Here is a 57,671-nt window from a genome sequence, read left to right on the forward strand (position 1 = left end):
AGCCGGGTGGCGGCCAGCGGGGTGCCGGGGGCGAGGGCCTCGTCGCCCAGGTAGCAGGCCGGGCGCACACCCCTGGGGCCCTGGGGGCTAGTCGATCGGGACCGCCTGGCCCGTGACCCTGGTGCGGGGGTCCTGGGGGGACACGTCGATCCGCAGGTCGCTGGGGCGGCCCATGTCCTCGCCCTGGCGGATCGTGACGGTGGTCGGGGCGGTGACCAGGCCGAGGGTGCGGAGGTACCCGCCGAAGGCCGCCGCCGCCGCGCCCGTCGCCGGGTCCTCCACGACACCGCCCACGGGGAACGGGTCCCGGGCGTGGAAGTGTCCCGGGGACTCGCGCCACACCAGGTGCACGGTCGTCCAGTCGTGGCGCCGCATCACCTCGGCGAGGCCCTCGAAGTCGTACTCCAGGTCCGCGAGACGGGCACGGGAGCCGGCGGCCAGGACCAGGTGGTCGTTGCCGCCGAAGGCCACGTGCGGCGGGAGGTCCGGGTCCAGGTCGTCGGGGGACCAGCCGAGGGTCTTGAGGGCCGCGTCCAGTTCGGGGGCCGTGGTGGGGCGGGAGCGGGTCGGCACGCTGGTGAGGGTGGCGCGGACCGTGCCGTCGGTGGCGTCGACCGTGGTGGCTACGGGGATCTCGCCCGCGAGGGTGTCGAGGAGGACCTCGCCGGGGCCCAGCCGCTCGGCGAGCGCCACGGCCAGGGCCACGGTCGCGTGCCCGCAGAAGGCCACCTCGGCGAGCGGGCTGAAGTAGCGCACCCGGAACCGTCGCGCGGACTCGTCGGCGGCGGTGACGAAGGCCGTCTCGGAGTAGCCCACCTCGGCGGCGATCGCCAGCATCGTCGCGTCGTCGAGCCCGGCGGCGTCGAGCACCACGCCGGCCGGGTTCCCGCCCGCCGGGTCGTGGGTGAAGGACGAGTAGCGCAGGGTTTCGGGGCGGGGGGTTGTGGGGTGGGGAGTCGTGGGGTGCGGGGTCTCGGTCATGGGTCCACGCTGTCATCGCGGGGCGATCGAGTCCAACGATTGGTTTCGATCCCATCCATCGGCGTACGGCATAGCCTGGGCCGGTGGACACCCGACTGCTGCACACCTTCACCACCCTCGCCCGGACCGGCAGCTTCACCGCCGCCGCGGCCGAGCTGCACCTCGCCCAGTCCACCGTGACCGTCCATATCCGCACCCTGGAACGGGAGTTGGACACCCGGCTCTTCGACCGGCTGCCCACGGGCACCCTGCTCACCGAGTCGGGCCGGCGGTTGCTCGAAGGGGCGGAGGAGGTCCTCGACGCCGTGGCCCGGCTGCGGGCGGGCGGGGGCGGGGGCGACGGGGACGGCGTCGTACGGGGACGGGTGCGGGTCGGCACCCCGGAGTCCCTGTGCGCGACCCGGCTGCCGGGCGTGATCGCGGCCCTGCGCACCCGCCATCCCGAGGTGGACGTCGACCTGCACGCGGCCGGTACGGCGGAGTGCGTCGCGGGGCTGCGGGCCGGGCGACTGGATCTGGCACTGCTGCTGGAGGACGAGGCCGACTTCCCGGATGTGACGACCGAACCGGTCGCGCGCGAGCCGCTCGCCCTCGTGTGTGCGCCCCGCCATCCGCTCGCGACGCGTCCCGGCACGGTCGGCTGGGCGCGGCTGGCCACGGAGACGTTCTTCCTGCTGGAGCAGGGGTGCTCGTACAGCGACGAGTTGGAGCGGCGGCTCCTCGCCGTGCCCGGGGCGAGTCCCCGGCTCACCCGGTTCGGCAGTGTGGACGCGGCGCGGTCGTGTGTCGCCGCCGGGCTGGGGCTGGCGTTGTTGCCGCTGACGACCGTGGAGGATTTTCTGGGGCAGGGGCGGTTGGCGCGGGTTCGGGGGCCGGGCTTCGATGACGTTTCCGTGCGGTTGGCCCGGCATCGGCGACGGTGGGTGGCGCCGGCTGCGGAGGTGTTCGCGCGGGAGCTGGTGGGGCAGTTGGGCGCCCAGTAGCTCGGGGGGTTCTGTGGGTTCGGCGGGTGCGGGTCGGTGGGGGCTGGTCGCGCAGTTCCCCGCGCCCCTGGAGAAGCAGGGGCTGCGCCCCTTGCTTCTCCAGGGCGGAGCCCCGGCTTCTCGGCCGCCCGTCCGACCCGTACCCGATGAGTCCTCCTGGCCCCTGGGACACTGACGCGATGCCGCCGACCGAGCAGCCGCAGTCACAGCAGCCGAAGCCGGAGCCGAAGCCGGGGCAGCCACAGTCACAGGCCGCTGCCCCCAGAAGCCCCCTGAACCCCATAACCGCCGACGCGCCCGAGGCGATCCCGCGCCCCCTGCTCACGCAGTCCTGGCTCGATCTGACCTTTGTGCACTGGGCCGTCGCGCCGGAGGTGGTGGCCGGGCTGCTGCCGGTGGGGACCGTGCCCGACACGTTGGACGGGGTGACGTATGTCGGGCTGGTCGCGTTCCGGATGCACAAGGTGGGGTGGCTGAGGCTGCCGGGTGTGCCGTATCTGGGGAGTTTTCCGGAGACCAATGTGCGGCTCTACTCGGTGGACGGGCACGGGCGGCGCGGGGTCGTCTTCCTTTCGCTCGACGCGTCGCGGCTGCTGCCGGTGGCGGTGGGGCGGATCGGTTTCCGGATGCCGTACCTGTGGTCCCGGATGGACATCGACACCAGGGGTGGTGGGGGCGGTGGCGTGGGTGACCTGGTCACCTACACCAGTTCCCGGCGGTGGCCCGGGCCGCGTGGGGCGCGGAGCCGGATCGTCGTGCGGGCGGGGGAGCGCATCGACGAACCGACCGGTCTCGAACACTTCCTCACCGCGCGCTGGGGCATGCACGGTGCGTTCTTCGGGCGCTCGGTGTTCCTGCCCAACGCCCATCCGCGCTGGCCGTTGCACCGGGCCGAGCTGGTGCGGTGCGAGGAGGACCTCGTGGTCGCGGCGGGGCTCCCGGCACCCGCCGGACCACCGGTCAGCGTCCTGTACTCACCCGGCGTCCCGGCCCGCTTCGGCCGCCCCGCCCGCCCGGCGGGCATCCCCACGCCCTGGCGTGCCGGTGGGCCGGGAGGGTGGCGGGGGCAGGGCGCCCAGGGCCTCCGGCGGGACGGTGTGGTCGAGGAGGTGGAGCGGCGCCGGGCGCACTCCGGCGGCTTCGGCGGCGTCCCAGTGGGCCAGGGCGCGGGGGAGGTCCACCAGACCGTGGATCAGGGGCAGTTCCGTACCCGAGGCGTGGGCGTGGAGGAGGGATTCCAGGCGGCAGGAGGCGAGGGTGCCGGGGAGGTGGAGTGCCAGATGCTGCTGGGGCCGGGGGGTGGCCTGGCCGGGGAGAGCGGTCGGGGCGGTGAAGGCGGTGAGGGCCGTGAGGGCGGCGGTCGGGAGGTCCGGTGACAGGTGGGTCTCGGTGGAGTCCAGGGCCAGCAGACCGCCTCCGACGATCAGTACGTCCTGCTCGCGCCGCATACGGTCCAGGGCCCGCGCGGTGTCGAAACAGTGCGGGAAGGAGTCGTCCACGACGATCGTGCCGGGCCGCAGCCGGTCGACGTCCAGCAGGGTCGTCGGGCCGCCGCTGACCGCCGTGACGATGACATCGGCCGTCCCGTAGACCTCGGCGGGCAGGGTCCGGGTGTCGGACGGCTCGACGACCTGTACGGCCATGGCGGGGTGCTCGGCCGACAGTTCGGTGGCGAGCCGGCGGAGGCGGGGGGCGCTGCCGGGGACGTCGCAGAGCAGGAGCCGGGCCGGGGGGTGGGGGCTGCGGGCCAGGAGCAGACGGAGCGACGATGTGCCGATGGAACCGCAGCCGACGACGGCGAGGGTGAGGTCGGCGAGGTCGCGGCCGGTCGCGTCGAGGGCCGTGCGGACGGTCTTGACCACGGCGACGGTCGTGGCCGCGTGGCCGGTGGTGAGGGTGGCGGTGAGAGGCGTGGGGTGGGGGGCGGGGTGGGGTGTGGCGAGGGCCGTGGCGAGGTCCGTGGTCGTCGCGGAGGCCGCGCGCAGGACGTCGTAGCCGTAGCCGGTGAGGGACGGGATCATGCCGGCCAGCGAGACGCAGCGCGCGCCGAGGGACGCGGCGTGCGCCACGGCCTGTGCGGTGTGGGTGGGGAGGTCGCCGGTGGGGAGCGCGCCGGTCAGCTCATCGGCGAAGAGGGGGAGCGACACGAAGCCCGACCTGCCGAGGGGCGTGGTGATGCTCTCCAGGAGCCTGGCCCGGCCGTCCGGGAAGAGCAGGCCACGCATCGCCTCACGGCTCGGCGCCGCGTCCGGGGGGAGTCCGGCGAAGGCGGCGAGGTGGTGCGGGGCGGGGAGGTAGCCGATGAGGGCGGCGTCGAGGGGTGGGGTGGTGGGGGTGCGTTTCTCGTGCGGTGCCTGTCTCAGCTGTCGGCTCAACTCCCCTGCGAAAGACGCGAGTTCGTCGGGCGTGACGGCGGTCGCCGACGCGCGTGCCGTGATGTGCAGGCCCTCGCCGTTCGGGGTGGGGCGTACGGCGAGGAAGACGTCGGTGCCCAGGGGCGGTGGGGCGAGTTCGGTGTCGGCGTCGTCGGGCCGGAGGGTCAGGGGGGTGTCCGGGGGTGCGCCGAGGGCGGTGAAGTCGAGGAAGGTGAAGAAGAACTGGGCGGTACGGGGGAGGCCTTGGGGCGTACGGAGGTCCAGGGGGCCGGCGGTGCGGGCCGCGGTCGACTCCATGGCGATACGGCGGAGGTCCTCGGCGAAGTCGGGGGGCGCCACGAGTCGGTCTCCGGACTTGGACTCGGACTCGGAGTGGGAGTCGGAGTGGGAGTGGGAGTGGGGCTCGGGGGCAGGGCGTAGGGCCACTGCCTCCGCGAACGGGCCGAAGACTCCGTGTGTGTCCCGGGTGGTCTCGTCCCTGCCGGTGACGGCCAGGCCGAGGACCAGGTCGCGGCGGCCGGTGAGGGTGGTGAGGGCGCGGTAGTACGCGGTGAGGACCGGGGCGTGGAGCGTGGTGCCGGCGGTCCGGGCGAGGCGGCGCAGGGCGTGGGTGCGGTCGGCGTCGAGGGTGAGGGTGGTGGTGTGGAAGGCGGGGGCGCTGCCGCCCGGGTGGGGTGTGCGGAGGACGGGTGGGGTGTAGGGGGTGTGGTGGCGGGCGCGGTACGCCTCGGCCTCCGGGGACGTGGGTTGCTGGGCCCCCGTGGAGCGGTGGAGCGCGTGCTCGCGGAAGGTGGAGCGCGGGGGTTCCAGACCGTGGGGGAGGCCGCGTGCGAAACGGCCGTACACGGTGAGGAGTTCGCGGGTGAGGAGGGCCGCGCTGTAGCCGTCGCCGATGAGGTGGTGGGCGTGGACGAGGAGGACGTGGTCGTCCGGCGCGAGGGTGAACAGGCGGAGGCGGAGCAGGGGCCAGGCCCAGGGCTCGAAGCGGCGGCCCGCCTCCTGCGCGACCCGCTGTTCCAGCAGGTCGGGGTGGGCGAGGGTCTCCGTCTCGACGGGGAGGCGCAGCGAGGCCGGGAGTTCCTGCTGCACGGGTGGGCGGGCGCCCGCCGGGAAGACCGTGCGGAGCATGGGGTGCCGGGCCATGAGGACGTCCACGGCGCGCTGGAACAGGTCCGGGTCCAGGGGGCCTTGGACCCGGAAGCGGGCCAGCCAGGCGGGGTTGGCGACGGGGGTACCGGATGTGCCGGGCGCGCCGGTAGTGCCGGATGCGAGGGCGTCGGCGAGGAGGAAGCCCTGTTGGGAGGGGGTGAGGGGATAGGGGGTGAGGAGGTCTTCGGTGGTCCGGCGGCTCTCGGGTGGAGCGGTGATGGCGGGGGTGGAGGGCGTGGTGGGTGCGGCGGGTGTGGTGTCGATGGCTGTCGCCAGGGCCGTCAGCGTGCGGTGTGTGTAGACGGCGGTCGGGCGGGGGAGGGTCGGGCGTTCGTGGCGTAGGCGGGAGAACAGTTCCAGCACGGTGATGGAGTCGCCGCCGAGCGCGAAGAAGTCGTCCTGGCGGCTGATCTCGGACTCCGGTACGTCCAGCAGCGCGGACCAGGTGCGCGCCAGCAGGAGTTCGGTCGGGGTGGCGGGAGGTGTGTGCGGAGGGCCGCCGGGTGTGTGCGGGGGTTCGGCGGGCGTGGCTTCGAGGGACGTGGCTTCGCCGGGGGGAGCGAGGCGGTTGCGGTCGATCTTGCCCGTGCCGGTCAGGGGGAGGGCCGGAAGGGAGTGGACGCGGGCGGGGAGCATGTACGGGGGGAGGGTGCGGGCGAGGAAGGCGCGCACCTCGCGGGGGTCGAGCGTGTGGGCGGCGTGGGGGGCGAGTTCGCGGTGGTCGCGTTCGCGGGGGTCCGGGGTCGGCGCGCCGGTCCGGGGTTCGACGTACGCCTCCAGCCGTCCGTCGCGCAGCAGTACGGCCGCGCGGCTCACGCTCGGGTGGGTGAGCAGGGCGGCCTCGATCTCGCCGAGTTCCACGCGGTGGCCCCGGACCTTGACCTGGTCGTCGAGCCGGCCCAGGAACTCCAGCACCCCGTCGGCCGTACGGCGGACGCGGTCGCCGCTGCGGTACCAGCGGCGACCGTCCCGTTCGGTGAAGGCGGCGGCCGTGAGGTGGGGGTCGCCGAGGTAGCCGGGGGTGAGACCGGTGCCGGCGATGAGGAGTTCGCCGGGTTCGCCGGGGGCGCGTTCGTGTCCGTCCTCGCCGATCACGGCCAGTTCGGTGCCGGAGATCGGGCGGCCGATGGGGAGGTGGCGTACGTCGTCGGCCGGGCGGGTGTCGATGATGTGGCAGGTGGCGTTGATGGTGGCCTCGGTGGGGCCGTAGAGGTTGGCGATCCGGTGGTGCCCGGTGCCGGGCTTCAGCAGGTCGAACCAGCGGCGGACATGGGCCGCGGGCAGGGCCTCGCCGCCCACGTGGACCCAGCGCAGGGCGGAGAGGTCGGGGGGTGTGCCGTTCTGGCGGGCGGTGCGTTCCTCGGCGGCGGTCAGCAGGCGTTCCCACAGGGTCGGGACCGAGCTCCACACCGTGATCCGGTCCGCCACGACACGGTCGAGCAGGGCCTCGGGGTCGCGCAGCAGATCGCGGGAGAGGGTGTGCACGGTGGCGCCGACCAGCAGCGGGGCCAGCAACTGCCGTACGGAGGCGTCGAAACAGACCGAAGCGGTCTGCGCCAGCCGGTCGCCGGGGCCGTAGCCGAAGGTGGCCAGGGACCAGTCGAGGTAGTTCGTCATCGACCGGTGGGTGATGGGGACGGCCTTGGGGCGGCCCGTCGAGCCGGAGGTGAAGATGACGTAGGCGATGGCTTCGGGGTCGGCATGGGGAACGGCGTAGGGGTCGGTTCCGGGGTCGGTTTCGGGAGCGGTTTCGGGGTCGGTTTCGGGGGCGAGGGTGCCGCTCTCCGGGACGGTCGTCGGTGGGGTGGCGGCCGGTTCGGACACCTGGACCGGGGTGACGCCGTCCAGGCCGGTGGCCGCCTCGTGGGTCGCCCGGTCGCAGACCAGTACGCGCACTCCCGTACGGGACAGCTGATCCCGGTGCCGGGCGGTGGGGTGGGTGGCGTCCAGCGGCACCCAGCCGGCGCCCGCCCGCAGGATGCCGACGACTCCGGTGACCGTGTCCGTGCCGCCGGGTTCGGTGAGGAGTCCGACGAGGTCGCCGGGGCGTACGCCGTGGGCGCGCAGGCGGGTGGCGAGGGTGGCGGAGGCGGTGTCGAGAGCGGCGTAGGTGAGTGTCGTCCGCCGGCCGTCGGTTTCGCCGGTGTCGACGGCGATGGCGTGGGGGGTGGTGCGGAACCGGGTGAGTAGGCGGGGCACGATTCCGTCGTGGGTGACGTGGGGTGTGGCGGGGGGTGCCTCAGGGGTGAGGGGCGCCTCAGGGGGTGGGGGTGTCGTGCTTGGGCGGGTGCGGGTTCGTTGTGGCTGGTCGCGCAGTTCCCCGCGCCCCTGTAGGGCCTTCGGCCCTCCGAGGGGCTGCTCATCTCCCTGTAGGGCAGCGGCGGCGCGGAGTTCCGTGACGTACTCGTCGGCGAGGCGGCGTACCGTCTCGGGGCGGAAGAGCCGGGCCGGGTAGTTCCATGAGAGGCGCAGGGCGGCGTCGGCCTCCCAGCAGAGGAGGCCGAGGCGGGTGGCGGCGGAGGCCGTGGCCGCGGCTGTCGGGGTGACGGTGACCGGCCAGTCGGGGCCGTGGACCACCGGGAAACGGGCGAAGCTGAATCCCGCCTCGGCCGCCGTGCGCGGCGCCGGGCCGGTGGCGGGGCGTACCTCGGACAGCAGTCGGGCGAAGTCGGTGCTGCTCAGGGTCGCGTGGGCCTCGGCCTCGCCCCAGATCCGCCGCAGCCGTTCGGCGAGCGCGGTGACCGGTTCGTCGGGGGTGACGTCCACGAACACCGGCAGGGTGTCGGCCAGCGGACCCACCAGCCGGTCTATGCCCGGGACCGGCAACTCCCGCCGGGCCCGCGCCACATTGACCGCCACGGCCTCGCGTCCGCTCCACCGAGCCAGACAGCGCCCGTACACCGCCAGCAGCAGATGGAACAACGAGACCCCGTGCCGCGCGGCCGTCTCGCGGAGGGCGGTGGTCAGGGCCTCGTCGATGCCGGTGCGGTGGTGGGTGAGGGGTGGGGTGGGGGGTGCCTCGGGGTCGCCGTCGTAGGGGAGGGAGGGGGCGGGGGTGGTGTGCTCGGCCAGGCGGGCGCGCCAGTACCGCTGGTCGTCCGTGTAAGCCGGGGAGCGGCGCTCGGCGGTCAGGGCGGCCGCGTAGTCGGTGAACTCGGCCTGGAGGGTGGGGAGCTGAGGGGGTTCCACGCCGTGTGCCAGGGCCGTGTAGAGCGACCAGAGTTCCTCGGCGAGGAGCTTGAGGCTGAAGCCGTCGGCGGCGGCGTGGTGGACGACCAGGAGCAGGTGGGCGAGGTGGGCGCCGTCGCGGTCGTGTTCGTGGTCGCGGGCTCGGTCGTGGACGAGGACGGCTCGTACGGGGTCCTCTGTCGTCAGGTCGAACGGGCGGTTGCAGAGGGCCTGTTCGAGGTGTTCCAACCTTTCCAGCTGCTGCGGATCGTGCGGTTCCGGGACCTCGTGGACCTCCTGGAACTCGTGGACCTCGTACCAGCGGGGTGGGGTGTCCACGGGCCCGGCGGGGGTCGCGTACTGGCGCGGGCGGGTGCCGTCGTCGCCGGTGAACCGCAGCCGCAGCATGGGGTGGCGGGCGGCGAGGTGGGCGAGTGCGTGGCCGAGGAGGGTGGTGTCGAGGGGGCCGCTGATGGTTTGGCGTACGTAGCCGTAGGCGGTGGTGCCCTCGTGGAGGGTTTCGGTGGTGTGGAAGGCGAGTTGGAGGGGGGTGAGGGGGTGGGGGGCTCCGGCCGAGGTCGTGGGTGGGGCCGGCTGCGTCGCTTGTGACACCGGTGTGTCGGTGGCCAGGTGGGTGGCCAGTTCGCCGATCGTGCGGTGTTCGAAGAGGAGGGTGGCCGGGAGGGGGCGGCCGAGTTCGCGTTCCAGGCGGCGGGCGAGGTCGACGGCGCTGAGGGAGTCCAGGCCGAGGGTGAGGAACGGTTCGTCGGCGCCTATGTCCTGGGGGGAGCGGTGCAGGGCGTCCGCGAGGAGGTGGCGGATGAGGGTGGTGATGTGGGCGGGCGCCTCAGGGCTCGGGAGGGGTTGTTCGCTGGCGGCTGCGGGTGGGTTGTGGCTGGTCGCGCCGTTCCCCGCGCCCCTGGAGGGCCTGCGGCCCTCGACGGGGCGGCCCTCGCTTGGCTCGGGAGCTGTGGCGGTCGTGCCCGTCAGCAGTATGTGTGCCGCGTCCAGGGTGATCGCCGTGTGGAGGCCTGCGAGGGTGGCCTGGGCGGTCATGGGGGCGAGGCCGTGGGGGTGGAGGCGGGTGTGGGGGGTGGCTCCGCTTGTCAGGCCTGTGTCGGTGACGGGGCCCAGGGCGATGGACTGCCAGGGGCGGCCGGCGGCGCGTTGGGCGGTGGCGAAGGCGTCGAGGAAGGAGTTGGCGGCGGCGTAGTCGCCGAGGGCGCCGGCGAGGCCGGGCAGTACGGCGGAGACGGACGAGAAGGCGACGCACACGGCGTTCTCGTGGCCGTGCCGGCGCAGGGCCTCGGCCAGGAGGGTCGTGCCGCGCACCTTCGCGGCGAGTACGGCCTCGATCTCGTCGTCCCGCTTGGCGCGCAGGCTGCCGGGGCTTGCCGTACCCGCCGCGTGGAACACCGCGTCCAGGGGCGGCAGTCCGGCGACGAGTTCGTCGATGTCGGCCGCGTCGGTGATGTCGGCCGCCTGGTAGCGGGCACGGGCGCCGAGGGCCCGCAGGTCGGCGAGCAGGGCGCGGGGCGGGGTGGCCGTACGGCTGGTGAGGACCAGGGTGGGGGTGCCGCGTTCCGCGAGGTCACGGGCGAGCGCGGAGCCGAGGCCGCCCGCGCCGCCGGTGATCAGGTAGGTGCCGTTCAGGGGGAGTGGGGTGGGGGAGGAGGGCGGAGGGGTGGGGGGCACGGCCGTACGGGCGAGTCGGCGGCCCGCCCGCCAGGCGACGGTGCCGGCCGCGCTGGGGGTGGGAGGGGCGACGGTGCCCAACTCCCGTATAAGTGCGTCGAGTTGTGTGTCGAGCGGGTCCTCGGCTGACAGGTCGACGCTCAGGGAGGAGAGCCCCGGGAGTTCCTCGGGGAGGGCCAGGGCGAAACCGTGCAGGAGGGCCTGTGCGGGGCGGGGGCGGGGCGCGGAGTCGTCGTCGCCGGTGCTGTACGCGTTCTCCGTGACGAGCAGCAGGCGGGTGGGGGTCGTGCCGAGCGAGGGCAGCAGCTCGCGGAGGGCGGCGACGGCAACGGTGGTGGCGGTGGTGGTGCGAATCTCCGGCTCCGGCTTCGCCACCGGCGTCGGCTCCAGGTCCGGCTCCGCGCCCGTGGCGTCATCGGCCGCGAACCACAGCACGGCTTCCGCTTCCGCCTGGGCCTCGGACCGGCCCGGCTCCGGCATCGGCCCCAGCACCGTCACTCCGCGCCCGGTGAGCCGGTCGTGGAGGGCCTGGCGGAGCGGTGTGTCGGCGCCGGTCAGGCGTACGACACGGGGCCCGGGGGCGACGGTCAGCGGGGCGTCGTGCCAGAGGAGGGGCCGGGGGGTGGGTATGCCGTCGGACGAGGAGGACGGCGTACGCGGCGCGGATGCCGTACCGGGCGTACCGAGCGTTGTGGGCGTAGTGGGGGCACTGGGCGTACCGGGCGCGGGTGTCCTGTCGAGGCGTTCCGGCCAGTAGTGGGCGCGCTGGAACGGGTACGTGGGGACGGGCACCCGTCGCCGTGTCCCGCTCCGGGCAGGAGCCGTCGGGGACAGCCGGGCCCCGAGGGTCCAGAGCCGGCCCACGGTTTCGAGCAACGCCGCTGCTCCGGAGCCCGACTCCCGGCCGTCCGAGGCGGCGGGCAGCGCGGGCAGGACCGTCACCTCGGACGGTGTGATGCCGGAAGACGACGCGGCGGCCGTCGCGTGGATCGGGGCGGAGAGGGAGGCGCCGGGGCCGAGTTCGACGAACGTGTCGTAGCCCTCGTCGAGGAGCCGGGCGACGGCGGTGCCGAAGCGGACGGGGCGGATCGCGTGGGCGCGCCAGTAGCCGGTGTCGGGGGTGACGTCGGGGTCGGTGCCGGGGGTCAGGTCGGGGTTCCACCGGCCGGTGACGGTGCTCAGCATCGGGACGGTGGCCGGGTGGACGGTCAGGGCCTTCGCCGCGTTGTGGAGGGGGTCGAGGACGGGGTTCAGCATCGGGGAGTGGAAGGCGTGCGAGACCCGGAGGCGGCGGGCGGCCACGCCCCGCGCGGTGAGGGCCGCGACCGCCCGGTCGACGGCCTCCGCCTCGCCCGCCAGCACCACCTGCGTGGGTGAGTTGACGGCGGCCAGGCAGAGCGTGCCCTCGGACTCGGCGATCACGGCGGCGACGGTGTCCTCGTCACCCCGTACGGCCGCCATGGCGCCGGGCGCGACGAGCCCGCCGACCAGACGCCCGCGCTCGGCGGCGAAGCCGACCGCCTCGGCCGGGGTCAGGGCCCCGGCGACACACGCGGCGGTGATCTCGCCGACGCTGTGCCCCACGACCGCGTCCGGCGTCACCCCCCACGCCGCCAACTGCCCGGCCAACGCCACTCCGAACGCCACCAGCAGCGGCTGCGTCACCTCCGTCCGGGCCAGGTCGGCGGGGTCGGCGTCCTCGTCCAGACACCAGGCGGCCAGACCGCGACCGCGAACCGGCCCGGTGAGGGACGAGACCTCGTCCAGCACGTCACGGAACACGGGCGCGGAGTGGTACAACCCCCTTCCGAGACCGGGCCGTTGGGCCCCTTGGCCGGGCAGGACGAACACGGTACGGGGCCGGGCGCGTACGGGCCCGGTCGCCGCGGAACTCACTGAACCCGCGGAACCGGTGGAACCCGCGGAACTCACTGAACCCGTGGAACTCGCAGAACCAGGCCTCCCGCCCGCTTCGAGTTCGAGCCGCTCCGCGAGGCTGCCGTCGCCCCCACGCCCACCCCCACCCCTGCCCTCCGTCACGACGGCCAGCCGGTACGGCCCCTCGTCCCGGGCGGTGTTGACGGTGGCGCAGACGTCGCCCTCGTCCAGTTCGGGGTGGGCCCGCAGATGCGCGGCCAGCTCGGCGGCGGCGACGCGCAGGGCGTCGGCGGTACGGGCGGACAGGGTCAGGAGGTGAGGGCCGTCGGTGGCCGGGGGCGCCCCGGTCGCGTCGGCGCCCCGCGCCCCCGCCGTCCCCCTCGCCTCTCTCGGCGCCTCCTCCAGCACCGCGTGGGCGTTGGTGCCGCCGAAGCCGAAGGAGTTGACGCCGGCGGTGAGGGGGCGCCCCTCCGTGCCGGTCCATTCCTCGTACTCGGTGACCAGACGGAAGCCGGGGGCGGTGTCCGCGAGGAAGGGGGCCGGCGGGGTGGAGCCGGGGGAGGGCGGGAGACGGCGGTGGGAGAGGGCGAGGGCGACCTTGACGAGGGCGGGCATACCGGCCGCGTTGAGGAGGTGCCCGACGTTCGTCTTGACCGAGCCGAGCCGGCGCGGGCCGCCGTCGGCGCGGGGCGGGAACGCCTGCCCGAGGGACCGCGCCTCGACGGGGTCGCCTATCGGCGTACCCGTGCCGTGCGCCTCGACGTAGGACACGTCGGCCGGGTCGACGCCGCACTCCGCGTACGCCCGGGCGATCACCTCGCGCTGTCCGCGCGGGGTGGGGGCGAGGAGGCCGAGCGAGCGGCCGTCGTTGTTCACCGCCGTACCGCGTACGAGGGCGAGGACCGGGTCGTCTGCGGTGCGGGCGTCGTCGAGGCGGGCGAGGACGAGGGCGGCGCCGCCCTCGCCCGGTACGAAGCCGTCCGCGTCGGCGGCGAACGCGCGGCACCGGCCGCTCGGCGACAGGGCGCCCGTGGCGTCGAGGAGGCGGTGGCCGGTCGGGGTCAGGCCCAGGTTGACGCCGCCGACGACCGCGAGGTCGCACTCGCCGGACAGCAGGCTGCGGCGGGCCAGATGCAGGGCGACGAGGGCGGAGGAGCAGGCGGTGTCGACGGCCAGGGCGGGGCCGTTCAGGTCCAGGACCTGGGAGACGCGGGCGGCGATCAGGTTGGGGAGGTTGCCGGTGAGGGCGGCCGGGTGGCGGGCGAGGTCCCCGTCGGCGGCCTCGGCGAGGATCTCGCGGTATCCGCTGTCCCCGGCCGCCGCGAACACCCCGACCCGGCGGCCGGCCCGCCGGGGCCCCGCGTACCCGGCCCGCTCCAGCGCCTCATGGGCCAGCTCCAGAAAGACCCGCGCCTGCGGATCGGTGGCCCGCGCCTCCGAGTCGTCCATCCCGAAGAACCCGGCATCGAACGCCCCGGGCTCGGCCAGCCCGCCGACGGCCCCACCCCCACCGACGAGCAACTCCCAAAACCCCTCAGGAGTCCCAACCCCGGGAAACCGACAGGCGACGGAGAGAACAGCAAGCACACCCGCCCCCTGAGACAGGGCCGCAGGCCCGTCCTCAGGGGCGCGGGGAACTGCGCGACCAGCCACAACGCACCCGCAGTCGCCCTCAGACACCTCCCCCCGAGCTATGAGGCGCCCACCCACACCACCATCCGCACCCACCCCCTGAGACAGGGCCGCAGGCCCGTCTTCAGGGGCGCGGGGAACTGCGCGACCAGCCACAACGCACCCGCAGTCGCCCCCAGCCCGCTCCCCCCGCCCCAATAGGCGCCCCTCCCGCAAAACCCCCCACACATACCCGGCCAACCCCACCACCGTGTCGTGATCCCGCAGAACCCCCGGCTCCACAGTCACCCCGAGCACGTCCTCCAACCCGGCCAGCACAGCCATCGCCTTGAGCGAGGACCCCCCGAGGTCGAAGAACCGCTCCCGAACCCCCACCTCGGCCACGGGCACCCCCAACACCCGCGCCCACACCCCCCGCACCCCCTCCTGAACCTCCCGCAACGACCGGGGAACACCCTCTTCCTCGACGCCAACGCCAACGCCAACGCCGACGCCAACGGCCACCGCACGCGGGACATCCCCCCACCGCTCCTCGACCCCCGCGTACCCCCCGGCCTCGAACCGCCCCCGCAGCACCCCCCGCCGCAGCTTCCCGCTGGTCGTCCGGGCGAAGCCCCCCGGCGGCAACGGCAGCACCCGTACGTCGTCGTGCCCGAGAACCTCCCGCAGCCGCCCCGCGGCGGCCCGCAGCACCGGAGCCGCGACCGAGGGCTCCGGCCGAGCCCACTGCACGAAGGCGACGACCCGCTCACCCCCGTCCTCCGGATCGGTGGACCCCACGACCGCCACGGCCCCCGGCGGCAGCCCCGGCGTCGCGGCGACGGTCTCCTCCAGGTCGGACGCGTGGAACGTACGGCCGTTGACGAACACCACGTCCTTGTGGCGCCCGGTGACACACAGCCGCCCGCCCCGCAGGAACCCGACGTCACCGGTACGCAGCCAGCCGTCACCCCCGAACGCCTCCGCGCTCGCCCCGGGCGCCCGGTGGTACCCCCGCCCCAACTGCGGCCCCCGCACCTCCACATGCCCGACCCGCAGATCCCCCAACAGGCCCCCGGAATCACCGGTGACGCGGACCTCGCACCCCTCCACCGGCCGCCCCAGATCCATCAACTCCACGGCGTGCGGCCCCGGTTCGGTCTCCTCCACCCGCCCCCGGCCGAGCGCGGCCCGGTCCAGGACCAGCGGCACCGCCGTCTCGCCCAGCGGCGGTACGGTCACCGCGAGCGTGGCCTCGGCCAGCCCGTACACCGGCAGCGGGGCGCGCGGGTCCAGCCCCGCCGGAGCCGTGAGGGCCGTGAACTCCCGCCAGACACGCGGAGCGATGGGCTCGGCGCCGACGAGCAGCAGGCGTACGCGGCCGAGGTCGAGGCCGGTGAGCGCGGTGGCCGGGACGCGGCGTACCGCGAGGGCGAGCGCGAAGTTCGCGGCCGAGAGGAGGGTCGCGCGGTGGCGGGCGGCGGCCTCGAACCACAGGGCGGGCCGCTTCGCGAAGGACAGCGGCTCGATCCGTATCTGCTTCAGGCGGGCGGCCATGGGGACGAGATGCGTGCCGATGAGCCCCATGTCGTGGAAGTACGGCATCCAGGTCGCGATCACGTCGTCCTCGGTGATCGCCATCGCGGTACGGATCTGGCGCAGGTTGGCGAGGACACCGGCGTGGGTCAGCTCCACGCCCTTGGGTGCGCCGGTGCTGCCGGAGGAGAACTGGAGGAAGGCGATGTCCTGCGGGTCGGGCTGGGCGAGGTGCCGCAGCGGGCGCCCGCGACGGAGCTCGTCGAGCCTCAACACCCGTACATCACGGGCGAGTTCATGCTCGGGTTCGTCGCTCGCCCCCGTCACCACGGCGGCCGTGGTCTCGTCCACCACGACGGGCGGGCGGCCCAGCAGCTCCCACACCGGGCCGATGCGGCGCGGCTCCGGGGCGAGCGGGACGGGTATCGCCCCGGCCGCCAGCGCGCCCCAGAACATGGGCTGAAAGGCGTCGCCCCGGTCGGCGACCAGCGGCAGCGGGGTGCCCGGTGTCACGCCCGCCGCGAGCAGGCCGCCCGCCACGCGCAGGGCGTCGTCGTGGAGTTCGGCGAAGGTGACCGTGTGCTCGCCGCCGTCCCCCCGGACATGCACGACGGTCTGGCCGGGCGCCTCCCGCACCGCCCCGAGCAGCACATCCAGCAACGTCGACGCCGCCGCGCCGTTCACACCCACCCGTGATCTCTCCACCGTGCGGACCCTACAAGCCGGTCCGCACAGAGCGCCGTCGCCGCCGGATGCCCGTGTGTCCGGGCCCGCCACCGGACGCCCGCCTGATCGGGGCCTGACGCCCGCGTGCCCGGGCCCGCCGTCGGCCCCCCGCCTAAGTCCAGCTGTGGGCCACGTCCACCACCAGCCGGTCGGGCAGTTGCAGCACCCGGAACGGCAGCCGGGCGCGGACGCCGAGGCCGATCTGGGTCTCGCCCTCGAAGCTGCCGGCGAAGCGGGTGTCACGGAAGGTGCGGTAGCCGGAGATGTTCACGCCGGGCAGGGGCTTGCCCACCTTGCCCGGGTAGACGACCCCGCCCGTCTCGGGGTCGTAGCTCGGCGCGGCGACCCGGATCTCGAGGATGGCCCCGCCGGTCACCGGGATGGGGTCGCCGGAGCCGGACTGGTGGAGGCGGTCGACGTACTGGACCCAGTAGCCGAGGCGGTCGCCGCCGCCGGGGACGTCGAGCACGATGCGGTCGAAGCAGTCGTGCCGGCCGGTCCTGATGTCCGACAGCGGCACCGCGCCGCTGTCGGGGCTGCCCTTGACGCCACTGCCCCAGCCCGTGGGACAGGCCGCCGCGGCCCGCGCGGCACCCCCCGGCGCGGCACTCGCGGTGATCGCCGTCGTCGCTATCGCGGTCCCCGCGAGCGCGAGCGCCAGGACCGTCGCTCCGATTCGTCGCATGCCGTCCCCCTTGTTCACACAACGCTTCTGTAGCGCTGGTATCGGATGAGACGACCGCTTATGGCGGAAGGTTGTACTCCGGAGCCGTCTACTTCTGGGCCACGGGCGTCGGTGAGCCGTTGCGGTCCGGGTGGCGGCGGCGGGCCGTGGGGGTGGGGGAGGGGACCTTGTGGAGCAGGGGCGCGGCGGCGGACCTCCCGGGGCCGGACCCGGAGCCGGAGCCGGACCCGGGGCCGGGCGGACGGCTCACGTATTGGCTGTGCAGGCTGTCGTCGATCCGCCAGAGGATGCCCGTCGTCCGGCCCGTCGGCGCCGCCGCGTCGAGTTTGGCGGTGAAGGAGGCCAGCCGGTCGTAGAGGGTCCTGGCGCGGGCCCCGGTGGCGGTGAGCTCCGACCCCGCGGCCTCGCGCAGGGCGTCGAGGACGAGGACCAGGTTGTGGCCGGAGAGCTGCACGTCCTGCATCCCGCCGTCCCCCTTGGTGACCCGGCCCGGCGGCAGATTGGGGTCGGCGGTGAAGTGCGCCGCCCTCGTCGCGGTCGGGCCGACACGGTCGTACGGGTCGCGTGTGCTCTGGGTCCAGCCGGGCTCCCACACGCCGAACGCCGTACGGGCCAGGAAGGTCCAGGTGTCCTCGTGGCAGCGCAGGGTGAGGTACGAGACGCCGGCCGCGCGCTGGAGCGTGCCGTTGTGCTGTTCGAGGGCGACCCGGTTCGCGGCGAGGGCGGCCTGGAGGACCACCCGGTCCTCCTCCCGCCAGCGCCGCTCCTGCTCACCGCGCTGTGCCTTCAGATCCCGTTTGAGCTGCTGGTTCTTCGCGTACTGCTCGACGAACGTCTTGGCCAACGTCTTGAACATGGTGAACATGGCGCCTGCTGGGGTCGGGCCGGACATGCGGGTGTCGCGACATCCTGGTGTCGCAGCGGCCCAACGACGCTCGGCAGATCTTGGTCACGCCGACCGTCCTATTTATGTATCAATGGCCAGGCTTCCCCGCCTCCGGCTTCCCCGCCTCCGGCCGGCCCTCCTCCGGCCGCTCCTGCCCCGGCCGTTCCTGCCCCGACCGCCCCGCCCTCGACCGCATCAGCGGCTGGATGCGCGTGCCGAAGTTCTCCAGGCCGGCCAGGAAGTCGTCGAAGACCAGCATGATCCCCTTGGTGCCGGCGACCTCGGCCACCTCGTCGAGCATCCTCGCGACGCTCTCGTAGGAGCCGACCAGCGTGCCCATGTTGAAGTTGACCGCGCCCTCGGGCAGGACGATCGTGCGGGCGGTGGAGGAGTCGTCGGCCGTGGTGTCCGACGCCGACTCGCCGGCCATGTACGCCAACGCCGCGTGGTCCGCGTGGTCGTGGTAGTCCCGCCACTTCGCCCGCGCGGCCTCGTCCGTCTCGTCGGCGATCACCATGAACAGGGAGAGGGCACCCACATCGCGCCCGGTCCGCTCCGCCGCCTCGACCAGCGTGGCCGTGGAACCGGCGAGGGCGAGCGGGGTGTTGACACCGCTGCCCAGGATGAAGCTGTAGTCGGCGTGCTCGGCGGCGAAACGCATCCCCGTACCGCTCTGGCCGGCGGCGACGATGTCGATGTGGCCGTCCGCCGGGCGCGGGGACAGCACGCAGTCGTCCATCTCGTAGAACTCGCCCTTGAAGTTGCTGACCCCTTCGGTCCACAACTCCCGCATGACGGTGACGTATTCGGCGGCGCGGGCATAGCGGTTGCCGAAGTGCTCCTCGCCCGGCCACAGGCCCATCTGGGAGTACTCGCCGGGCGCCCAGCCGGTGACGATGTTGACGCCGAAGCGCCCGGGGGCGATCGAGTCGACGGTCACCGCCATGCGCGCGACGATCGCCGGGGGCAGCGCGAGGATCGGGGTGGAGGCGTACAGCCTGATGCGTTCGGTGACGGCGGCCAGGCCCGCCATCAGCGTGAACGACTCCAGGTTGTGGTCCCAGAACTCGGTCTCGCCGCCGAAGCCCTTGAGCTTGATCATGGACAGGGCGAAGTCGAGACCGTGCTCCTCGGCCTTCCGCACGATCGCCTTGTTCAGTTCGAAGCTGGGGGCGTACTGCGGCGAACTCTTCGATATGAGCCAGCCGTTGTTGCCGATGGGGATGAATACGCCGATGTCCATGACGCCCATGATCCACGATCCGTCCGTCAACTCGCCCTGGAACATGTGTTGTTGATGTGACGACCGGTTGTCGGGGGCGACATGGGGACGGCACGGGGGAGCCACTGTGGAATTACTGTGGCGGACTGCCTTACGTGTGAGTAGAACGTTAGGGTCAGCCGTATGAACGCTCGGCTGGCCCTGCTCAGCACGGTGGATCCCGGCATCGCGGAGAGCGAGGTCTTCCGGCTGGCACTCCAGCACGCGGTCGGCGAACTCGGCGCCCTCGGGGGAATGGTCCACCTGAGGGGCCCCATGTCCGCCCTGCGTCTGGTGTCGGTGACCGGCCTCCCGCCCGCCCTCACCCGCCCCTGGGAGATCATCGACCAGGAGGGCCCGCTGCCCCCGGCCCGCGCCCTGCACCGGGGCAGCGGAGTGTGGCAGCCGCTGGGCTCCATGGCCCTCGCCTGGCCCGGCACCGGCCTCGCCGCGTTACCTGTCTCCAGCCCCGACCGTACGATCGGCGCGCTCACCGTCCTCACCGGCGACCGGGGCGAACCCACCGGCCTGGAATGGGACTTCCTGCGGGCGGTCGTCGACTGGACCGAGGACCGCATGGCGCAGGCGCCCCCGCCGTCCGGGCCCCCGCAGACCGAACCGAACGGCGAGCGGCTGCGGCAGGCCCTGAAGGAGGTCAGCGTCGGCTCCTGGGACTGGGACATCCGCACCGGCGACCTGATCTGGGACGAGGCCGCCCTGGAGCTCTACGGCACCCGGCCCGCCGAGTTCACCGGCCAGATCGAGAACTGGATGCGGATCGTCCACCCCGACGACCTCGCCCCGACCCTGGCCGCGGCGGAGCGCGCCATCCGCGAGCACGGCGTGTACGAGGCCGAGTACCGCGTACGGCGGTTCGACGGCACCTGGGGCTGGACCCGGGCCCGCGGCCGGGCCACCTACGACGAGCGCGGCGAACCCCAGCGGATGATCGGCGTCGGCTGGGAGAGCAACGAGTCGCGCTCCGCCCGGGACGCGCTCAGCCGGGCCCTGCGGCACATGAGCGACGGCTTCCTCGCCGTCGACGACGACTGGCGGATCACCTTCGCCAACCTGGAGGCGGAACGCACCCTCGGCCTCTCCGAGGAGGAACTGTTCGGGCGCCTGCTGTGGGAGCTGCCCTCCGTGCGCGAGACCCCCTGCCTGGAGAGCCGCTGCCGGGAGGCCGCCGCCCAGGAGCGACCCGCCGGGTTCGACGTCCCCGTGCCCGACAACGACCTCGTCTACCACCTGCGGCTGGTCCCCGGACCCGACGGACGCACCATCTACTTCACCGACGTCACCGAGAGACGACGGCACGAGCGGGAGCGCCGGGAGGCCGAGCGCGCCTCCTCCGAACGGGCCCACCGCATCGCCGCGCTGACCACCGCGCTCGCCAAGGCCACCACCTCCGAGGACGTCGTCGACGCGGTCGCCCTGCGGGTGCTGCCGCCGTTCGCCGCCACCGGCCTCCTCGTCCAGGCCGTCGAGGGCGGCCGGCTCCACAACGTCGGCGCCGTCGGCTACTCGCCCGAGTTCATCGACCTCGTCAACCACCGCCCCAGAACGCCGTACGGGCCCGCCTGGGACGCCATCAACACCGGCACCCCGATCTTCCTCTCCTCACCCGAGGAGTACGCCGCGTACGCCCCCCAGCACGCCGATCTGCCCGTCCGCGCGGGCAAACAGGCCTGGGCGTTCCTGCCGCTGACCGCGTCCGACCACACCTTCGGCGTGTGCGTCGTCTCCTTCGACCGGCCGCGCCGCCTCACCGACGAGGAACGCACCCTCCTCACCGCGATCAGCGCACTCCTCGCCCAGGCCCTGGAACGCGCCCGCCTCTACGACCTCGAACACACCCGGTCCCGCGAACTCCAGCGCGCCCTGCTCCCCCAGGACCTGCCCGTCCTCGCCGCCTGCGAGTCCGCCGCCCGCTACCTCCCCGCCGGGCAGGGCATGGACGTCGGCGGCGACTGGTACGACGTCATCCCGCTCTCCAGCGGCCAGGTCGCCCTCGTCGTCGGCGACGTCATGGGCCACGGCCTGTCCGAGGCCGCCACCATGGGCCGGCTGCGCACCGCCGTCCACACCCTCGCCGACCTCGAACTGCCCCCCGACGAGATAATGAGCCACCTCAACGACATCGTCGGCTCCATGGGCGAGGACTCCTACGTCACCTGCCTGTACGCCCTCTACGACTCCACCACCCAGGTCTGCTCCATAGCCCGCGCCGGGCACCCGCCACCGGCCCTGGTCCGCCCCGACGGCACCGTGCGCTTCCCGGAGTGGACCGCCGACCCGCCGCTCGGCGCGGCCGAGCCGCCGTTCGAGACGGTCGAGCTGAGCGTGCCCGAGGGCAGCCTGATCGTGCTCTACACCGACGGCCTCGTCGAGTCGGCGAAACGCGGCGTCGACGAGGGCATGGCCGACCTCGCCCGGCTCCTGCGCACCGCCCACCGCGACGGCACCGCCGCCGACCTGGAACGCCTCTGCGACACCCTCACCCACGGCCTCCTGCCCGCCGATCAGGCGGCGGCGGACGACGCGGCCTTCCTCGTCGCCCGTCTGCACGCCCTCACCGACGACCGGATGGCGTCCTGGTCCCTCCTCGACGACCCGAAGGCCGCAGGCCAGGCCCGCCGCCACGTTCGCGACCAGCTCACCGCCTGGGGCCTCGCCGACCTCGCCCCGACCACCGAACTCCTCGCCAGCGAACTCGTCGGCAACGTCGTACGCCACGCCAAGGGCCCCGTCCGGCTGCGCCTGTTGCACGGCTCCGCGCTGGTCTGCGAGGTCTTCGACGGCAGCCTCACCATGCCCCGTATACGCCGCGCCGCCGACACCGACGAGGGCGGCCGGGGCCTGCAGCTCATCACCGCCCTCTCCCAGCGCTGGGGCACCCGCTACACGCCCACCGGCAAGTGCATCTGGACCGAACAGTCCCTCACCGGCCCCGACCCGCACCAGGCGCCGCCGGCCGACCCGCAGGCCCACACGCTCCTGGTCTCGGACGACTTCGACGGAGACCTCGACGCGCTGCCCTTCGGCGACGACGAGTGGTGACCGTCACCGCTCGGCCCGCACCACCGCTTTCGCAGGGGGCCGGATGCCGCAGGCCGTACCGCCTTCGAGGAGGCCGGCGCCCAGAGCGGTAAGGGTGTGCAGGACGGCCCCGCCGATGCGCCGGCTGGTCAGGAGGCCCGACTCCCGGAGCACGGCCACATGGTGGCTGACGGTCGCCGGGCTGAGCCCCACCCGGGCCGCGAGCTCGCTCGTGGTGCGGCCCTCGGCGACCTCCTCCAGAACGGCGGCCCGGGCCCGGCCGAGCAGTGCGGCGAGGGCCTGGTGGGTGCCGGGGGCGGCGGGCGGCGGGGGTGCCAGCCAGCGGGGGTCGTGGGCCACCGGATGCACCAGCACCGGCGGCAGGGAACCGTCCTTCAGCACGATCGGTCCGGGCCAGCAGAAGAAGGACGGGATGATCCGCAGCCCCCGGCCGTCGAGATACAGGTCGCCCCGCAGATGCGGTCCCGCGATGTGCAGCACCGGCGCCGACCAGCGCACGCTGGGGTGCAGCCCCTCCGCGAGACCGGCGAAACCGGACCGCAGCAGGGCCCGGGACGCCACCGACCGGGCCTCGTCGAAGCGGGCCCGGACATGGGTCCAGTACGGGGCGACGAACCGCTCGTGATGGCGGCGGACCAGGCCGGACAGCCCGCGCAGCGCCTGGGTGTCGCCGTCGGCGAGGGGGCGCGCCCAGCCGGGCAGGGGGCGGGCGAGGGCCAGCTCCGTCAGGTCGGTCCGCAGCCGGGCGCGGGGCGTGGCGAGCAGCGCGTCCAGGCCCGCGTCGAGGCCGCCGGCCGCGCCGGACGGGGTCAGGAAGTCCGCCGAGTAGCCGCGCGGCGGCGCGAGATGACGCAACCGCGGCAGCTCCGGGTCGAAGAGACCACGGGTCGCCCGCCGCCAGCGCCCGAAGACCAGGGCGCCGTCCCGGTTCTGCAGCAGATGCAGACTGAGCAGCCCCTCCCACAACGGATCGGGCTCCTCCGCGAGGACCACCCGGGCCAGGTCCTCGTACGTGAAATGGATCCGCAGCCCCACCGGCCCCTCTCCCCCCAGATGCACGCGGCCGGACATGCCGCGGGCGCGTCGCGGACGTGCGAAACCCCGGGGCGCTCGCCGTGGAGGGGCGGGCGCCCCGGGGTCCGTGTCGGTCGGTCAGCTCTCGACCGGTCGGTTCTCGACCGGTCGGTTCTCGACCGGTCGGTTCTCGGCCGGTCGGTCACCGGCTCATCGAGCGTGTCGGTCGGTCAGCTGACGTCGCCGATGCGCTCGACGCGCTCGTTGACGCCGTTGCGGAGCTCGCCCAGGGTCGTGCCGGGAGGCGCCGTCTTCGGGGCGGAGGACGGCGGCTGGGTCTCGTCCGCGCAGGTCGTGCCGGAGGCCGGCACCTTCAGGTCGACCAGGTAGTTCACGACCGCGTCCGTCGCGCAGGCGCTGCGGCCGAACGCGGTGTGGCCCTCGGCGTCGAACGTCAGCAGCGAGGCGTTGTCCAGCTCCCGGGACAGCGCGACCGCGTCCTGGTACGGGGTGTCCGGGTCACCGGTGGTGCCCATGACCAGGATCGGCGCCGAACCCCGGGCCCGGAAGGACCCGTCGTAGCGGCTGGTCTTCTCGGCCGGCCACTGCACACACGCGGTGGCGTGCTGGTGGTCGTACGTCGGCGGACCGAACGCCATGGCCGGGCCCAGCAGCGGCGCGTCCTTCGCGTTGGCCGTGACGTTCCGCCGCAGCTTGCGCAGGCTCTTCGGGTACTCCTTGTCGACGCACTCGACGACCACGTTCGGGCCGAGGAAGTCGAAGCTCGCCGGGGACGGCGGCCGCAGCAGGAACGAGGTGTTGTCCCGCAGCTGCGCCTTCTTCAGCGCCGCGCCGAGCGAGGGCCAGATGACCTTGCCCTCGTTGATGTTGAACATCAGCCGGTAGACGACGGTGTAGCCGTTGGCCTTGCCGCCGTTCGCGGTCGTCACGGGGTTCGCGTCGAGGTCCTTCTTCAGCTTCTCGAACGCCCCGCGGGGGTCCCCGTCGCCGAAGCCGCAGGTCGCCTGGTCGGCGGCGCACCAGTCGAGGAAGCGGCTCATCGCGCCGTCCAGCGCCAGGTACTGGGCCCGGTCGTAGGCGTACGGCCGGTCCGCGTACTTCTCCGGGTCGTACGCCCCGTCGAGCGTCAGCGCCCGCACCCGCTTCGGGAACAGCGCGGCGTAGACGGTACCGATGTACGAGCCGAACGACCGGCCGTAGTACGTCAGTTGCTCCTCACCGAGCGCCTGGCGCAGCAGGTCGATGTCACGGGCGACGTACTCGGTGCCGACGTACGGCAGCAGGCCGCCGGAGTTGTCGAGGCAGGCCTGGTTGAACTCGGCGGCCTCGCGCAGCGCCGGACCGAACGCGTCCGGACCCGGGGCGCCCTTGGCGTCGGTGACGGCCTTGGTGTAGCGGGCGTCGTCGAAACAGGTGAGCGCCGAACTCCGGCCGACACCGCGGACGTCGTAGCCGAAGACGTCGAACGAGTCGCGCAGGGCCGCCGGGAGGTCGTCGTAGTTGTTACGGACGAAGTCCACACCGGAGTTGCCGGGACCGCCGGGCTGCATGAACAGCGTGCCCTTGCGCTTCGCCGGGTCGGCGGCCTTCTTGCGGACCACCGCGAGCGTGATCTTGCGGCCCTGCGGCTCCCGGTAGTCCAGCGGCACATCGGCGTTGGCGCACTCGTAGCCGCCCTGACAGTCGGTCCAGGCGAGCGTCGGCACGGGCGGCGGCGGAGTCTTCGTCCTCGCCGACTGCGGCTTCCCCTCCGCGCCCTGCGCGGCCATCGCCTGCGTCGCCGTCCCCGTCGCCGCGAGGACGAGCGCGGTCACCGCTGCCCCGGCGAGTCTGAGACGCGAGACGCGTCTCGGTGCCTGGTGATACGTGGTCATGGGTGTGCCCCCCTGGGCTGTCGATCCCCTGCGGCCCCACTGGTCAATGCGGGGTCGGAGAATGTCTAACGGAAGAGAGGGGAAAATGGCCAGGGTGGTGCCACCGTGGCCGACTTTCCACGCAATCTCTCCACTTGCCATCGGGAGTGGGGCGCCGGTCTTTCAGCGACGGGGTGAACGCCTGTTCTCACATGGGGAGTCGGAGACAAGCGGATCGCCTTCCACGAGATCCGGCGTTTCGCCTGCGGAGACGGCGTGTCACGCGAAAAATGGTCCCATGTCGAGGTTTCGGATGTATCCCGCAGGCGCGCAGGAGCAGCAGATGCTGCTGCACTGTGCGCATGCCCGGTACGTGTGGAATCTCGCCGTGGAACAGCACTCGCACTGGAGGCGCGGGGGGAAGCCGGCGCCCGGCTTCGCGGAGCAGTGCCGTCAGCTGACCGAGGCGCGGGCAGAGAGCGAGTGGTTGCGTGAGGGCAATGCGGATGTGCAGCAGCAGGCGCTGAAGGACTTCGCCAGGGCCAAGGCCGCGCGCTTCACCTCCGGGTTCGGGGAGCCGACCTGGCGCAAGAAGTTCGTCGATGAAGGTTTCCGCGTCATCGGCACCGACCGTGTCCCTGAGTTCGACGATGACGGTTCACCGAGACTGAACCAGAAGACCGGCAAGCAGGCCATGAGCCGCTCCGTCGTGGTGCGCAAGCTGAACCGCAGATGGGCGCAGGTAAAGGTGCCCGGCTGTGGCTGGGTCCGCTTCCGTCTCACCCGGCCGGGGCTGCCGAAGGCGAAGACCTTCCGCATCACCTACCGCAACGGGCAGTGGCACGTGGCGTTCGCCGTCATTCCCGGGCCCATCCCGGCACCGGGCACGGGCGACACCATCGGCATCGACCGGGGTGTCACGATCACCGCCGCCCTGTCGGACGGGCGGAAGCTGAACTGCCCCCAGCTCACGGTCAAGGAGCGGGCACAGATCCGCAAGCACCAGCGCCGCGCCGCACGCGCCGTCAAGGGCACTGCGCGGAAGTCGGCCGAGTACGCCAAGGTCGCCCGGCTCAAAGGGCGGGAGGCCGACAGACGCAAGGACTGGTGCGAGAAGACCTCGACCATGCTCGCCCGGACCTGCGATGTGATCCGGTTCGAGAAGCTGAACATCAGGAACATGACCCGCTCGGCGAAAGGGAGCACCGAGCAGCCCGGAAGGAACGTCCGCGCCAAGTCCGGACTCAACCGGGCCGTCCTTGCCCAGGGCTGGGGCCTTCTGCGCCGGCGCACCGGACACAAGGCCCCTGGCCGCGTTCAGGACGTCCCCGCCCGTTACACCAGCCTGCGTTGCAGTCGATGCGGGTGGATCGAGAAGAAGTCGCGCAAGAGCCAAGCCGACTTCGTCTGCGTGTCCTGTGGCTTCATCTGCAACGCGGATGAGAACGCAGCAGTCAATGTCGCGGCAGGACAGGGCGCGAGCCCCGGGTACTCGGCCCGTGCCGGAGGGACGACACCGCCCACACAGCGGTCGAACGTCCGTGAACCCCAACCCACCATGGTTGAAATCCCCCTCTTCTCGGAGGGGGAGGATGTCAATACCCGGCGGTAGTTACCGTCTTCGAGCATCCCTTCGTAATCTTGGAACGTCCCTGGCCGGTATCCAGTGATGGGACCCGGCCGGACCCCCCCACGATCACGAAGGATCCGCGCACGTGACATCCAAGAACAGCCGTTTCCGGGTCGCCTTCCTCGCCTTGGCCGTGGCCGCCGCCGGGCTCGCCCTGGCGGGGCCCGCCGCGGCGGCCACGCCGCAGGCCGCCGCCACCGTGTCCACGGCCGAGCAGGCGCCCGCCATACCCGTCGACTTCGTCGACCTCGCCACCACTCCGCTCGTCGCGGACGGTGCGAGCCACAAGGTCACCTTCACCTACCGCAACGACTCGGGGGCGGACCGGACCGTCGCCCCGCAGCTCCTGGTGGAGTCGCCGGACGCGGGCCCGTTCCTCGACGCCTCGGACGTCAAGGTCGAGCGCCGCACCGCCCGCGGCTGCTGGGAGCCCGTCGCCCTGGGCAGCCAGACCGGCACGCTCTTCACCGACCTGACGACCACCCAGCGCACCCTGCCGGCCGGCGCCACCCTCGCCGAGGTCTACCGCGTCACCGTCACCGACCCGGCGGCCCAGGGCACGGTCCACCCGAGGATCGCCCTCTACTGACCCTCCCGCACCGCCCACGACCAGGGCCGGGCCCAGTTCCTCGGAGCGGGCCCGGCCCTGGTCGCGTGGACCGGCGCGAGATTCCCTGCGAGTGACGGGCGTCACATCCGCCCATGTCACATCCCGCCCGGCGGCATCCGTCCCTGTGTTGTCACCGCATACGACGACGACATACGACGACGACACAAGGAGCCCGTCATGGAAGCGCGCCTGAACCTGCTCGCCAATCCCCTCACCGGCAAGCTCGTGAAGCACCTCGTCGCGGCGAGCAAGGTGGTCGACGAGACGGGACTGCCGGTCGCCACCCAGGAGTTGGTACGCATCCGGGCCAGCCAGATCAACGGCTGCGGCTACTGCCTCGACATGCACACCAAGGAGGCCGAGCACGCCGGGGAGACCGCGCAGCGGCTGCACCTGGTCGCCGCCTGGCGGGAGGCGAAGGTCTTCACGGAGGCCGAGCGCGCCGCCCTGGAGCTGGCCGAGCAGGGCACCCGGATCGCCGACGCGGCCGGCGGTGTCCCGGACGAGGTCTGGGAGAACGCGGCCAAGCACTTCGACGAGGACCAGCTCTTCGCCCTGGTGGCCCTCATCGCCCTCATCAACACCTTCAACCGGCTGAACGTGATGGTGCGCCAGCCGGCCGGCGACTACCGGGTGGGCATGCTCCACTGACCGGCGCACCGCCCGACATGAGAAACCCCCAGGCCATGGACGGACCTGGGGGTTTCTCCGTGGTCGAGCGGTCGGCCACTGGTCAGTGGCGGCGGCACCTGCCCACGTCGATGCGCACGATCTGCGGGTCGTGGTCACTGGCCTGGTCCGCGAACTCGGCGTTGATGTGCACGACGTCGTAGTCGAAGTGCGTGACGGCCGGGCTGGTCAGGATGTGGTCCAGGGTCTGCGAGTTGCCCTCGTAGACGTAGGTGTAGCGCTGGGCGGCCGGGAGCGTCTTGATCAGCGGGTTCAGGACCTTGCCTGCGGTGAGCGCGGTCATGGTCTCGGAGAACTCGAAGTCGTTGAGGTCGCCGAGGACGACGGCCTTGGCGTCGCGGTCGGCCTTGAGCAGGTCCTTGACGAAGGTGTTGACCTCGGCGGCCTGCTGGTGGCGCTTGGTCTCGGAGCTGCGGCTCGGCTCCTGGTAGCGGCCGTGCAGGGGCTGGTCGCCGCCCTTGGAGCCGAAGTGGTTGGCGATGACGAAGACCTGCTCGCCGTGGAAGACGAACTCGCCGACCAGCGGCTTGCGGCTGCTGCCCCAGGCGTCGCTGGTGGGGTTGATCCGGCCCGGGGAGTAGCTGAGCCGGACGCCCTTGCGGGTCTTCACGACGCCCGTGGCCGTGGTGGGCGTGGCGGCGTCGGCGCCGGTCCGGTCGGTGAAGGAGACCCGCTTGGGGTTGAACAGGAAGACCTGGCGGATGTTGCCGCCGGGCTCGCCGCCGTCCTGGTTGTTCTCGGGGGCGACATAGCGCCACTGGTAGCGGGGGCCGCCGGCCGCGCGGATGGCGTCGGTGAACCGGGTCAGCGTGGCCTCGGAGGTGACCGTGCCGTCGTTGGTGGCGCCGTTGTCGTCCTGGATCTCCTCCAGGGCGACGATGTCGGGTGAGCTGAGGCTGACCGCGACGCCCTCGGCGAGCCGGTCGAACTTCTCCTGCCCGTCGAGCGCGTCCAGGTTCTCCACGTTGTACGTGGCGACCGCCAGCTCGTCGCCCTTCTGCCGCCGGGTCCGCTCGGCCTTCAGCCCGTTGTCGACGAGGGTGCCGAGCTGGGTGGCCTGGAGGTTGTAGCCGCCGAAGGAGGAGTAGTCGAGCGGTCCGCCGGTGGTGCCGGACAGCTCGTCACCGACGTTCGCCTCGGGGAAGGCGGTGGTGGTGTCGAGCGACATCACCTTCATCCGGCCGGTGCCCAGCTGGTCGTAGGCGGAGTAGAGCGTGCCGCCGCGCGGGGTCGGGCTCTCCTCCGGCTTCACGGTCACCCACACCTCGTCGTACTCCGTGGTCGCGCCGACCACCCGGGTGTCGGAGGCCTGCACCCGCGCGCCCTCCAGCGACTCGTAGAAGTCGAGGGCGTACACGGCAGGTTCGAGCGGCAGCGCGTCGACGCTGCCCCCGCCGGCCGTCGGCACATAGGCGTCCGGCACGCTCGACGCGTCCAGCGTCACGGCCGTCGGCAGCGCGTTGCCGCTCGACAGCACGGTCGCGGTCGGCCCGGTGATCTCGGTGACCGACTGGCTGGTGGTGCTCGGGTAGTACTCGGTGACCTTGCCGCTCACCAGCACGGAGTCCCCGACGGCGACGGCCGGATCCGCCGACCCGGTGTAGACGAAGACACCCTCGCTCGTACGGGGATCGCTGTCGGCCCCCGGGTCCTGGATCCAGTACCCCTTCGACCCGGACTTCCGTACGCCGGTGACGACGCCGGGAACACGGGTGACCGTCTGCCCGGTGAGCGGGGACAGCCGGGTGGTGCCCTGGATGTCGTGGACGCGGAGGGGGCCGGGCTCGGTGGAGCCACCACCGTCGCCATCGCCGTCACCGTCGCCCGAACCCGGCGTCTGGCCGGCCGAGTTGACCGGGGACGGAGCGCCGGACGCGAGGTCGGCCGCGTTGTCGTCGGTGTCCGCGAGGGAGGCGGCGCGGGCGACGGAGGCGGTGTTGGAGGCGCCGGTGGCAGGCCCGCCGCCCTCCCGGACGACCGCGCTGCCGTACCCGACGAGGTCGACGACACTGGCGTCGGCCGCGCAGTCGGCGGCCGTCTTGCAGGTCAGCGCGGTGGTCCCGGCGACCAGCGCGATCGTCCCGCTCGTCGCGCTCATCGCGACGGCGCCGGTCGCGTCGGCGGTCGGCAGGGCCGTCGTACCGCCGCTGCCCGCCGCCTCGGCGACCAGATACCGGCCGCCGGGCGCGACCGAACCGCTCAGCGCGGTCACCTGCCACTGCGAGGACGACGACGGCGAGCCGGGCAGGTACTGCACGCTGTAACCCGACAGGTCGTAGGCGGCCGAACCGGCGTTCCCGAGCTCGACGAAGTCCCGGACCAGGGTCGCCCCCGAGTTGCCTCCGCCGCCGTACACCTCGGCGATCACCGCACTCGCCGACGGCGCGGCGAACGCGGCGGGCAGCACCCCGAACGTGAGCGCCCCGGCCGCGCCCACGGATATCAGCGGAGAGGCGACGCGGCGGCGACGGGCCCCGCTTCCTGCGGTTCTGTCGGATATGGACACGCTGAGGGTCTCCTCGTACATCGGGCATCCGGCATCGGTACGTCGAAGCGACGGTGTGGGGGGAGTCGGCTCAAGTTACGCGCGTAGAGGGGGAGTCGCCAAGGGGCCGTAGGTTAAATCCCGGGAACGAAGGGGTGGGTGGGCCCGGGCGTGCCCGCTGGATCCGGCGGGCGTGCCTACTGCCCGTCCCGCCGTGCGAACTGCAGGGAGAGGGACCGCAGGACGTCGGTCGCCGTCGTGTCGGGCCGCCCCTGGTCGTGCACCTCGGCGAGGTGGACGAAGGCGTAGGAGAAGCAGTTGGCGAGGCTCGCGATGGCCGGTCCCAGGGCCTCCGTGATGATGCCGGCGGCTTCCTGGGCGCTGGCCTCGGCGGGCAGTTCGATCTTGGGCAGGGTCTCCGCGAGCAACGCGGAGATGGCCCCGGTCAACGCCACTTCGGCGCCCGGGTTCTCGCGAGCCTGCCGCCGCATCTCGATCGCTTCGGTGAGGATGCCGACGACTCGCTGCATGATCTCGGATTGCTCCATGGGGGGAGCCTAGGAGCGGTCGCGCCGCCGAGCACGGTGAATACGCCGGGTTCGTCTGCGCGACCGGGTTCTACGGCTTCCTCAGCGCGCCCGGCTCGCCTCCTCGAACGGTTTCCTCAGCGCGCCCGGCTCGCCTTCTCGAACGGTTTCCTCAGCGCGCCCGGCTCGCCTTCTCGAACCTCGCCCGCGCCCCCCGCCGGATAGAACTGCGCGTACCACCGCCGCAACGCCCTGATCCCCTTCTCGTGGGGAAGCAGCACCGGCCGCGCCTGATGGATCTTGTGGTCCCAGATCCGCACCTCCTCCCTCACCTCACCCAGCGCCTCCGCCCGGAAGACGAGCTTGAACAAGGGGGTCAGGAACGGGAGTCGGGCCGGTTTGCGGAGGTAGTACAGCATCCGCAGCTCACTCGTACGGTCGTCGACGGGCGTGCTGAGCGCGACGGCGGTCACCGACAGCACCGGCCCATGGGCCCGCACGACCATCACCCCGGGCCCGTACATGAACGCGTCGAACGTGTTGTGGATGTCCCAGCCGAACACCCGCCGGCTGATGGTTCCCCGCGCCTCGGCGAACGGCCCGTCCTCCCGCCACTCCTGGACCGGCGGTTCGCTCTGGCCGTGGATGAAGTGGAAGTGGGACTCGTCGACGATGTTCTCCCGCATCTCCTGGATGTGGATCCGGGCGCGGCAGACATCGTCGATGGGCGCGGCGAAGGCCCGGGACCCGGTCTCCTCGATCTCCGGCACCTCCCACGCGGGCTCGCCCGGCCCGACGTACACGAAGACCAGCCCGCTGTGCTCGCGCACCGGCAGCCCGCCGATCGACACCTTCGGGGTCCGGGCGGCGAACGGCGCCTCCACGCACCGCCCGTCCGGCCCGAACCGCCAGCCGTGGAACGGGCACTGAACCGTCCCGTCCACGACCTTCCCGCCGACGCCCAGATGCGCGCCGTAGTGCGGACAGTGCGCGTCCCGTACGGCCGCCCGCCCGTCCGCGCCACGGAACGCGATCAGCGCCCGCCCGAAGTAGTGCAGGCTGACGACCTTCCCGGCCCGCAACTCCCCGCTCCGCAGCACCGCGTACCAGCCGTACGGCACGCTCGGCATCGGATACGCGTCGGCGCGCGGATCACGGGGGAGGGCGGCCGTCGGACCGAGGTCCCTGTTGACCCTGTTGTCATGGCTGCGCCAGATTCGCATGAGGCCGATGCTAACGACCACTGTCATCGATGACCCCCAACTCGCGTCCCCCGGGCGATAGTTGACCGGTAAGCGCGCTCACTGCGACGGCATGCCGTACGCCGCCACCATCACGTTCATGGCCACCTTGTTCATGTCCCTGCCCTTGGCGTCGGTCGAGTTGACGCTGTAGACGAGCGTGCGGGAGCCGTCACGGGTGGAGGCGACGGCCGTGTTGTAGCCCCAGCGGCCGCCCGTCTTGCCCCAGACCTCCCGCCCGCCGAGCACCTTCCTGGCGAGCCCGACGGCGTACTCGGCCCGCTCGCCGGTCGTGAAGTCCGCGACGTCCGGCACCGTGAACATCTCCTCCAGCAGCGGCCCGCGCGGCACGACCCGCCCCCGGAACAGCGCCTTCGTGAACCGCTCCAGATCGGCCGTGGTCGAGATGAGGTCACCGGCCGCCCACCCGTCCGTGCTGCCCCACACGGTCACGTCCCGCAGCCCGGTCGTCCCGTCGTCCAGCGTCATCCGCTGGTACCCGTGGTTGTGCGGGCCGACGATCCGCGGATCGGTCCCCGGCAGATACGTGTCCCGCAGCCCGAGCGGCTTCGTCACCCGCCGGGCGACCTGCTTCTCGTACGACTCCCCGGTCACCCGCTCCACCAGCAACCCGGCGATCGTGTACCCGATGTTGAGGTAGTGCTGTCGCTCACCCGGCGCGAACTCCCGCTCCTGCGCGGTCGCCGCCCGCACCATCTCCGCCGGGTCGTGGATCCGGAAGCGGTTCGCGTACGCCCCCTCGACGGTCGTCCACGGGAAGTGCGCCGCCGGGATGCCGTGCGTGTGGTTGAGCAACTGCCGGACGGTGACACCGCCGTACGACGCCGGAATCAGCTCCGGCAGATACGAACGGGCGCTCCGGTCGAGGTCGACCTTCCCCTCGGCGGCCAGCTGCAGCACCACGGCCGCCGTGAACAGCTTGGTCACGGACCCGGCCCGGAAACGGGCCTTCGGATCGGCCGCCCGGCCGGTCTCCAGGTCGCGCACCCCCGAACTGCCCCGCCACACCCCCTCGGTGCCCCCGACCCGTACGAGCGCGGCGGTCGCGTCGGCGGAGGGCAGCCCGGCGATGGCGGTCCTCATGGCGGTGGCCAGGTCGGGGTCCGTCCGTGGCCGCGCGGAAGCGCCGGCGGGGGTCGGGGTGGACGCGGTGGCCGGCAGGACCGTCGGCCCCGCGGCCACACCCAGGACGAGGGCGGCGGCGAGCAGCGTGCGGGCGGTGGAACTCTTGATGGTCGGCATGGTCCGCATGGTCAACTCCGTGGATACGAGCCGGTGTTGTGGTCGGCTCCATCCTTCTGACCGGCGGCTTCGCACGGATCGCCCGCACAGGCGGTCTTCGGGCGCCCGGCGCGGTCAGTCCCTCGCCGACGCGGGGGAGGAACCACGCCGGCGAACTCCCCCGGCCGGGGGACCCGCAGGACCGGGCGGGGGGCCGGACGGGGAGCCGGGCGGACCGGGCAGGGGGCCGGGCGGACCCGGCGGCGCGTCGCCCGCCGCGATCAGCCCGGTCTCGTACGCGCAGATCACCGCCTGGATGCGGTCCCGCAGCCCGAGTTTGGAGAGCACGTTGCCGACATGGGTCTTGACCGTGTGATCGCTGACGACCAGCTCGGCGGCGATCTCGGCGTTCGACAGCCCCCGCGCGAGCAGCAACAGCGTCTCCCGCTCCCGTCCGGTCAGCGAGTCGAGCCGGGGGTCGGGCCGCCGGGCCGGGGTGGGCGCGGGCCGTGTGTACTGCTCCACCAGCCGCCGGGCCACGGACGGCGCCAGCAGCGAGTCACCCCGCGCCACCACCCGTACGGCGTGCACGAGATCGTCCCGCCGGACATCCTTCAGCAGAAACCCGCTCGCCCCCGCGTGCAGCGCCTCGTACACGTACTCGTCGGAGTCGAAGGTCGTCAGCATCACGACCCGGCAGCCGCCGCTCGTCCCGCTCGTCCCGCTCGCGCCGATGGCGCGGCAGGCCTCGATCCCGTCCATCCGGGGCATCCGGATGTCGAGCAGCGCCACGTCGGCGCGATGCTCCCGCACCGCCGCCACGGCCTCGGCCCCGTCACCCACCTCCGCGACCACCTCGATGTCCGGCTGGGCGTCGAGGATCATCGCGAACCCACTGCGTACCAGCTCCTGGTCATCGGCCACGACCACCCGGATCACCTGACCGGCCACCGTCACCGTCACCGCCCCACCTCCGCAGTAGGCACCACAGCCGGTACGGGTATCCGCACCCGCACCTCGAACCCGCGCCCGCCCGGCCCCGCACCGACCTCGGCCGTACCCCCGTGCGCGGCGGCCCGCTCCCGCACCCCGACGAGCCCGTGCCCGTGCCCACCTCTGCCGTACCCGGTTTGCGGCCCCCGCCCGTCATCGAGCACCCGTACCGCCAAGTCGGCTTCCCCATAGGTGAGTTGTACGGACACCGTACGGGCGTCCGCATGCCTGACGGTGTTGGTCAGCGCCTCCTGGACGACCCGGAAGACGGTCGTCCCGACGGCCGCCGGCAGCCCCCGCTCCACACCCACCACCTCGTACCCGACCTCGACCCCGCTGCCCCGCACCCGGTCGAGCAGCGCGGGCAACTCCCCGACCCCCGGCAGAGGTTCACGAGGCGCGAGCCCGTCCCCGTACCCTTGGCGATCCCCGTGGAGAGCCTCCCCCTCCTTCGCCTCCCCTTCCTTCGCCTCCCCCTCCCGCGCCTCCTCCTCCCGCAGGACGCCCAGCATCCGCCGCAGCTGGAGCATGGCGTCCCGCCCGGTCTCGGAGATCGCGTCGAAGGCGGCCTCGGCGCGCTCCGGAGCCGTACGGACCGCCACGGGCCCGGCCTCCGCCTGCACGATCATCAGGCTGACGGCGTGGGAGAGGATGTCGTGCATCTCCCGCGCGATCCGGGCCCGTTCACGCGCGGCGGCTCGCTCGGCCTCGACGCGGTGGGCGCGCCGGCGGGCGTCGGTGTGCCGCCCGAAGACATAGGCCGCCGCGAACACGAAGGCGGAGAAGGTCAGTTCACGCGCCGACCGGGTGTTGAGCCCCACCCCCACGGGCACCGCGACGCTCACCAGCACCCCGCTGACCAGCCGGGTCCGCGGCGGCGACAGCACGGCGATCGTGTAGACGATGACGAGCCCGTTGTACGGCAACGGCTGTCCGGGCCCGTCCAGCGCCAGCTTGTACACCATGCTGGTCACCAGAATCGCCAGCAGCACGGCGAACGGCGCCCGCCGCCGCCACACCAGCGGCACCACGGTGAGCGTCGTCAGTCCGTACGCCGCCCAGGTCGCCGGCGCCAGCCCGGCCGCCCGCGGCACCACGAACGGCATCGTCATGGCCCCCTGCACCAGCAGCGCGACCCCGACATCGACGGCCCACGGATGGGAATCCGCGAGCACCCGCCCCCGTTCCCACCACCCCCGCGCGCCCCGCACCTCCGGCAGACCCCGTATGTCCTTCACGGTTCCTCACCGTACGGGTGTCCCTGGATTTCGCGTGAACGTGTGTGAAGAAACCCGTACCGGCGCTCCCTGGTACGGGTGGCGCGGCGGACGGCATGATGGCCACCCGGAGACCGAGGGGGCAGTCATGAGGTCGCACCTACAGTGGAGCCACGGTCGCGGAGAGCGCGTCGTCGTGGAACCCAAACAGGCGTACAGAGCCATCCTCCTGAAGTTCCTGGTCCTGGTCGGCCTGCTCTACATGCCGGCTCTCCTCTTCCACTGGGGTGCGTGGATCCCGTTCGCCGGAGCCGGCGTCTACCTGCTCTGGGAACTCGGCCGCGTCAACAGCGCACTGGGCGAGCTCGCCGACCTCTGGAACGAGCAGTACGAGCGGCGGGAGGAGCCGGCCCGCAGCGAGCCTCTCGGGCGCTGAGCGCGCTCAGTGAGCGGGAGGCGGCGGTGCTGCCGTACTCAGCCGCCGCACGAGCCGCGTGGGCACGAGAGTCGTCCCATGCTCCTCCCCGCCCTCCCGCATCTTGCGCAGCACCCCCTCCACACACAGCCGCCCCACCTCCGCGAAGTCCTGGTGGACGGTGGTGAGGGGCGGCAGGAAGGACGCGGACTCGGGGATGTCGTCGAAGCCGACGACGCTGACGTCCTCGGGCACCCGGCGCCCGCGCTCGTCGAGGGCACGCAGCAACCCCAGCGCCATCTGGTCGTTCGCGACGAACACGGCCGTGCAGTCCGCCTCCTCGGCGATCCGCAGCCCGGCCCGGTACCCGGACTCCGCCGACCAGTCCCCGCGTACGAGGGGCGGCGCCTCCCCGACACCCGCCTCACCCAGGGTGGCCCGCCACGCGTTCGCCCGCCGCTGCGCCGCGAACGAGTCCTCGGGCCCGGCCAGATGCCACACCGTCCGGTGCCCCAGCTCCAGCAGATGCCGTACGGCGTCCCGCGCGCCGCCCGCCTGGTCGGTGTCGACGACGGTGTACCGGTCCCCGGCGTCGGAGTCGGCCACCACGACCTGCACCCCGGGCGGCACCGACACGGTCGCGGCGTCCAGCAGATGGACCTCCATGATCACGATGACCGCGTCCACGGCCAGCTCGCCGAGCCGGGAGAACGCCCCGTTCACCTCGTCCTGCGTCGGCACGGCGACGGGCAGCAGCGTGACCGCGTACCCCTCCCGCGCGGCGGACGTGGCGATCGCGTCGAGCGTGCGGATGTTCCCGAGGGTGGAGAGGGAGAAGGTGATCACGCCGAGCGTCCGGAACTCCCCGCGCCGCAGAGCCCGCGCGGCGCTGTTGGGCCGGTACCCCAGCTCCCGCATCGCGGCGAGCACCTGGCGCCGGGTGTCCTCGTTGACCCCGGCGAACCCGTTGGAGACCCGGGAGACGGTCTGGGCCGAGACACCGGCGAGCCGGGCGACGTCCCCCATGGAGGGCCCTTGCCGGGGCCGGACGGCACGTCGTCTCGTAGTACGCCCGTCGGTCGTGTCCACCTGGTCCCCCGACTCTTCCCGCGCTTCCGGCTCTTCGAACGCTTCCAGCTCTTCCAGCTCTTCCGGCGCGTCCGGCTCTTCCGGAACAACTTGTTGATCTTTGACGAGTCCTTGACCGCCGCGATTCGGACAGTGTAGACATCCGGCTCAGTGGATGTTTACGTAAACATCCACTGAGACAAATCGTACGAGAGCGCATCGAACCGCACCAGAAGCGCGCCGCACCAGAAGCACCACGCCAGAAGCACCACGCTGAACCGCACCACGCGGGCCCCGATCTCTATGTTCCGCCGGGACGCGGCACACGGAAGAGTTGGAGTACTCGAATGGCACACCGCACCCGTACGAGACGGCTTTTCGGGGCCATCGGCATCACGGCCCTGGCGACCGGCACGGCCATGGCCGCGACCTCCCTGCCGATGGCGCACGCCGACACGACGGCCGCGGCCGCCGCGGTGACGGTCCGCCCCGATCCCTCGTACAAGAGCCAGGCCTTCGAGGGCTGGGGCACCAGCCTGGTCTGGTTCGCCAACGCCACCGGCGACTACCCGAAGCCGATCCGGGAGAAGCTCGCGAACCTCCTCTTCGGCGAGGACGGCCTCAACCTCAACATCGCCCGCTACAACATCGGCGGCGGCAACGCCCCCGACGTCAAGGACTATCTGCGGGCCGGCGGCGCGGTGGAGGGCTGGTGGAAGGCCCCGGCGGGCACCACCCGCGAGGACGTCGACTGGTGGAGCGCCGACGACAAGAAGGACTGGAACAACAAGGCCGACGCCACCCAGCGCTGGTGGGTCGACCGCATCAAGCACGACATCACCCACTGGGAGACCTTCAGCAACTCCCCGCCGTGGTTCATGACGGAGAGCGGCTACGTCTCCGGCGGCTTCGACGCCTCGAAGGACCAGCTGAAGGCCGACTCGGTCGAGGACTTCGCCGAGTACCTGGTCGGCGCGACCGAGCGCCTGGAGAAGGCCCACGGCATCAAGGTCGACACCCTCGACCCCTTCAACGAGCCCAACACCAACTACTGGGGCACCAAGCTCGGCGCCGACGGCCAGCCCACCGGGGGCCGCCAGGAGGGCGCCCACATAGGCCCGGAGCTCCAGCAGAAGGTCATCAAGGCGCTGGGCCCGGTCCTGGAGGACTCCCGCACCCACGCGGAGATCTCCGCGATGGACGAGACGAACCCCGGCACCTTCGCCACGAACTGGAACTCCTACCCCCAGGACGTCCGCGACCTCGTCGCCCAGATGAACGTCCACACCTACGGCACCAGCCAGCGCACCACGGTCCGCGACCTCGCCAAGGCCGCCGACAAGCCGCTGTGGATGAGCGAGGTGGAGGGCGACTGGGGCGACGGGCAGAGCTTCACCGACATGCGTCCCGGCCTGGGCCTGGCCCAGCGCATGGTGGACGACCTGCGCGAACTGGAGCCCGAGGCCTGGGTGTTCTGGCAGCCGGTCGAGGACTACGACAACATGAAGCCGGGCGGCGAGTCCGCCAAGGGCGGCAACTGGGGCTCGATCCAGCTCTCCTTCGCCTGCAAGTCGACGGACACCCTGAAGACCTGCCCCATCTACACGAACACCAAGTTCGACACGGCCCGTAACTTCACCCACTACATCAAGCCGGGCGACCGCCTGATCAAGACCAACGACACCTCCAGCACGGCGGCGGTCGCGAAGAGGGGCGACAGGGCCACGGTCGTCCACGTCAACAGCACGACGGAGTCCCGCGCGGTCACGGTCGACCTGTCGAAGTTCGGCAAGGTCTCCAGGCACGCGACGGTGACCCCGGTGATCACGGACGCGGCCGGCAAGCTGATCCGCCAGAAGGCGGTCGAGGTCACGGACAAGCAGGCGACGATCACGGTCCCGGCCCAGTCGGTGACCTCGTTCCTGGTCAAGGGCGTCTCGGGTGTGGCGAAGTCGCAGGCCGAGCTCCAGGACGACCACGCGTACACCCTGACGGGCGTCCAGAGCGGCAAGAACCTGGCGGTCGGCCCCGACGGCAAGAGCCTGGTCATCAAGACCCCCAACGCCACGTCCGGTTCGGGCCAGCAGTGGACCCTGGACCGCATCGGCCACGGCAAGGTGGACAACCGCACCCGCTACGCCCTGACGGAGCCCACCTCCGACAAGCGCCTCGCCATCCGTGACGGGTCGCTGGTGGCCGAGCCCGACACGGGCCGCCGCGACGACGCCGCCCAGTGGATCCTGTCGACCACGGGCGACAGCACCTGGACCCTGGTCAACGCGGGCACGGGCCAACTCCCGGACGTGTACGGCCAGTCCACGAACGACGGCGCGGGCGTCGGCGTCTGGTGGCCCAACTCGGGCTCGAACCAGCGGTGGAAGCTGACGGATGTGACGGCGACTGCGGCTACGAAGGACGCCGACGGTTCGTGACTGACGGAAGCAGCCGGAGGAACTGGTAACCCTCCCCAACAGAACAGCTAGGGACCTACGTCCCACAAGGAAGCCCCAGGCGCTGGCCTGGGGCTTCTTCGTGCACAGGTCTCATCGTCCTTGGCCGCTTTCACCGTCGTTCCCCGTGGTTCCCGGCTCTGTCCGGTGCGCTTGTGGTGCGGTGTCCGCGTCATCGTTCGACGCCGCTGACTCGTCGGCTTCTCCGTACATGCTGACCCGGAGGCGCTTCTGGGCGGCCTCGAGCCGCTGGGTGTAGTCGGGCATGAAGATCTCGGTCAGCGTCCCGTCCAGCGTTCCTGAGACCGTGTAGATCGGTGACCAGACCGCTCGATCACGAATGATCCCCTCAAGGTCGTCGGACTGGAACATCACTTGGTACAACCAGTGCGACAGCGCGAACGCCTGATCGCGTGTGAGCCTGATGGTGATCTCTTCATCGTCCACGACCTGAACCTAACTGCCTCGGCTGGTGGCGTCGCGGGCTTTCCTTTGACGGAGGGGTCGTAGGCACGGGCAATGGGTTTGTCGTGACCCTGCCCCAAGTCGGAGAAGACTGACGCGTGGCGCGTCGCGGTTCTGAACACTGAGCCGTGCTGACGGTCCGCAGACGTCCGTGCTCGTTCGCCGGTGTTCGTCGGCGTTGTCACGCAGTTGGACAGTCAGTCGGTGTGGCTCTTCCCGTCTCGTATCTCCGAAGGGGACAACAAGGCGTCCAAAGCCGCTCGGACCTCGGCAATTCGGTGGCGCCACTCTTCGCCTCGCAGGGCCGCAGTGTCCCACTCGACCATCGGCTCGGCGCCGGTCGTGCAGTAGCCGTAGACCTGGTGGGCCACCTGGGCGGTGAGGAGTTCGTCGTAGTGGAACGACCCCTCGAAAGCTGCCCAGGCCACTGCCCGCGTGTCTGCGCAGACACGCCGAAGTACCGCTCGCGTGTACTCGCGCAGATCGAGCGAGACGTCATCGAAGTCGATGTCGTATGACACCAGACCGAGCCGCTCGACGGCTTCGGGTTGGCCCAGCAGAGGGAACGGCAGGAAGGCGTCAGGGACCATCCCGGCGAGGTGAAAAGCCTCCTCCGGCAATGGGGTGTTGCCAGAGCCGATGACGAACACGTTCACCGAGGCCGGACCTCGCCAGCACAGCAGGTCACGTATCCCACCCGCCATCGTCCTTCCCCCTCCCCTCTGACCGCCTCCGAGGTGTGCACTGCCGTAGTACCACGCCAGTCACCAGCGGTGTTGCCGGCCTCGACGCCAACATGACCAGCGTGATCACTGCCGACCACCGCGTCCGACGTCGTTGTGACCGCTCAGCCCTGCTGCCGTTGCCCCAGCAGGCGGGCCTGCTCCTTCTTCAGCGCGGTGAATCCCTGGCGTGCGTAGGCGGCGAGTTCCTCGCTGGGGAACGACACCACCGAGAGGTGCTCGTCGTGGTTTCCCTGCGCCCACCGGGCGGCTGTGATCTCGTAGCCCGACACATGCGCGCACAGCTGGAGCAGAAGCGGCGGCATCTCCGGTTCGTTCAACAGGTCCGCGTGCTTGATGACCAGGTCGCGCATGGCCTGGATGTTCGGCAGGAAGACGGTGCTCACCCACAGCCGCCACTCGGTGAGTTCCTCCGGAGTGGGCGGCGTCTCATGGGCGAACGGTGACGTTCCGCCGGGGCGGGCGTGACGTTCCACGAACGCGCCGAAGGTGCGGCTGTTGGTCTCCGTGAGGGCGAACAGGGGCCCGTAGAAGTCGCTGAGCTGGCGGTTCACGCGGGCCAGACGTTCCTGCCGCTGCGACAGGCGCAGGCCGTTGAGGTAGGTGACGACATAGCCGACGAACGCCAGCCCGATGGTGACGACCACTGCGATCATGAGGCGCGATGCTAGCGAGGCGGGCGCGCCCTGGGAGGTCCGGTCCGGCCTGAGTAGCCGTACTCATGTGCGGCACCTGCCCCGACACCATGCTGGGAGGCGTGTGGCCAACAAGTCGTCGGCCGCAGGCGGAACGGGGTGGACATGAGTCGTGAGAGTGGGCCGTCGACCGGCCGGCAGGTCGGGGTCGGCGTGGCACTGCTCATCATCGATCTGATGGTCATCGCCTGGTTGGTGTTCGCCTACGGGATGACGGGCTGGGCCGACGCCTACGACTCCGGGAACCCGCCCAGCGCGCCCAAGGAGGCGTTGCGGGGCATGTGGATCCTGACCGGCTGCGCGGTCGTCACGGGCGGCGCCCTTCTCGCACTGCGGTGGCGCATCCCCGGCATCGTGCAACTAGTCGTCCTGGGAGCGGGAGCACTGCTCCTCGCCTCCTTCGCCACCCCTGCGTAGCGCACGTCGGCCGATCTACCACTCACCGCAGCTCCCATCCCGCCCGCCACGACCCACACACAGTGGGTCGCTTCTGCGTGACCTTCCGCTCCGCTCATCGACCCGAGCCGCGCCCCGACAGGACCAGCGAGGGGCCTGCCGGGGGAGGAGGGGAGGGGCGGAGGGAGGCCAGACGCCTGCCTCTAGTCGTGGGGCGTCCTACGCGCGCCCCACGATGCGCGCCGTCCCGGGCGAGGCCTGAACCGACTGACGACAGTCCGGCCCGGCCGGAGGCGCCGGCTCGCCGTCGAGCGCCCGGCACAGCGCGGCGTGCAGATGCTCGGCCTCGGCGAGGGTGAGGGTCAGCTCGGTGTCCGTGGCGTGTCCGTCGGCGAGGGACAGACGGAGCGGTACGGCGAGGCGATTGTCGTCGGTGCGGCGTACGGGGCGCCCGGCCGGGCGCTCGATCGTCCAGCTCATGAGGCCGCCTTCCCGATGCGTACGAGGCGGTACGTGCCCCACAACTGCCGTCCGTCCTCGCAACCGTCCTGAGCCCTGGGCGCGCCCTTGCAGCCGTCGCCGCACTTGCGGGTGTGCTCGAACCACAGGCGGTAGGCGCGGAGCATGGGGATCTCCGTGCGCGGCGAAGTCGCGATGTCCTGTCCGTTGGTCATCAGCTCGCCTCCGCGAACTGTCGGGCCTGGCGGATGCGTTGGTGCGCCTCGGCCGGTAGGAGATAGGCACCCACGAGCGTGCTGTCGATGTCGTCGGCGGTGATGACAGGCAGTGCTGCGAGCGAACGCGGAGGCGAGGTTCGGCGATGTCGCGCGCTCGTGCGGAAGGCGGCGCACATCTCCGGTGACGGGCAGCGTGCCGGGAGGTTCGGGGTGGTCTCGGTGGAGGTGCCGTTGCGGAGGTCGGGCGGTGGGCGGTGGTCGTCGGTCTCAGGCAGCCCGAAGAGCACTGCCCTGGCCCAGGCAAGTGCCTGTGATACAAGGTGCATTGTCGATCTCCTGGTTGGGTCGGCCATGCCTCGGGGCCGTGTCAGCGGTCGCCGGGGCTTTGTTCGGCCTTGTCGGTCACGAGCGCCCAGAGGTAGTCGCCTTCGGCAGTGCGCCCATGCCCGTAGGCGTCGGCGTCCGCGATGGCGGCCAGGACGGCTCTGCGTGTGGTCTCGCTCAGGTCCCGGGGCAGCTCCACTCTGAGTCGGATGCCGCCCGGGACTGCCTCGCGGCGCACCTCGGCCCCCGTGGCGTCGGCCAGTCGTGCGGCAATGCTCTCGGCCTTCGGACGCACGGGTCTCCTAAGTAAGCGCGCGATCACATACCGTGCTTCTACTCCAGTAGCTTCCACCTGATGCAGTAGCTTGTCAATGTCGTCGTCAACCGCACCACCAGCCCTGCGCGTTCAGGGCAGCACGGAGAGCCGTATGCCGCGAGAGGCCCCGTACCTCGATGTCGCGGACGACCTGCGCCGCCGGGTAAGGGCGGGCGAGTGGGCCGTCGGCGAACGCCTGCCGTCGCGAGCGCAGCTCGCCGAGGAGTACGGGGTGGGCCGCAATGTCACGCAACGTGCCATGGAGCGGCTGATCATCGAGGGCGTCCTGGAAGGCAGGGCCGGATCAGGTACCTACGTCCGTGCGCCGCGCGAGCGGCTGCGCATGATCCGGTCCCGGCACCGTGAGCACCGGGGCGGCTCGCCATTCCGTGCCGACATGAAGGAGCAGGGGCGGCGCGGCACTTGGGAGTCGCACAGCCAGGCTCGCGTCCCCGCGCCGGAGCGCATCGCCGAGCGCCTGGCCGTCGACCCGGGCGCCCCCTGCGTCGTCACCCGGTACGAATTCCTCGCCGATGGTCAGTCGGTTCAGTTGTCCGAGTCGTGGGAGCCGATGACCATCACCGACGGCACCCCGATCGTCCTCCCCGAGATGGGGCCGCTCGCCGGTACGGGTGTCGTGGAGAGGATGCGTTCCATCGGCGTCGTCATCGAGACCGCCGTAGAGGTTCCACGTCCGGGCCGGGCCACCCAGGAAGAGGCCAACCTGTTGGGCGTCAGCGTCGGTGAGTTGCTGACCCGCATCGAGCGCACCTACTACGACAGCGACGGACGTCCCGTGGAGACGGCGGACATCACCGTGCCCGACGTGCGTTGGGAGATCGCCTACGAGATCCCGATCGAGCAGCCCGCGCCATGACTGCGCTTGGCCGGCGTACCCGCTGACGACCAGCTACTGCACCGGCGAACGGCTGGCGGAGATCCGCGGGGTCCTCCTGGACGTGTACGCCGATGTGTACGCGGAGGACATCGCTACCAACCCGTTCTTCTCCTTGAGGTCGGTGGTGAAGTGGGCGGCTTCACCTACGGGTTCACGGCTCGCGATGACGCGACGACGGCCAAGTTCGGCGGGAGCGGCCGAGGCTGCGGGCCGTGTATGAGGGCTGGGGATATGAGCAGGTGGGGGAGAAGCTGCCGTTCCCTGACTCGCCGCTGTACGACGTGATGGTGCTTGCCCTGAAGAACGTGTGCCGCGAGAGGCCCCGGCCCGGCCGGTGAGGCTACGTAGGCGATTACGTAGTCCTACTGGCGCCTTGGGAAGGCGGCGTTGCGAGACTCGCCCCATGGGCTTCCTGGCGGAGCCGTGGTGTCGCGCCGGGGAGCTTGCTGTCTCCCTACTGGCAACCGTCGTCGGCGGTCCAACGGGTGGCGAACGCTGTCCAGTTGATAGAGCCCGGCCGAACATTGGAGAGTCCTCCGTTGGTTTCCAAGACTCGGGTCCTTCTGGGCATGCTCGTGCTCGTGGCGCTGGTCATCGGCGCCACCGCCCTCCTCCTGGCCATGGATGCCGATGCGATCTGGTTCAAGATCGTTCCTCTCGGCATCCTCGTCGGCGGCTCGACCGTCGCCCAGTCGGCCGGATGGTTCAACAAGAAAGTCCGGTGACCGACCTGGCGGCTCACAGAGCGCACAGTTCGACTTCGGGGGAGGAACTGCCGTTCCCTGACTCGACGTTGTGCGATGTCATGGAGCTTCAGATCTCCGATCACGCTGGACCAGCACAAACCTTGTGACAGGACCCGGCAACTGCTTCACTGTGGCGACCTACGGGCCGTGCGGCGGTCTTCGCAGCTCCGCTGCTGTCATGCCGTCATCGAGGAAGCGTGAGGCATGAAGGATTCAGCGCTGATCACGGTCGGCTTGCCCGTCGCGCTCGCCATCATCATGTTCGGTCTCGGGCTCTCGCTGACCACGGACGACTTCAAGCGTGTGGCCCGTTCCCCGATGGCGGTCGTCTTCGCCCTGACCGTGCAGATCGTGGTGCTGCCGCTGGTCGCCTTCGGCCTGGTCAAGATATTCGACGTGGACCCGCTGCTCGCGGTGGGCGTGATGCTGCTGGCCGCTTCCCCGGGTGGCACCACCGCCAATCTCTTCAGCCACCTGTTCCGCGGCGACGTGGCGTTCAACATCACCCTCACCGCGATCAATTCCGTGCTGGCGGCCGTCACCATCCCGCTCATCACCAACCTGGCCATCAGCCACTTCGATGCCGAAGGCGACCTGGGACTCCAGTTCGGCAAAGTGCTGCAAGTGATCGCCATCGTGCTCATCCCGGTCGGGCTCGGCATGCTCGTCCGGAAGCGCTCCGCCGACTTCGCCGCCCGGGCGGACCGCCCTGTCCGGGTGTTCTCCATCGCCGTCCTGGTCGCGGTGTCCCTGGCGGCGCTGCTGGGAGAGCGGGAGAACCTCGCGGACTACCTTCGCCAGGTCGGCCTGGTCACCGGCCTCTTCTGTCTGGCGAGCCTCAGCATCGGCTACGGCGGTGCCAGAGCCCTCCGCCTGAGTGAGCCGCAGGCCGTCGCCAGCGCCATGGAGGTCGGGATCCACAACACCACCGTGGCCCTCACCATCGCCCTGAGCATCCTCGACAGCACCGAGGTGGCGGTCCCCAGCGCTGTCTACTCGGTTCTCATGTACGTCCTGGCGACGGCCTTCGGCTACGCCATCACCCGGCCCCGCGCAGAGAAGCCCTCGCCGGCGGCCTGATCTCGCGAGTCCGTGATCCCGCGAGTCCGTGATCCCGTAAGTCCGTAAGTCCGTAAGTCCGTGATCCCGCGAGTCCGTGAGGGGCCGGGTGTCGGCGCGGGCCGGGAACTCGCCCCGTCTGACTCCGTCGGCTGAACCAGGGGAAGCCGCACGCCGGTTCCCCACCGCTGACGGGGCGTCCGGGTCCCCGTCGGGCCGCCTGCGGCGAACAGGCGGCGCGGCATCCCAAGGCATCCCAGAAACTCCCGTTTCCGCAGGTCAACAGGGATGGGTTCGTTCCGTCGTCGGGGATGGGGCGGTGGCTGTTGTGGTGGTCCTCGTCGTCCTCGAAGCTCTGGGTGTCGCCCCGGCCGAGGCACTACGACCGCCCCGGCAGCGGTAGGGCGACGACACTCGCCCGGCACCCGCGTACCGGGACAGCTCTGTGCGGCAGGCGTCTTCGCCACGTAGGCCGGGGTCTGCCGAGAGCAACTACATGCGACATACGGATCAGAGAAGGAAGACGCACATGAACAGCAAGTCTCCCGCACGCCGTCGTCCGGGCCTCCGCGCGGCCGCCGCCGGTCTCGTGCTCGCTGTCGGACTGGGTGTGTCGGCGCAGCTGCCGGCGCAGGCGTCCGTCCAGGCCCCCGCGAAGGCACCCACCGCCGCGGCGAAGTCGGTCACCGGTACGGCGAAGTCGGTCACCGGTACGCCCGGCCAGGCCGTGACCCGGGTCGCCGACTTCTACGGCGCGTACATCGACGCGAAGGGCGACTACACGGACCCGGACGTCACGCTGGCCAAGGCGCTGCGCAAGCACTACCTGACGCCCGACTTCGCCAAGCGGCTCGCGGCCTGGGAGAAGAAGAACGGGGCGGACGGCGTCCTGCGAGCCCAGAACATCCCGGCGCGGTGGACGGTGGCCGACAACGGCGCCGTGGGCATGGGTCGTGAGGTCACCGTCACCCTGACCTTCGGCAGCGGGACGACGACACAGAAGATCAAGCTGTTCGTGATGGTGGAGCGGTACAACCGCGTCTCCGACATCCAGACCACGAGCGCCGGCTGACGGCATAGCCCGCCCCCCCGTCCCCCGTCCTGTCCCCCCGTCCCGCCCTCCCGCCCCGCCCCCTCCCACCGGTGCTCGGCCGGGACGGCGGAGCGGCGGCCATGAATGCACCCGTAGGCGTGTGCGTATCGGACGTCGTCGATGCCGGCTGGGCGGGCGGGGCGGACGGGCAGGCAGCCCGGCCGCCCCTGGTGGAACCATCCCCCGCCCACCTGACGTGCAGTGATAACAGGGCCTGGGATCGGGATACGGAATCGCGGGCGGCGACGGGGGGAACGATGCCGATTCGGGACGATGCCAATGCCAATGCCCAAGCCGATGCCGACGACTTCGCGGCGTTGCTGCGCCGGTTGAAGGACCGCACCGACCGGAGCTACGGCTCCCTGGCCCGCCGCGTCGACATGAACACCTCCACCCTGCACCGGTACTGCGCGGGCGAGGCGGTGCCGCAGGACTTCGCGCCCCTGGAGCGGCTCGCGACCTTCTGCGGCGCGACACCGCAGGAGCGGCTCGACCTGCACCGACTGTGGCTGTCGGCAGTGGCGGCCCGGCAGCGGGTGCGTACGGCCGATGCACCGGAGTACGCGACTCCGGCACCCGCACCGGACAAGCACTCCCCCTCCTCCCCTCCCCCCTCCTCCCCTCCCCCCGCCTCCTCCCCTCCGGACGCCTCCTCCCCTCCCCGCCCCTGGTACCGCCGCCCCCGCGTCCTGGCCCCCACAGCCGTCGCCTGCGCGCTGCTCGCCACGGTCGGCGGGATCTCCGCCCTCCCGGACGACCGCTCCTCCGAGGCGGCGGACGCCTCCCGCCCCACGAGCCCCCGGACGACCGCCGCCGGCGCACCCGGCCGCTCGGCGGAGCCGTCGGGCACGCAACCGGCCGCCGACCTGCCCCTCACCTGGAGCGTCGACTCCCTGGTCTGGGACAAGGGGTGCGACCACGACTACGTCATCGGCAAGCCACCCACACAGGTACCGCCGCCGCCCGTCGAGCAGGACGCCGGGCTGTGGGCGGCGACTCAGGGCGCGGTGCACGGGCGGCAGACGAAGGTGCGGATCTCGGTGCAGGGGCGGTCGTCCACGGCCGTGGTCCTGAAGGCGCTCCGCGTCCGCGTCGTCAGCCGCGGCACCCCGGGCGCCGGGAGCGCGTACGCCATGGGCCAGGGCTGCGGCAGCGATCTCACGCCCCGCCGCTTCGCGGTGAACCTCGACGCGGACCGCCCCATCGCCCGCCCGAAGGACGGCGCCGACGGCCAACGCGCCATCCCGGCCGTGCACTTCCCGTACCGCGTCTCCGCCGAGGACCCGGAGGAGCTGCTGGTCGACGCGACGACACAGACCTACGACGCCCGCTGGTACCTCGAACTGGAATGGTCCTCCCAGGGCCGTACCGGCACGATCCGCGTCGACGACGACGGTCGCCCGTTCCACACCACCGGCATCGAGAGAATGCCGCACTACTGGTACGGCACGAACGACGCGGGAGAGCGGGCCTGGGTCCCGCTCGACAGCTACGGGGGCGGCGGGTCCGTATGACGACCATCGCGGTGACCGGGCACCTGGACCTGAGCGAGGGCACCGTTACCCTGGTACGCCGCGCCCTGGAGGAGTCGCTTCGGCCGTACGCCGAGGGCGGGCGGCTCGTCGGGGTGTCCTGTATCGCCAAGGGGGCCGACACCCTCTTCGCCGAAGTGGTTCTCGCCCTCGGCGGGCGGCTGGTCGTCGTCACCCCGTCCCGGGACTATCGCCGCAACACGGTCGAGCCCGAGCACGGGGCCTCCTACGACCGGCTCGTCGAAGCCGCCGAAGAGGTGCTCGTCCTGCCCTACGAGACGGCCGGCAGGAAGGCGTACGAGGCCGCCAACGCCGTACTCGTCGAGCGGGCCCACCGTCTCGTCGCCGTATGGGACGGCACACCGCCCACCGGCGAGGGCGGCGGCACCGCCGACGCCGTCCTCGAAGCGCGCGCGGCCGGTGTCCCCGTGGACGTGGTGTGGCCGGCCGGGGCCGCCCGGCGAGGCTGAGGGGTGAGGGGGCCGGGGGCGAGGGGTGCGGCTGGCTCCACCCCGGGTTCGGTAGGGAACTGCATGGTGTGAGGGAGTGGGGAGCGGGATCCTTGGGGTAGGCGAATGTCGGACATTCGGACAAGCAGGGTTCCCGGACGGAGGGAGATTCCCATGAAGTCGATGCGGCCTTCAGAAGAGACGAGCGCCGGCGAGACGCGGGACGAGGGCGGGTTCGGGCCGCTGCTCGACGCATGGGATCTGGCGCATCCCACCCCCGTCGCCGACCCCGATTGGCGGCATCTGCTGGACGAGATGGCCCACCCCGGAACCACGCGGGCGTTCCACCGATTGGCCGAGGCCGCGGCAGTGGCCTGACATGTCGGGGCGTGACCCACCGACGACCACGGGGCCCGGACGAACCGGACCCCGCACAAGCACAAGAGGGCGCTCACGATCCCTCTGACGTCGTACCTCTTACGCCGTACCTCTTACGCCGTACCTCTTACGCCGTACCTCTTACGCCGTACCGCGTGCTCACGGCCTGTCGAGCACCGTCCCCGTCAGCACCGGCCCGTCGGGCAGCGGCTCGGTGTTCCTGTCGGTCAGTGCCAGGCGCAGCGACTCGGCCGGCTCGGCCACCTGGTCCCGCACGGTCGGTACGACGAAGTCCACGCTGGTGCTCCCGGGCGGGATGTTCAGCCACACCCACAGGCTCGCGTCGGACAGCGGCCGCTCGGGGTCGGGCACGTCACCGGACGAGTCCTTGAGCCACTGCGGGTCCACGTCCTTGGTGGACAGCTCGGCGCCCTCGGTGACCGGAAGCACCCGCACCGGCTCCCAGATGTCCACCGCCGTGGGCGTGTCCACGGACATCCGCCAGGTCAGCGACTCTCCCTCGGTCACCCGGTCCACGACCGGCGACAGGGTGACCACCTGCTCGGGGTCGTCGTTCTCGACGACGACCCCGCCCCGGTACTTGCCGACGACGGCGCTGCGGACGGCCTTGACGGCGATGTCGTGCTGCACGTCGTAGTTGTAGGCCGTGTCGCCCTTCACCTTGACCGGTACGTCGATCGCGCCGCTGCCGGGCCGTACGGTCACGAGGCGGCTCTTGGCCCGGCCGCTGTCCGGGTCGAAGACGTACACGCGGACCTGCCCGCTGCCGTGCCCGGAGATCTGGACCGGGATCCGGTAGGTGCGGGTGCCCGTGTCGCCCTCCTTGACGGTCGTGCGGCCCACGTCGACCCGCGGCAGTGCGGCAGCCTTCACCGCCGGAGTGCCGGGCGCCCAGCCCCACGCGTCCATCAGCCAGGCCCGCCCGGACCGCGAACGGGGCGTCAGCTCAAGGGACTTGACATGCCTGAGATCGAGCTTGGCCCGGGTCGCGGCCGACAGCGGGACGCGCAGCTCCTGAGCCCAGTAGGAGGAGGTGTTCGCGGAGCCCGGGAGCCCGTCCACCCGGACCGAGCCCAGCTTCACCCGGCGGTTGGCGGAGTCGGTGACGGACACGTCGAACTTCGTGCCGGTCGTGTTCGGGGGTACGAAGACCCGGAGCGCGAGCTTCTGGGAGCCGCGCAGGGAGAGCGGCTTGGCCGGAGTGACACGCGCGGCCTTGCCCGGCGCCGACCACTTCAGGGCCACCGCGCCGCGGCCGGTCTCCTTGTCCGTCTCCCACGACGCGAAGTGCGGTGACGATCCGGGGGTCTCCGGGGACAGACAGGCCACGGCCGGGTCGGGGTCGACCGCCGAGCACAGCCGGGCGCCGGTCACCTTCACCCCGCCGTCCGGCAGGAAACCGGCGCCGCGCCGGCCGCCGACCGCGTGGGTCAGCACCCGGGCCGGGTCCGCGGACGGGGCGCGCCTGCCCGAACCGTCGAGCAGCGGACGCACCCGGTCGTCCCCGGCGAGGAAGAGCCGGGCCGCGGCGGCGATGTACGTGGCGCCCGCCTTGTGCTGCTGGGCGGCGGTCAGCCGGGTCGCGGCACCCGGCGCGCACACCGGGTCCGGTCCCTCCTCCGGGTCGGTCCCGAAGTCGTCCTGGGCCGGGGCGACGGCCTCGCCCGGGGTCCACTCGCTGTTGAAGTAGTTGTGGTTGGCGCCGACCATGTAGACCGCGCTGTGCAGTGCCGTGCCCCGGCTGATCCCGCGCGTCCCGTCGACGAAGTCCTCGCCCTGCAGGTCCGACACGTCGCCGTCGCAGCCCGGCAGCAGTGTCACGGACGGCACGTCGGCGACCGGGTTCTGGCCGAAGATCGTCGGTCCGACGAGCACGGTCCCGCGCACCTTCCAGCGCACCGGGCCCCGGTAGCCGTCCTCGGCGGCCGGCGGCGGGTAGAGGCTGTCCATGGCGGCCCGGTTGACGCCCTCACCACCGCGCGAGTGGCCGACGAGCAGGACCTTGGAGAGGTCCGCCTTGGGGGCCTCGCGTACGACGGCCGGGGCGGAGGAGGGACGGGCTGTCCAGTCGGCCCAGCGGGCGAGGTGCTGCCGTACCAGCGAGGAGCGCGCCTGCGCGCCGGCGTCCTCGGCGTCCCCGTCCTGGGCGTTGATGCCGTTCGCCGAGATCGACACCGTCACATAGCCCTGGGAGGCCAGCAGTCGCTGGTCGCGCAGATAGCCCCGGTGGCTCGGGATCGGCTTGTAGCCCTTCGCACAGGGCCAGTCGATGGTGACGTCGTCCTTGGAGCCCGGCTTGTAGCAGGTGCCGTGGCGGCCGTGCAGGAACAGCGCGAGCGGCCGGCTGCCGGTGGCGCCCTTCGGCGCCACCACCTCGGCGGTCATCTCCACCGGGGTGTCGAACCCGGGCAGCCGCACCGGGGCGAGGTCGTACTTCCCGCTGACCGTGCGGTACGAGCCGGGCCGGCCAGGATCGACGCCGTTCGCCGGCGCCTGCGCGGGTATGCGGGGCGCGCGCGAGCCGGACCCGCCCGCGTCGTCGGCCGCCGCGTCCAGCCGGCGGCCCCCGGCCGTCACCTGAAGGTCCGCCAGCTGCTCGGGCCGCGTCTCGCCGAGGGCGAGCCGGAAGGTCCGCCCGTCCCTCGCCTGCTTCGGCACCCCGAGCGGCCGGCCCCCGGTGCGGAACTCGACCCGCGCGTCCCCCACGGGCACCGCCTTCGGCGCACGCCAGACCAGCTCGGGCGCCCCCCTGCTCCCGTCGATCCGCCACCCCGGCGGAAGCGGGTCGTCGTCCGACGCGCTCAACAGCCGCGATTCGTGCGGCTGTTCAGCCTGTGCCAGTCCGGGCGAGCCCGCCAGGGCCGCCAGCACCGCCACGGCGGTCACACATATTCGCCGGGCACGGATCAATGATCCTCTCCTCAACACCCTGTGCGCAGACGTCCCGTCGGTCCCGGGTGCCTCTCGCGTCACCTAGGACGGTGGAGGAGTGTCTGAGGGTTGTCTGTGAGGAGAGGCCGACAGCGGGCGGGCGACGCGATCAAGCCGGTGCGGCTGATCGCTCGCCGGCTCTCGCGTGCGCCGCCCCCGCCCCCCGGCCCGGACTCCGCCTCAGCCGGTCGTCAGGACGACCAGCCGCTGCGTCGCCCGGGTCATCGCCACATAGTGGTCCACCGCTCCCTCGATGCCCTCGCCGAAGTCCTCCGGGTCGATGAGGACGACGAGGTCGAATTCGAGGCCCTTCGACAGTTCGGGGGTGAGGGAACGGATGCGGGGCGTCGCGCGGAAGCGCGAAGCGGAGAGGGGGTCGGAGCCCGGGGCGGCGATCACGCAGGCGATCCCGTCGGCGATCCCGTCGGCGTCGGCGGCCAGCCACGCGTCCAGGGTCCCGTCCAGGTCCGACGCCGGGCCGTAGGTGACCGGGACGCCGCCGCTGCGGATCGACGTCGGGACGTTCGCGTCCGGGAGCGCGGCCCGGATCACCGGCTCCGCCTCCGTCATGATCTCTTCCGGTGTGCGGTAGTTGATGGTCAGGGAGGACAGGGTGACGCGGTCCAGGCCCACCCGCTTCAGCCGGTCCTGCCAGGACTCCGTGAAGCCGTGCCTGGCCTGGGCGCGGTCGCCGACGATCGTGAAGCTGCGCGACGGGCAGCGCAGGAGCAGCATCTGCCACTCCGCGTCCGTCAGTTCCTGCGCCTCGTCCACGACGACATGGGCGAACGGGCCCGCCAGGAGATCCGGGGACAGGATGGGGAGTTCGGAGTTGTCCACCAGGCTGACCTGGGCGTCCTCGCCCCGGAGCATCGTCACCAGGCCTTCGCCGTCGTCCGCGTCCGCGCCGGAGTTGGACACCGCCTCGATCAGGTTGTCCACGACCTGGGTCATACGCTCGCGCTGCGCGGCGAGGGTGGCCGCGTGCCGGCGCTTGCGGCGGGCCGTCTCCGGGTCGCCGAGGCGTTGACGGGCCGCGTCCAGGAGGGGCAGGTCGGACGTCGTCCAGGCCCGGGGGTCCTCGCGCTGGAGGCGTCGTACCTCGTCCCGGGTCAGCCAGGGCGCGCACAGCCGCAGATACGCCGGTACCGTCCACAGGTCCCCGACCAGGTCCGCCGCCTCCAGGAGGGGCCATGCCCGGTTGAAGGTCGCCACCAGGTCCCTGTTCTGGAGGAAGGACCTGCGGAGCAGGGCGGGGGAGACGGGCGTGTCCGCGTCCGGGTCGGCGCCGTGGTCGGCATCGGCTTCGGCCGCGGCCTCGTGTTTGTCGTTCAGGATCGTGAGGAGTTCCTCCCAGACCTGGTGACGGGCCTCGTTGTGCGGGGTGCCCGGTTCCGCCGCGTCGAAGGCGGCGGCCCAGTCGGCGGGGCTCAGCCGGATGTCGGACCAGGGGGTCGTGACCGTCATGCCCTCGGCGGGCGGTTCCTCGTAGAAGCGGACGGCCTTCTCGATCCCGCCCACCAGGGCCGCCGACGCCTTCAGACGCGCCACCTCCGGATCGGACTCCGTACCGGCCGTCGCCCCCTCCTCGACCAGGTCCCGCAGGATGCAGGTCTGTACGCCCTCCTCGCCGAGGCTCGGGAGGACATCGGCGACGTAGGAGAGGTACGGGCGGTGCGGGCCGACGAAGAGGACGCCGCCCCGGCGGTGACCGAGGCGGGGGTCGGAGTGGAGGAGGTAGGCGGAGCGGTGCAGGGCCACGACCGTCTTGCCGGTGCCGGGGCCGCCGTCCACGACCAGGGCGCCCCGGGAACTCGCGCGGATGATCGCGTCCTGGTCGGCCTGGATGGTGCCGAGGACGTCCCGCATACGCTCCGACCTGTTGGTGCCCAGGCTGGCGATGAACGCGGACTGGTCGTCGAGGGCGGCGGCGTGGTGGTCGGTGAGGCCGTCCAGGTCGGCCGGGGAGAAGACCTCGTCCCAGTAGTCGCTGATACGGCCGTTGGTCCAGCGGTAGCGGCGGCGGCTCGTCAGGCCCATCGGGTTGGCGTGCGTCGCGCCGAAGAAGGGCTCGGCGGCGGGGGAGCGCCAGTCGATCAGCAGGCGGCGGCCCGTGGTGCTGTCCGTGAGACCCAGGCGGCCGATGTAGACGGGGTTCCCGGGGTCGTCCGTGCTCACCATGTGGCCGAGGCACAGGTCCAGGCCGAAGCGGCGCAGGGTGCGCAGCCGGGCGGTCAGGCGGTGGATCTCCGTGTCCCGGTCCATCGCGTGGCGGCCCAGACCGCCGGGGGCCCTGCGTACGGCGTCGAGCTGGGCGGACACCTCGGCGATCGACTCCTCGAGGCACCGCGCGAGCGCCGCGAAGTGCCGCTCGTCGGCGGCGATCAGGGCCGGGTCGGCCTTGGCGGAGAGGCGGTCGGGGAGGTCGAACGCGCGGGGGGTGGTCGGGGGGGTCACTGCATTCGCTCCGAACGCTCCGAAGATGAGGTCACTTACCACCATGGGGCCTGCTCCACGGGCTCTGCTCAATGGGCTCTTCTCCATGGGCTCTGCTGGACGGGTCTGGTCGATCGATACTGGCTCAGGCCGGAGATTCTGCGGCACGACGGGGGTCTTGCCGCAAGCCCCCCGGTGCGCTATACGTTGAGAGTGGCAAGGAGTGGGGTTACCTCCTTGCCTTTATTGTTGGCCGCTCTGTTCACATCCTCGGATGATCTTCAGTGCACCGACCTTCCATCCGGGTTAGATGGCCACTTTCACCCTTCACGAGTTCATCCATGTGAACACTTTCCTCGCTCCGGTGTATTGACGCGCCCAGGGCGCCCCCCGACACTCGCCAAAGGGAAAGCGCTTTCCGTGTCGGATTCTGGACCACGACCCTGGAGACCGAGCGATGAAATCGACCCATATCAGACCTGTCATGGCCATGGCGAGCGCAAGTCTCGTCGCGGGCCTGCTGGTCGCGTTGTCCGGTACGACGGCGCAGGCCGCGACCGCCCGCTACGAGGCCGAGACGTCACCGGCCGTCTGCACCGGCACCATCGACTCCGACTGGACCGGATACTCGGGCAGCGGATTCTGCAACGGCACCAACGCCGTCGGCGCGTACGCGCAGTTCACCGTGACCGCACCCGCATCGGGCACGGCGACCCTGTCCGTCCGCTTCGCCAACGGCACCACCGGGGCGCGGGCCGCGAACATCACGGTGAACGGTACGACCGCCGCGACCACGTCCTTCGAGGGCACCGGCACCTGGACGGCGTGGACCACCAAGACGCTGACCGTGCCGGTGACCTCGGGCGGCAACGTCATCCGGATCAGCCCCACCGCCGCCACCGGCCTGCCCAACATCGACCGCCTCGACGCCGTCGTCCCCGACGGCACCACCACACCGCCGCCGGCCGGCTCCACGCTGTACGTCGCGCCGAGCGGGACGGACGGCGCGACAGGCACGATCTCGGCCCCCACCACCCTCACCTCCGCGATCAGCCGGATCACCCCCGGCGGCACCATCTACCTGCGCGGCGGCACCTACGCCCACGCGTCCACCGTCACCATCCCGGTCGGCAACTCGGGGACCGCCGCCGCCCGTACGAAGCTGTCGGCGTACCCGGGGGAGACGCCGGTCCTCAACTTCGCGGCGCAGAGCGAGAGTTCGTCGAACCGGGGGCTGCAGATCAACGGCTCCTACTGGCACGTCCACGGCCTCGTCGTCGAGCGTGCCGGGGACAACGGGATCTACGTCGGCGGCAGCGACAACGTCATCGAGCGGACCGTGACGCGGTTCAACCGGGACACGGGGTTGCAGTTGGGGCGGATCGCCTCCAGCACCCCCGCCGCCGACTGGCCTTCGGACAACCTCGTCCTGAGCGCCGAGTCGCACGACAACGCCGACTCCGACGGGGAGGACGCGGACGGCTTCGCCGCGAAGCTCACCACCGGGACCGGGAACGTCTTCCGGTACGCCGTCGCCCACAACAACATCGACGACGGCTGGGACCTCTACACCAAGACGGACACCGGGGCCATCGGGCCGGTGACCGTCGAGGACTCGCTCGCCTACGAGAACGGCACCCTCAGCGACGGGTCGCAGGCCGGGAACGGCGACCGCAACGGCTACAAGCTCGGCGGCGACGACATCGCCGTCAACCACGTCGTCCGGCGCAGCATCGCCTACGACAACGGCAAGCACGGTTTCACGTGGAACAGCAACCCGGGCACGATGGCCGTCTCGGGCAACGTGAGCATCGACAACACCGAGCGGAACTTCAACTTCGACGGCGGTACGTCGGTGTTCCGCGACAACACCTCGTGCCGTGGTGGCAGCGGTACGAACGACCGGATCATCGGCAGCTCCGACAGCTCCAACCAGTTCTGGTCCGGGGCCAACGGGTCCCGCTGCTCCTCGTACTCCGGCGGCCTGCACTGGTCGTTCGGGAGCGACGGCAGTCTCGACGTCACCTTCGGGTGAGAGGACAGGGACTCGTCACCCCCGCTCGCGGCGGTTCGCCGTCACGGGCGGGGGTCTTCCCCTGTCGGGCCGGTGCCGTCGACGAAGGCCGCCAACACCCGGGCGTACGCCTCGGGGTGGGTGACGTGGGGGATGTGGCCCGCGCCCTCGAAGGTGTGGGTGGCCGCCTGGGGGAGGGTCTCGACGAGGCGGGCCGTGATCGGGGCGAACCACGGCAGGCCGGCTGTGCCGCTGGTGAGGAGGGCCGGGCCGGTGTAGGCGGCGAGACGGGGGAGGTCCAGGTCGGCCCCGTGCGGGTCGCGGTGTTCGTCGAGGAACGTGGGGGCGTTGGCCAGGAAGGTCTGCTGGACGGGAGGGGGCAGCTGGTCCCAGGTGCCGGGGCCGAGGGCGATCTCGTCCGTGAACTGGCGGGCCGCCGCCGGGAAGTCGTCCGCGCGGAGGTGGGCGAGGACGGAGGCGAACCTCACGGCGATGTCCGTCAGGAGCGACCGTGCGCGAGGGCCGTCGGACACGAGGCCCGTGAGCGGGGAACCGTCGGCCACGATGCCCGTCAGCGGGGGATCGTGGGCGACCAGGCCCAGGAACAGGTCGGGGCGGTGGGTCGCCAGGCCCAGCGTGGTGGAGGCGCCGAAGGAGTTGCCCGCGACGTACGCCGGGGCGAAGTCCAGGGTCTCCATCAGGGCGGCCAGGTCCTCCTCGTCCTCACGTCGCGTGCCCTGTCCCGCGGGACGCTCGCTGCGGCTGTGGCCGCGGCGGTCGTAGACCAGGACACGGAAGCGTTCGGTGAGGGCGGGGAGGACCGGGATCCAGTTGTGGTGGTCGCCCCAGGAGCCGTGCACCAGGACCAGGGGGTCGCCGGACCCGGCTGTCTTGTAGAAGAGTTCGACGCCGTTCGCCTTGGCCCAGGGCATGGTGGGTCTCCTCGTCCGCCGGGGTCGGTGGGCCGCCACCGTCCGGTGGTGCCGTGGACCTCAACGAGGCGTCGTACCCGTCGGTTGTGCGTGCGTCGGTTGTGCGCGCGCCCGGC

General features: G+C 72.0%; 40 protein-coding genes and 1 pseudogene. 17 read left to right on the plus strand and 24 right to left on the minus strand.

All coding sequences use genetic code 11. From position 1 onward, the window contains the following. Positions 1 to 87: 87 nt before the first annotated feature. Complete coding sequence (locus tag ABT147_RS20155) at positions 88 to 981, minus strand: PhzF family phenazine biosynthesis isomerase (protein ID WP_351407906.1); 894 nt, start codon at positions 979 to 981, stop codon at positions 88 to 90. Between the two features lie 83 nt (positions 982 to 1,064). On the opposite strand from ABT147_RS20155, the gene ABT147_RS20160 reads away from it, so the two are divergent. Continuing rightward, the gene (locus ABT147_RS20160; protein WP_351407908.1) at positions 1,065 to 1,964 is read left to right on the plus strand and encodes a LysR family transcriptional regulator; all 900 of its coding nucleotides are present in this window, start codon (positions 1,065 to 1,067) and stop codon (positions 1,962 to 1,964) included. 179 nt (positions 1,965 to 2,143) lie between these two features. Continuing rightward, positions 2,144 to 2,998, plus strand: a pseudogene (locus ABT147_RS20165) (YqjF family protein); the annotation flags it as partial. On the opposite strand, the gene ABT147_RS20170 reads toward ABT147_RS20165, so the two are convergent. The 4 genes from ABT147_RS20170 to rutA all read right to left on the minus strand — a co-directional run bounded on the left by ABT147_RS20170 (position 2,939) and on the right by rutA (position 18,916). After that, positions 2,939 to 16,081, minus strand: a complete 13,143-nt coding sequence (locus ABT147_RS20170) for a non-ribosomal peptide synthetase/type I polyketide synthase (RefSeq protein ID WP_351407911.1) — start codon at positions 16,079 to 16,081, stop codon at positions 2,939 to 2,941. The pseudogene ABT147_RS20165 and the gene ABT147_RS20170 sit on opposite strands and share 60 nt — an antisense overlap. A 133-nt stretch (positions 16,082 to 16,214) precedes the next feature. Next, positions 16,215 to 16,787, minus strand: a complete 573-nt coding sequence (locus tag ABT147_RS20175; RefSeq protein WP_351407913.1) for an AMIN-like domain-containing (lipo)protein — start codon at positions 16,785 to 16,787, stop codon at positions 16,215 to 16,217. Positions 16,788 to 16,875: 88 nt separating this feature from the next. Beyond that, the gene (locus ABT147_RS20180) at positions 16,876 to 17,643 is read right to left on the minus strand and encodes a hypothetical protein (protein WP_351407915.1); all 768 of its coding nucleotides are present in this window, start codon (positions 17,641 to 17,643) and stop codon (positions 16,876 to 16,878) included. 118 nt (positions 17,644 to 17,761) lie between these two features. After that, the gene (rutA, locus tag ABT147_RS20185; RefSeq protein WP_351407918.1) at positions 17,762 to 18,916 is read right to left on the minus strand and encodes a pyrimidine utilization protein A; all 1,155 of its coding nucleotides are present in this window, start codon (positions 18,914 to 18,916) and stop codon (positions 17,762 to 17,764) included. Positions 18,917 to 19,078: 162 nt separating this feature from the next. On the opposite strand from rutA, the gene ABT147_RS20190 reads away from it, so the two are divergent. Continuing rightward, entirely contained in the window at positions 19,079 to 21,994 is a 2,916-nt protein-coding gene (locus ABT147_RS20190) for a SpoIIE family protein phosphatase (RefSeq protein ID WP_351407920.1), read from the plus strand. Between the two features lie 3 nt (positions 21,995 to 21,997). On the opposite strand, the gene ABT147_RS20195 is transcribed toward ABT147_RS20190, so the two are convergent. Further along, a complete protein-coding gene (locus ABT147_RS20195; RefSeq protein ID WP_351407923.1) occupies positions 21,998 to 23,029 on the minus strand; it encodes an ArsR/SmtB family transcription factor in 1,032 nt (343 codons plus the stop codon). 209 nt (positions 23,030 to 23,238) lie between these two features. Beyond that, positions 23,239 to 24,903 (minus strand): alpha/beta hydrolase, encoded by a 1,665-nt coding sequence (locus ABT147_RS20200; RefSeq protein ID WP_351407925.1) that lies wholly within the window; start codon positions 24,901 to 24,903, stop codon positions 23,239 to 23,241. 85 nt (positions 24,904 to 24,988) lie between these two features. Here ABT147_RS20200 and ABT147_RS20205 point away from each other — a divergent pair, with 85 nt between their 5' ends. The 3 genes from ABT147_RS20205 (at position 24,989) to ABT147_RS20215 (ending at position 27,773) form a co-directional block, all read left to right on the plus strand. After that, positions 24,989 to 26,494 carry an RNA-guided endonuclease InsQ/TnpB family protein gene (locus tag ABT147_RS20205; RefSeq protein WP_351407927.1) on the plus strand — a complete coding sequence of 502 codons (1,506 nt, stop codon included), beginning with the start codon at positions 24,989 to 24,991 and terminating at the stop codon, positions 26,492 to 26,494. 103 nt (positions 26,495 to 26,597) lie between these two features. After that, positions 26,598 to 27,101, plus strand: coding sequence for a signal peptide protein (locus ABT147_RS20210; protein ID WP_351407930.1), 504 nt, complete (start codon positions 26,598 to 26,600; stop codon positions 27,099 to 27,101). A gap of 198 nt (positions 27,102 to 27,299) precedes the next feature. Beyond that, positions 27,300 to 27,773, plus strand: a complete 474-nt coding sequence (locus ABT147_RS20215; RefSeq protein ID WP_351407932.1) for a carboxymuconolactone decarboxylase family protein — start codon at positions 27,300 to 27,302, stop codon at positions 27,771 to 27,773. Positions 27,774 to 27,855: 82 nt separating this feature from the next. Here the strand turns inward: ABT147_RS20215 and ABT147_RS20220 are convergent, their stop codons facing one another. From ABT147_RS20220 to ABT147_RS20245, 6 genes are all read right to left on the minus strand, one after another. Beyond that, complete coding sequence (locus tag ABT147_RS20220; protein WP_351408182.1) at positions 27,856 to 30,249, minus strand: DUF8508 domain-containing protein; 2,394 nt, start codon at positions 30,247 to 30,249, stop codon at positions 27,856 to 27,858. 245 nt (positions 30,250 to 30,494) lie between these two features. Then, positions 30,495 to 30,845 carry a hypothetical protein gene (locus ABT147_RS20225; protein ID WP_351407935.1) on the minus strand — a complete coding sequence of 117 codons (351 nt, stop codon included), beginning with the start codon at positions 30,843 to 30,845 and terminating at the stop codon, positions 30,495 to 30,497. A 116-nt stretch (positions 30,846 to 30,961) separates the two neighbouring features. Continuing rightward, positions 30,962 to 32,047, minus strand: a complete 1,086-nt coding sequence (locus ABT147_RS20230; protein WP_351407938.1) for a Rieske 2Fe-2S domain-containing protein — start codon at positions 32,045 to 32,047, stop codon at positions 30,962 to 30,964. Positions 32,048 to 32,125: 78 nt separating this feature from the next. Then, positions 32,126 to 33,328: a serine hydrolase domain-containing protein gene (locus ABT147_RS20235; RefSeq protein WP_351407940.1), complete on the minus strand. Its 1,203-nt coding sequence runs from the start codon at positions 33,326 to 33,328 to the stop codon at positions 32,126 to 32,128. 114 nt (positions 33,329 to 33,442) lie between these two features. Next, entirely contained in the window at positions 33,443 to 34,192 is a 750-nt protein-coding gene (locus ABT147_RS20240; protein ID WP_351408184.1) for a response regulator, read from the minus strand. Positions 34,193 to 34,266: 74 nt separating this feature from the next. Further along, positions 34,267 to 35,529 (minus strand): sensor histidine kinase, encoded by a 1,263-nt coding sequence (locus ABT147_RS20245; protein WP_351408186.1) that lies wholly within the window; start codon positions 35,527 to 35,529, stop codon positions 34,267 to 34,269. 136 nt (positions 35,530 to 35,665) lie between these two features. Between ABT147_RS20245 and ABT147_RS20250 the strand changes: the two genes are divergently transcribed. Next, positions 35,666 to 35,953: a hypothetical protein gene (locus ABT147_RS20250; RefSeq protein ID WP_351407942.1), complete on the plus strand. Its 288-nt coding sequence runs from the start codon at positions 35,666 to 35,668 to the stop codon at positions 35,951 to 35,953. A 6-nt stretch (positions 35,954 to 35,959) separates the two neighbouring features. On the opposite strand, the gene ABT147_RS20255 is transcribed toward ABT147_RS20250, so the two are convergent. Then, positions 35,960 to 36,958, minus strand: coding sequence for a LacI family DNA-binding transcriptional regulator (locus ABT147_RS20255; RefSeq protein WP_351407945.1), 999 nt, complete (start codon positions 36,956 to 36,958; stop codon positions 35,960 to 35,962). Positions 36,959 to 37,347: 389 nt separating this feature from the next. Between ABT147_RS20255 and ABT147_RS20260 the strand changes: the two genes are divergently transcribed. Further along, positions 37,348 to 39,432, plus strand: a complete 2,085-nt coding sequence (locus ABT147_RS20260) for an RICIN domain-containing protein (protein WP_351407947.1) — start codon at positions 37,348 to 37,350, stop codon at positions 39,430 to 39,432. Between the two features lie 111 nt (positions 39,433 to 39,543). Here ABT147_RS20260 and ABT147_RS20265 read toward each other — a convergent pair whose 3' ends face one another. From ABT147_RS20265 to ABT147_RS20275, 3 genes are all read right to left on the minus strand, one after another. Beyond that, on the minus strand, positions 39,544 to 39,897 hold the full coding sequence (locus ABT147_RS20265; RefSeq protein WP_351407949.1) for a hypothetical protein: 354 nt from the start codon (positions 39,895 to 39,897) through the stop codon (positions 39,544 to 39,546). 215 nt (positions 39,898 to 40,112) lie between these two features. Continuing rightward, positions 40,113 to 40,571, minus strand: a complete 459-nt coding sequence (locus tag ABT147_RS20270) for a hypothetical protein (protein WP_351407951.1) — start codon at positions 40,569 to 40,571, stop codon at positions 40,113 to 40,115. A gap of 191 nt (positions 40,572 to 40,762) precedes the next feature. After that, entirely contained in the window at positions 40,763 to 41,314 is a 552-nt protein-coding gene (locus tag ABT147_RS20275; protein ID WP_351407954.1) for a hypothetical protein, read from the minus strand. Positions 41,315 to 41,458: 144 nt separating this feature from the next. On the opposite strand from ABT147_RS20275, the gene ABT147_RS20280 reads away from it, so the two are divergent. Then, on the plus strand, positions 41,459 to 41,770 hold the full coding sequence (locus tag ABT147_RS20280) for a DUF6234 family protein (RefSeq protein ID WP_351407957.1): 312 nt from the start codon (positions 41,459 to 41,461) through the stop codon (positions 41,768 to 41,770). A gap of 198 nt (positions 41,771 to 41,968) precedes the next feature. On the opposite strand, the gene ABT147_RS20285 is transcribed toward ABT147_RS20280, so the two are convergent. Genes ABT147_RS20285 through ABT147_RS20300 form a run of 4 tightly spaced genes read right to left on the minus strand, consistent with a single transcriptional unit; the run spans position 41,969 to position 43,045 of the window. Next, the gene (locus ABT147_RS20285; RefSeq protein ID WP_351407959.1) at positions 41,969 to 42,229 is read right to left on the minus strand and encodes a hypothetical protein; all 261 of its coding nucleotides are present in this window, start codon (positions 42,227 to 42,229) and stop codon (positions 41,969 to 41,971) included. After that, complete coding sequence (locus ABT147_RS20290) at positions 42,226 to 42,423, minus strand: hypothetical protein (RefSeq protein WP_351407961.1); 198 nt, start codon at positions 42,421 to 42,423, stop codon at positions 42,226 to 42,228. Before ABT147_RS20290 ends, ABT147_RS20285 begins: the two co-directional genes overlap by 4 nt. Further along, positions 42,423 to 42,752 (minus strand): hypothetical protein, encoded by a 330-nt coding sequence (locus ABT147_RS20295; protein ID WP_351407963.1) that lies wholly within the window; start codon positions 42,750 to 42,752, stop codon positions 42,423 to 42,425. The genes ABT147_RS20290 and ABT147_RS20295 overlap by 1 nt, the downstream gene beginning before the upstream one ends. A gap of 41 nt (positions 42,753 to 42,793) precedes the next feature. Next, positions 42,794 to 43,045, minus strand: a complete 252-nt coding sequence (locus ABT147_RS20300) for a hypothetical protein (protein ID WP_351407966.1) — start codon at positions 43,043 to 43,045, stop codon at positions 42,794 to 42,796. 133 nt (positions 43,046 to 43,178) lie between these two features. Here ABT147_RS20300 and ABT147_RS20305 point away from each other — a divergent pair, with 133 nt between their 5' ends. The 7 genes from ABT147_RS20305 to ABT147_RS20335 all read left to right on the plus strand — a co-directional run bounded on the left by ABT147_RS20305 (position 43,179) and on the right by ABT147_RS20335 (position 49,221). Beyond that, a complete protein-coding gene (locus tag ABT147_RS20305; protein ID WP_351407968.1) occupies positions 43,179 to 43,943 on the plus strand; it encodes a GntR family transcriptional regulator in 765 nt (254 codons plus the stop codon). Positions 43,944 to 44,545: 602 nt separating this feature from the next. After that, positions 44,546 to 44,689, plus strand: a complete 144-nt coding sequence (locus ABT147_RS20310) for a hypothetical protein (protein ID WP_351407970.1) — start codon at positions 44,546 to 44,548, stop codon at positions 44,687 to 44,689. Between the two features lie 225 nt (positions 44,690 to 44,914). Next, positions 44,915 to 45,790 carry a bile acid:sodium symporter family protein gene (locus ABT147_RS20315; protein WP_351407973.1) on the plus strand — a complete coding sequence of 292 codons (876 nt, stop codon included), beginning with the start codon at positions 44,915 to 44,917 and terminating at the stop codon, positions 45,788 to 45,790. A 508-nt stretch (positions 45,791 to 46,298) separates the two neighbouring features. Then, entirely contained in the window at positions 46,299 to 46,841 is a 543-nt protein-coding gene (locus tag ABT147_RS20320) for a hypothetical protein (RefSeq protein ID WP_351407975.1), read from the plus strand. A gap of 278 nt (positions 46,842 to 47,119) precedes the next feature. Then, positions 47,120 to 48,376: a helix-turn-helix domain-containing protein gene (locus tag ABT147_RS20325; protein WP_351407977.1), complete on the plus strand. Its 1,257-nt coding sequence runs from the start codon at positions 47,120 to 47,122 to the stop codon at positions 48,374 to 48,376. Then, positions 48,373 to 48,864, plus strand: coding sequence for a hypothetical protein (locus ABT147_RS20330; protein ID WP_351407979.1), 492 nt, complete (start codon positions 48,373 to 48,375; stop codon positions 48,862 to 48,864). Before ABT147_RS20325 ends, ABT147_RS20330 begins: the two co-directional genes overlap by 4 nt. Before the next feature lie 153 nt (positions 48,865 to 49,017). Next, positions 49,018 to 49,221 (plus strand): hypothetical protein, encoded by a 204-nt coding sequence (locus tag ABT147_RS20335; RefSeq protein WP_351407982.1) that lies wholly within the window; start codon positions 49,018 to 49,020, stop codon positions 49,219 to 49,221. Positions 49,222 to 49,380: 159 nt separating this feature from the next. Here ABT147_RS20335 and ABT147_RS20340 read toward each other — a convergent pair whose 3' ends face one another. Together ABT147_RS20340 and helR are read right to left on the minus strand one after the other, a co-directional pair. Further along, positions 49,381 to 52,152 (minus strand): alpha/beta hydrolase family protein, encoded by a 2,772-nt coding sequence (locus ABT147_RS20340; protein ID WP_351407984.1) that lies wholly within the window; start codon positions 52,150 to 52,152, stop codon positions 49,381 to 49,383. Between the two features lie 201 nt (positions 52,153 to 52,353). Continuing rightward, positions 52,354 to 54,630 (minus strand): RNA polymerase recycling motor ATPase HelR, encoded by a 2,277-nt coding sequence (helR, locus tag ABT147_RS20345; RefSeq protein ID WP_351407986.1) that lies wholly within the window; start codon positions 54,628 to 54,630, stop codon positions 52,354 to 52,356. 463 nt (positions 54,631 to 55,093) lie between these two features. On the opposite strand from helR, the gene ABT147_RS20350 reads away from it, so the two are divergent. Beyond that, complete coding sequence (locus tag ABT147_RS20350; protein WP_351407988.1) at positions 55,094 to 56,644, plus strand: right-handed parallel beta-helix repeat-containing protein; 1,551 nt, start codon at positions 55,094 to 55,096, stop codon at positions 56,642 to 56,644. Positions 56,645 to 56,685: 41 nt separating this feature from the next. Here the strand turns inward: ABT147_RS20350 and ABT147_RS20355 are convergent, their stop codons facing one another. After that, entirely contained in the window at positions 56,686 to 57,555 is an 870-nt protein-coding gene (locus tag ABT147_RS20355) for an alpha/beta fold hydrolase (protein ID WP_351407990.1), read from the minus strand. Between the last annotated feature and the right edge of the window lie 116 nt (positions 57,556 to 57,671).

It is taken from the genome of Streptomyces sp. NPDC001868, assembly GCF_040297125.1.
Taxonomy (GTDB): domain Bacteria; phylum Actinomycetota; class Actinomycetes; order Streptomycetales; family Streptomycetaceae; genus Streptomyces.

Bases quoted from the DNA above. Each gene is read 5' to 3' on its own strand.
- ABT147_RS20155 (WP_351407906.1), bottom strand. From the start codon at position 981: ATGACCGAGACCCCGCACCCCACGACTCCCCACCCCACAACCCCCCGC.
- ABT147_RS20175 (WP_351407913.1), bottom strand. From the start codon at position 16,787: ATGCGACGAATCGGAGCGACGGTCCTGGCGCTCGCGCTCGCGGGGACC.
- ABT147_RS20180 (WP_351407915.1), bottom strand. From the start codon at position 17,643: ATGTTCAAGACGTTGGCCAAGACGTTCGTCGAGCAGTACGCGAAGAAC.
- rutA (WP_351407918.1), bottom strand. From the start codon at position 18,916: ATGGACATCGGCGTATTCATCCCCATCGGCAACAACGGCTGGCTCATA.
- ABT147_RS20190 (WP_351407920.1), top strand. From the start codon at position 19,079: ATGAACGCTCGGCTGGCCCTGCTCAGCACGGTGGATCCCGGCATCGCG.
- ABT147_RS20200 (WP_351407925.1), bottom strand. From the start codon at position 24,903: ATGACCACGTATCACCAGGCACCGAGACGCGTCTCGCGTCTCAGACTC.
- ABT147_RS20205 (WP_351407927.1), top strand. From the start codon at position 24,989: ATGGCCAGGGTGGTGCCACCGTGGCCGACTTTCCACGCAATCTCTCCA.
- ABT147_RS20215 (WP_351407932.1), top strand. From the start codon at position 27,300: ATGGAAGCGCGCCTGAACCTGCTCGCCAATCCCCTCACCGGCAAGCTC.
- ABT147_RS20225 (WP_351407935.1), bottom strand. From the start codon at position 30,845: ATGGAGCAATCCGAGATCATGCAGCGAGTCGTCGGCATCCTCACCGAA.
- ABT147_RS20230 (WP_351407938.1), bottom strand. From the start codon at position 32,047: ATGCGAATCTGGCGCAGCCATGACAACAGGGTCAACAGGGACCTCGGT.
- ABT147_RS20235 (WP_351407940.1), bottom strand. From the start codon at position 33,328: ATGCCGACCATCAAGAGTTCCACCGCCCGCACGCTGCTCGCCGCCGCC.
- ABT147_RS20240 (WP_351408184.1), bottom strand. From the start codon at position 34,192: ATGATCCTCGACGCCCAGCCGGACATCGAGGTGGTCGCGGAGGTGGGT.
- ABT147_RS20250 (WP_351407942.1), top strand. From the start codon at position 35,666: ATGAGGTCGCACCTACAGTGGAGCCACGGTCGCGGAGAGCGCGTCGTC.
- ABT147_RS20255 (WP_351407945.1), bottom strand. From the start codon at position 36,958: ATGGGGGACGTCGCCCGGCTCGCCGGTGTCTCGGCCCAGACCGTCTCC.
- ABT147_RS20260 (WP_351407947.1), top strand. From the start codon at position 37,348: ATGGCACACCGCACCCGTACGAGACGGCTTTTCGGGGCCATCGGCATC.
- ABT147_RS20275 (WP_351407954.1), bottom strand. From the start codon at position 41,314: ATGATCGCAGTGGTCGTCACCATCGGGCTGGCGTTCGTCGGCTATGTC.
- ABT147_RS20280 (WP_351407957.1), top strand. From the start codon at position 41,459: ATGAGTCGTGAGAGTGGGCCGTCGACCGGCCGGCAGGTCGGGGTCGGC.
- ABT147_RS20285 (WP_351407959.1), bottom strand. From the start codon at position 42,229: ATGAGCTGGACGATCGAGCGCCCGGCCGGGCGCCCCGTACGCCGCACC.
- ABT147_RS20290 (WP_351407961.1), bottom strand. From the start codon at position 42,423: ATGACCAACGGACAGGACATCGCGACTTCGCCGCGCACGGAGATCCCC.
- ABT147_RS20295 (WP_351407963.1), bottom strand. From the start codon at position 42,752: ATGCACCTTGTATCACAGGCACTTGCCTGGGCCAGGGCAGTGCTCTTC.
- ABT147_RS20305 (WP_351407968.1), top strand. From the start codon at position 43,179: ATGCCGCGAGAGGCCCCGTACCTCGATGTCGCGGACGACCTGCGCCGC.
- ABT147_RS20315 (WP_351407973.1), top strand. From the start codon at position 44,915: ATGAAGGATTCAGCGCTGATCACGGTCGGCTTGCCCGTCGCGCTCGCC.
- ABT147_RS20320 (WP_351407975.1), top strand. From the start codon at position 46,299: ATGAACAGCAAGTCTCCCGCACGCCGTCGTCCGGGCCTCCGCGCGGCC.
- ABT147_RS20325 (WP_351407977.1), top strand. From the start codon at position 47,120: ATGCCGATTCGGGACGATGCCAATGCCAATGCCCAAGCCGATGCCGAC.
- ABT147_RS20330 (WP_351407979.1), top strand. From the start codon at position 48,373: ATGACGACCATCGCGGTGACCGGGCACCTGGACCTGAGCGAGGGCACC.
- ABT147_RS20335 (WP_351407982.1), top strand. From the start codon at position 49,018: ATGAAGTCGATGCGGCCTTCAGAAGAGACGAGCGCCGGCGAGACGCGG.
- ABT147_RS20350 (WP_351407988.1), top strand. From the start codon at position 55,094: ATGGCCATGGCGAGCGCAAGTCTCGTCGCGGGCCTGCTGGTCGCGTTG.
- ABT147_RS20355 (WP_351407990.1), bottom strand. From the start codon at position 57,555: ATGCCCTGGGCCAAGGCGAACGGCGTCGAACTCTTCTACAAGACAGCC.